The sequence below is a fragment of the Pseudomonas sp. RA_105y_Pfl2_P56 genome, assembly GCF_963970845.1.
GTDB classification, from domain to species: Bacteria; Pseudomonadota; Gammaproteobacteria; order Pseudomonadales; family Pseudomonadaceae; genus Aquipseudomonas; species Aquipseudomonas baetica_A.
This window is the reverse complement of sequence record NZ_CAXAPL010000015.1, coordinates 1-56283: the sequence shown is the minus strand read 5'-3', so window position 1 is coordinate 56283 and position 56283 is coordinate 1. Positions and strand designations below refer to the sequence as shown.

Sequence of the window (56283 nt, the reverse complement as noted above, 5' to 3'; positions counted from 1 at the left end):
TCGACGTCCAGGGAGATCCCGTAGCCGAAAATCACCATCATGAAAATCGCCCCCGCCAGCGCAAACACCATGCGTACCTTGTCGCGCAGCAATTCCTTGCCTTCGCGACGGGCCACCGCCAACAAGCGACCGAGGCTCAAACCTTGCTGCTTGACCGGCTCAGTCGCGGCCGCTGGCGCCATTGGCGGTTCGGCTGCGGGGTGCGATTCGGCCTTGCCCTGGGCCTGTTCCAGGCAGGTCACGAAGGCCGCTTCCAGCGTGTCGCCGGCGAACTGACGTTGCAGCGCGGCCGGCGTGTCGCAAGCCAATACTTTGCCCGCGTGCATCAGTGAGATGCGGTCGCAGCGCTGGGCTTCGTTCATGAAGTGGGTCGACAGGAAAATCGTCACGCCTTGATCGCGGGACAACTCGATCAGCAACCGCCAGAAGTCGTCGCGTGCCGCGGGGTCGACGCCTGAGGTCGGCTCATCGAGGATCAGCACTTCCGGGCGATGCAACACCGCCACCGCCAGCGAAAGGCGTTGCCGCAGCCCCAGAGGCAACGCGCCGGACGGCTGGTCAGCGACGTCGAGCAGATTGAAGCGCTGGATCAGCCCGTCAATGCGCTGCGCACTCTCGGTTTTGGGCAAGTCGAACAACCGGGCGTGCAGGTCGAGGTTCTGCCGCACACTGAGTTCGCCGTACAGCGAAAAGCTCTGGGACATGAACCCGACCCGCTTGCGCGTGCCCAGATCCTTGGCGTTCACCGGGTTGCCCAGCAACGTCGCGCTGCCTTCGCTGGCCGGCATCAGCCCGGTCAGGACTTTCATGGTGGTGGTCTTGCCGCAGCCGTTGGAGCCGAGAAAGCCGAAAATCTCGCCGCGACCGATGGCGAAGCTGACGTGATCCACTGCCGTGAAGTCGCCGAAACGCAGGGTCAGGTCATGGGCTTCGATGGCGATGTCGGTGTTGCCCTCGGCGCGGGGCGCAATCACCAGCGGCTGAGCATCGTGATCGCTGTCACCCTGAAAATGCGTAAAGGCGTCATCGAGTTTGCCACTCGGGGTCACGGCTGCCAGTTCATGGCTCAGCCCGGTGGCGATCAACTTGCCGCCATCGAGCATCAGGCACTGTTCGAACTGTTCGGCTTCTTCCATGTAGGCCGTGGCCACCAGCAGGGTCAATTGCGGGCGCTGGCGTCGCACATCGTCGATCAGCTCCCAAAAGCGCCGGCGCGAGAGTGGATCGACGCCGGTGGTCGGTTCATCGAGGATCAGCAGATCCGGTTCATGAATCAGCGCGCAGCACAGCCCCAGCTTCTGCTTCATGCCGCCGGACAACTTGCCGGCCGGGCGATCGGCGAACTTCAGCAGATCCGTGGCGAGCAGCAGGTTGTGCATGCGTTGCTCGCTTTCGGCATTCGACAGGCCAAAGAGTGTGGCAAAGAACTGAATGTTCTCGGTGATCGACAGTTCGGGATACAAGTTGCCGCCCAGCCCCTGAGGCATGAAGGCGATGCGGGCATAGAGCGTGTTGCGATGGTGGCGATCCTGAATCGGGCCGCCCAGGACGTCCAGTTGGCCTTGTTGCAGGGCTTTCACGCCGGCGATCAGTCCCAGCAGACTGGATTTGCCCGCGCCATCAGGGCCGATCAGCCCGCAACGGGTGCCGACCGGCAGGCTGAAGGCAATGTCGCTCAACGCCTGCTGTTTACCGTAGCGGTGGACGATACCGGTCGCCTGAACCGCGCAGTTGCTCATTGCAAATTGGCCGGCCAGGCAATTGGCGCGGTGCGCACATAGCCGGCACCGGGCATGCCGGGTTTGGCCTGCGGCACGGCGCTGGGTTGCACCAGTTGCAGCTTGACGCGGAACACCAGTTTTTGCCGCTCGTCGCGGGTCTCGACCTCTTTTGGGGTGAACTGCGATTTGGCGGCAACGAAGCTGATTGTCGCGGGCAACGGCTTGTCTGGCAGGGCATCGAGCAGGACTCGCGCTTCATCGCCCACCGCCAGGCGCCCAGCCACGGAGGCTGACAGGTAAAGATTCATGTATTGGTCGTTAGGGTCGATCAACAACAACACCCGACCGCCAGCCCCCAGCACCTCGCCGGGCTCGGCCATGCGCAACTGGATCACTCCGTCGATGGGCGCGCGCAAGCTGCTGTCATCGATCTCACTGGTCAGTTGCGCCACTTGCGCCTGCGCCGCCCCGATCGCCGCCCCCACCGCAGACACTTGGGCCCGGGCTGCGTTGACGGCGGCGTTTCCGGTGCCGATGCGTGATTGCAACTGATCGATGACCTGGGCGCTGACGTAACCGTGCTTGAACAGCGATTGGGATCGGCCAATCTCTTGCTGGGCCAGCAGCAACTCACTCTGGCGCAATTGCACATTGGCCTGCGCGGCGTTGAGGTTTTCCCGGGCGCGCAAGACTTCGGCTTCGGCCTGGTTGCGCTCGGCCTCGAGGGTGCGGGTGTCCATGCGGGCGAGCAGTTGCCCTTTGCTGACCTTGTCGCCTTCATCGACCAGCACCTCGGCCAGGCGGCCGGGCGTCTTGCTGGCGATCTGCACCTCGGTGGCTTCCAGTCGTCCATTGCCCAGCGAAAGGCCTTCGGGCATGCGGTTGCTTACCGAAAGCCAGTAACCGAAGCCACCCGCTCCCGCCAGCAGAACCAGGAGAGCCCCGGCGTATATGAGTGAAGATCGGCTGTGCGTTGGCATGAGGGCATCCTGCGGCTATTGCGTCCAGTCTGACGGTTCAAGCGACGGCGTCGCTTGATGTCAATCAAATGAGCGCCAAGCCTAGCCCTTTTTGCAGGTAAAAAACGGTGACCGAAGAGTTATCAGCGTAATCCGAGTACCGCTGCCCATTGCTGGGCTGTGACGGGCATGACTGAAAGGCGACTGCCTTTTTGCACGAGTGGCATTTCGGCCAGCGCGGTCTGCTGCTTGAGGTAGTCCAGCTTCAAGACCCGGGCAAATGTTTCGACATGGGCGACATCAATCGCGCTCCAGGCGTTTTTCTCTGGTGTGGCCTTCGCGTCGAAGTAATGACTCTGCGGCTCCAGAGCCGTCGGATCGGGGTAGGCCGCTTGAATGATTTTGCCAATCCCGGCAATGCCCGGCTCAGGGCAACTGGAATGGTAGAAAAAGAACTCATCGCCCACCGCCATCGCCCGCAGGAAGTTGCGCGCCTGATAGTTGCGCACCCCGTCCCAGCGCGCTTTGCCGAGTGTCTCCAGGCCTTTGATTGAGAGTTCGTCGGGCTCGGATTTCATCAGCCAATAGGCCATGTGTTTTTCTCCTGGCGGAATGGGTGGGCAAGTTGTCGGGCAATTTTATGACAAACCGACGGTCGGTTGACGTCAGCGTTTGCGCACAGGTTCACGTTGCCGCAAAATGCCGGCCTTTAAAGCTTGACGCTGCTGCACGGCCTACGAACGGAAACCGCTGCTGTCATCGTGATGAGGTGCCTTGAGGGGGGCAATCGATGAAACGCAAACCGGATTTGCTATGGACTTTGGTTATTTTGTTTGGCTTGGGCGTCGTGACCACCGGTTACGCGCAGAGCCTGTGGACCAACAAGACCGACGCACCAATCGAAGTCGCGCAACAGGTTCAACAGTCGACCGCGTTCAAACGCTGAACTGTCTTTTCGACGCCGCTGATCTGCGCGGCGTCTATCGCGCGAAATACCACGCCTTATCGGTGACCGTGCCTTGCAACGGTACATCCCAGCTCGCCTGCGCCAATCGTTCGACTTTCTGACATTCATGGGCAAGCCCCAGCAGCGTCGGCTTGCGCCAGTTCTTGCGCCGCGCCAGATACGCGAGGCTGCGATCATAGAAGCCGCCGCCCATTCCCAGTCGACCACCGACGTCGTCGAATCCCACCAGCGGCAATAACACCAGATCCAGTGTCCAGATCTTGCGCTGGCGAGCCAGATTGGCGCGCGGCTCGAGAATGCGGAAGCGATTGGGTTTGAGTTTTTCGCCGGGACGGATGCGCTGGAAAACCATTTTGGTGCGTGGCCAGGCGCTGAGCACCGGCAGGTAGGTAGCCTTGCCCCGGCGCTGCGCTTCACGTAGCAGCATGCGTGGGTCGATTTCACCGTCGGTGGGCAGGTACAGGGAAATGTGTTTTGCCCGGCGAAAATGCGGGTCTTGCGCCAGTTGCCGGAACAGCCCCTTGGCGGCCTGGCGTTGTTCGCCCGGTGTCAGTGAACGGCGTGCCTTGCGCAGCAGGCGGCGGAGTTGCGGGCGGGGCAGTAGCGCGGGTTCGGTCATGGTTCGGCTTCGGCAGGTTGGACGAAAACGTACGCATAAAAAATCCGATGTCGGCATTCACCGACATCGGATTCGAATCAGGCTCCCCGGATGAACCGCTGTCAACTTAGCCCTTGAACCCGAAAGTTCAAGGTGGAAGATGCAGTAGACTTTAAGGCTTTCCGTCTGGCGGACATGCACACCAGCCCAACGTGCAACTTCCAGGGTAGTGCGAATCGGCTCAGGGACATCGTCAACTGGCAAGCACCCCAGGGAGTGCGGCGAGTATACCTCAAGCGGCCTGGCGAATCAGCCTTTGCTGACGTCCGGATCTTCGGCCAGCACCAGATCGACACGATCGAGCAAGTCGCGTACCTGTTCACGGGTCGAGCCGCTGGCCTGAATATCCGGGCGCTCTTCTTTGTGCAAGAGATCGTGGGTGATGTTCAGCGCAGCCATCACGGCAATGCGGTCGGCACCGATGACTTTGCCGCTGCTGCGGATCTCGCGCATTTTGCCGTCCAGGTAGCGTGCGGCACTGACCAGATTGCTGCGTTCTTCCTGCGGGCAGATGATCGAATACTCTTTGTCGAGGATCTGCACGGTAACGCTATTGCTTGAACTCATGAGTCTTGCTCCAGGGCCTTGAGGCGCGAAATCATCGATTCGACCTTACGCCGGGCGATTTCGTTTTTTTCAATGAGGTGAGCGCGTTCCTCGCGCCAGGTCTTTTCCTGAGCAAGTAAGAGTGTATTTTGACTCTTTAGTTGCTCGACTCGGGTAATCAGTCTTTCGAGTCTGGCCATCAGCGCTTGCAGGTCGGTGTCTTCCATTGGGGTTCACTGAGTTCGTGTCTGACGGGAGGTGACAGCCGGACAGCCTTTAATAGTCTTGGCGAGTCTGTCGATGTAGGATACAAGGCCTTCATTCTAGACATAGCGCCGTCTGGCGCCTAGCTGCCCATGACCATTGCCAATTCCCCGTACCAAGCTTTTGCCACCCTGCTGACTGCCAGCGGCCACAACGTCTCGCCTGCCGAACTGCATGGCCTGCTGCTCGGACGCAGTTGCGCCGGTGCCGGCTTCAATGCCGAAGAGTGGCTGATCGATGCCGCCGAACTGCTGGAAAGCGAGCCCCAGGACAACGTCCGCAACGCCCTGATCGGCCTGCAAGAGATGGTCAAGGGTGAGTTGACCGGCGACGACGTGACGGTCGTTCTGCTGCTGCCAACCGACGATGCCCCACTCGCTGACCGCGCTGCTGCACTGGGCCAATGGTGCCAGGGTTTCCTCAGCGGTTTCGGCCTCAACTGCCGCGACAGCAGCATGCTCAGCACTGAAGCCACCGAAGTGCTGCAGGATCTGGCAGCGATTTCCCAGGTGCAAGATGCCCTGGAAGAATCCGAAGACGGCGAGACCGACTACATGGAAGTCATGGAGTATCTGCGCGTCGCGCCGCTGCTGCTGTTCTCGGAAACCAAGAAAGCCGATGTGCCGCCAGCCGCCAAGCCGTCGCTGCATTAATCGCGATCCAGGGAAAACCATCTGCCCATGACCCATATCCCGAAAGCTGAATACAGCCGTCGCCGCAAGGCCCTGATGGCGCAGATGGAACCCAACAGCATCGCGATCCTGCCCGCCGCCGCAGTTGCCATCCGCAACCGCGACGTCGAGCACGTCTACCGTCAGGACAGCGATTTCCAATACCTCAGCGGGTTTCCCGAACCTCAGGCCGTGATCGTCCTGATGCCCGGCCGCGAGCATGGCGAATACCTGCTGTTCTGCCGTGAGCGCAACGCCGAACGCGAATTGTGGGACGGCTTGCGCGCCGGTCAGGAAGGCGCGATCCGCGACTTCGGTGCCGACGACGCTTTCCCGATCACCGACATCGACGACATCCTGCCGGGCCTGATCGAAGGCCGCGACCGGGTGTATTCGGCGATGGGCAGCAACCCTGAATTCGATCGGCACCTGATGGACTGGATCAACGTGATCCGCTCCAAGGCGCACCTCGGCGCCCAGCCGCCGAACGAATTCGTTGCTTTGGATCATCTGCTGCACGACATGCGCCTGTATAAATCGGCGGCAGAAGTGAAGGTGATGCGCGAAGCGGCACGAATCTCGGCCCAGGCGCACATTCGCGCGATGCAGGCCAGCCGCGCCGGGCTCTACGAGTACAGCCTCGAAGCCGAACTGGATTACGAATTTCGCAAGGGCGGGGCGAAGATGCCGGCCTACGGTTCGATCGTCGCCGCCGGACGCAACAGCTGCATCCTGCATTACCAGCAGAATGACGCGTTGCTCAAGGATGGCGATCTGGTGCTGATCGACGCCGGTTGCGAGATCGACTGCTATGCCAGCGACATCACCCGCACCTGGCCGGTCAACGGCAAGTTTTCGCCCGAGCAGAAAGCGATTTACGAACTGGTGCTGGCCTCCCAGGAAGCCGCCTTCGCCGAAATCGCCCCGAACAAGCACTGGAATCAGGCACACGAAGCCACGGTTCGGGTGATCACTACAGGTCTGGTGAAACTGGGCTTGCTGCAGGGCGAGGTTGACGAGTTGATCGCCAGCCAAGCCTATAAAGCCTTTTACATGCACCGCGCCGGCCACTGGCTGGGCATGGATGTGCACGACGTTGGCGAGTACAAGGTCGGCGGTGAATGGCGCGTGCTGGAAGTCGGCATGGCGCTGACCGTGGAGCCGGGCATCTACATCGCCCCGGACAATCAGAACGTAGCGAAGAAATGGCGTGGCATTGGCGTACGCATCGAGGACGACGTGGTAGTGAGCAAGAGTGGCTGTGAAATCCTGACCCGCGGCGTACCGAAAACCGTCGCCGACATCGAAGCGCTGATGGCGCAAGCACGGACACACGCAGCATGAGTCGAGTCAATCTGGCAATCATCGGTGGCGGCCTGGTCGGTGCCAGTCTGGCATTGGCCCTGCAGGCCGGAGCCAAGGCCCGCGGCTGGAAAATTGTCCTGATCGAGCCGTTCGCCCCCGGCGACAGTTGGCAGCCAAGCTATGACGCGCGCTCGTCGGCGCTGTCCTTCGGCTCAAGACAGATTTATCAACGGCTGGGCGTTTGGCAGGAAATCTCCCGCCGCGCCGAGCCGATCAAACAGATTCATGTGTCTGACCGTGGGCGTTTCTCCACCGCGCGTTTGTCGGCGATGGAAGAGGGCGTGCCAGCGCTCGGGTACGTGGTGGAAAACGCCTGGCTCGGCCAGTGCCTGTGGCAGCACATAGATAAAGAAGTGATCAGTTGGCGCTGCTCGGCTGAAGTCACGCGGATGGAGCCGCTGCCCGACGGCTATCGCCTGACCCTCAACGATGAAACCACCCTTGAATGCGACCTCGCGGTGTTGGCCGATGGCGGTCGCTCGGGCCTGCGCGAGCAATTGGGTATCAACGTGCGCAAGCGTCCGTACAACCAGAGCGCGCTGATCGCCAACATCACTCCGAGCGAAGCGCACAACGGCATGGCCTTCGAGCGCTTCACCGACGAAGGCCCTATGGCACTGCTGCCGCTGCCGGAAAACCGCTGCGCACTGGTCTGGACTCGTCTGGGCATGGATGCGCAACGGCTGGCCGACCTGAGCGAGCGCGACTTCCTCAGTGAGTTGCAGGGCGTGTTCGGCTATCGCCTCGGCACCTTGAAGCAGGTCGGTGCACGACATTTGTATCCGCTGTCGCTGGTGGAGGCCGAAGAGCAGGTGCGCTCGCATCTGGCCGTGCTTGGCAACGCTGCGCACAGCCTGCATCCCATTGCCGGGCAAGGCTTCAACCTGTCATTGCGTGATGCCGATGCCCTGGCTTGCGCCTTGCTCGGCAGTGACAAACCGCTGGGCGACTTCGCCACGTTACAGGCGTACCGCGAGCGCCAGCGTCTGGATCAAGACCTGACGGTGGGTTTCTCCGATCAGGTCACGCGTTTGTTCGGCAGTTCCCAGCCTTTGGTGTCGTTAGGCCGCAACATCGGTTTGCTCGGCCTTGATCTGCTGCCCCCGGCCAAGCGCTGGTTTGCCCGTCAGGCCATGGGTTTGGGAACGCGTCCGGATGCTTGAGCGGCTGGCCGGCACTTTCACTTTCAGGATCGCGCCGCCAACTGGCGTGGTCGGTAAAACCCTTTACGTGCGGCTCAAGCCGCAAGCGAGACAGGCTTAAAGCATGGAAATGCGCGCAGATCTGCTGATTGTCGGAGCCGGAATGGTCGGCAGCGCTTTGGCGCTGGCGTTGCAGGACAGCGGGCTGGAAGTCCTGCTGCTCGACGGCAGCCCGCTGAGCGTCAAACCCTTCGATGCCGACGCGGCATTTGAACCGCGGGTGAGTGCGCTATCGGCCGCCAGCCAGCGAATTCTCGAACGCCTTGGCGTGTGGGACGGCATCGCCAAACGACGCAGCAGCCCTTACACCGACATGCATGTCTGGGACGGCAGCGGCACCGGGCAGATCCATTTTTCGGCGAGCAGCGTGCATGCCGATGTGCTTGGCCATATCGTCGAAAACCGCGTAGTGCAGGATGCCTTGCTCGACCGCTTGCATGACTGCGACCTGGGCATGTTGGCCAACGCCCGACTGGAGCAGATGCGCCGCTCGGGTGACGATTGGTTGCTGACCCTGGCCGATGGCCGTCAATTGCGCGCGCCGTTGGTGATCGCGGCCGATGGTGCCAACTCGGCGGTGCGCCGCCTGACAGGCGTGGCCACTCGCGAGTGGGATTACCTGCATCACGCCATCGTCACCAGCGTGCGCAGCAGCCAACCGCATCAGATGACCGCATGGCAGCGCTTTACCGATCACGGGCCGCTGGCGTTTCTGCCGCTGGAGCGTGACGGGCAGCAGGATTGGTGCTCGATCGTGTGGTCGACCACGCCAAGTGAGGCCGAGCGTCTGATGGCGTTGGATCAGACAGATTTCTGCCGCGAGCTGGAACGCGCCTTTGAAGGTCGACTTGGCGACGTGATCAGTGCTGATCCACGCTTGTGCGTGCCGCTGCGTCAGCGTCACGCCAAGCGTTATGTGGCCGAAGGCCTGGCGCTGATCGGCGATGCCGCACACACCATTCACCCGTTGGCCGGGCAAGGCGTGAACCTGGGCTTTCTTGATGCGGCGGTGCTGGCTGAAGTCCTGTTGCAAGCGGCGGAGCGCGGCGAGCGTCTGGCCGATGTGAAAGTGCTGAGCCGTTACGAGCGTCGGCGCATGCCACACAATCTGGCGCTGATGGCGGCGATGGAAGGCTTTGAACGGTTGTTCCAGGCCGATCCGTTGCCGGTGCGCTGGTTGCGCAATGCCGGGTTGAAGCTGGTTGAACAGATGCCGGAGGCCAAGGCGCTGTTTGTACGTGAGGCCCTCGGCCTGACCGGTGATCTTCCGGCCCTCGCCAAGCCCTGAGATTTTCATTGAGGCTACTGCCCCCTTCGCGAGCTTGCTCGCGAAGGGGGCAGAACCGACAGCACAAGTTACAGGCTGCGCAACATCTGGTAACTCCTTGGGAAAGTGTTCGATTGAGAACCTAAATGTGAGTCCTTATCATTTGGCCCACCTTTTCCGACCGAGAGATCACTCCCATGTTGGCACCCAAGCGTCTTCTGACCGCACTGGCCTTGACCCTGATCGGCACCGCCACCGCCCAGGCCGCCGACGAGGTAGTGGTTTACTCCTCGCGTATCGATGAACTGATCAAACCGGTATTCGATGCCTACACCGCCAAGACCGGGGTGAAGATCAAGTTCATCACCGACAAGGAAGCGCCGCTGATGCAGCGCATCAAGGCCGAAGGCGAAAACGCCACCGCCGACCTGTTGCTGACCGTCGATGCCGGCAACCTCTGGCAGGCCGAGCAAATGGGCATTCTCCAGCCGTTCACTTCCAAAGCCATCGATGCCAACATTCCCGCCCAATACCGCTCGTCCACCCATGCCTGGACCGGCCTGAGCCTGCGTGCGCGGACCATCGCCTATTCCACCAAACGGGTGAAACCGGGCGAACTGACCACCTACGAAGCGCTGGCCGACAAAAACTGGGAAGGCCGCCTGTGCCTGCGCACCGCGAAGAAGGTCTATAACCAGTCGCTGACCGCCACCATGATCGAAGTCCATGGCGCAGCGAAGACCGAAGAAATCCTCAAGGGCTGGGTCAACAACCTGTCCACCGACGTCTTCTCCGACGACGTCGCGGTGCTCGAAGCGATCAACGCCGGGCAATGCGATGCTGGCATCGTCAACACTTACTACTACGGCCGTCTGCACAAGCAGAAGCCGGATCTGGCGGTAAAACTGTTCTGGCCGAATCAGGCCGATCGCGGCGTACACGTCAACCTGTCGGGCATCGGTCTGACCCAGCATGCGCCGCACCCTGAGGCGGCCAAGGCGCTGGTCGAGTGGATGACCACCCCTGAGGCTCAGAAGATCTTTGCCGACGTGAACCAGGAGTTCCCGGCCAACCCGGCGGTGGCGCCGTCCGAAGAAGTGGCAGCCTGGGGCAAGTTCGTGGCTGACACCTTGCCGGTGGAAGTGGCAGGCAAGCGCCAGGCTGAAGCGATTCGGTTGATGGATCGTGCCGGCTGGAACTGAGTCTGCTGCTTGCTCACCGTTGATCGTTCCCACGCTCCGGGTGGAACGCAGCCCCCGACGCTGCGCGTCGATTTGCTGAAACCCTGACGCGGAACCTCATAAGATGTGTGCCCACGCAGAGCGTGGGCACAATCATTTAGCCCCTCAGAGAGCCAAAAGTGGCCCACCCCGTCCAACGCCGCTGGTATCCCATCGTCTTCGCCATTGCTGCGCTGGTGCTGTTGCCCCTGAGCGTGTTGCTGCTCTCATGGCAGAGCATCGACCAGCAGATCTGGTCGCACCTGTGGCAAACCCAGATGCCGCGCCTGCTGGGCAACACCCTGACGCTGGTGCTGGGCGTCGGTGTCGGGGTGACGCTGCTCGGCGTCAGCCTCGCCTGGCTCACCAGCCTGTGCGAATTCCCAGGGCGACGCTGGCTGGACTGGGCGCTGATGTTGCCGTTCGCCATCCCGGCCTACGTGCTGGCGTTTGTCTTTGTCGGCCTGCTTGATTTCGCCGGCCCCGTGCAAACCCTGCTGCGCGAGTGGTTCGGTTCGGGCCTGCGACTGCCGCGGGTGCGTTCCACCGGCGGGGTGATTGTGGTGCTGGTGCTGGTTTTCTATCCCTACGTTTACCTGTTGGCGCGCACTGCGTTCCTCGCGCAGGGCAAAGGGCTGATGGAAGCGGCGCGGGTGCTTGGCCAATCACCGTGGCAAGCGTTCTGGCGCGTGGCGTTGCCGATGGCGCGTCCGGCCATCGGTGCCGGCGTGGCACTGGCGCTGATGGAAACCCTCGCCGATTTTGGCGCGGTGTCGGTGTTCAACTTCGACACCTTCACCACCGCCATTTACAAAACCTGGTACGGCTTCTTCAGCCTGTCGAGCGCTGCGCAACTGGCCAGCCTGTTGTTGTTGGTGGTGATGCTGGTGCTGTATGGCGAGCGCCGCGCGCGAGGGGCCAACCGGGCGGGCAACGAGCGGCCGCGGGTCAAGGCGTTGTATCACTTGCGTGGGTTGAAGGCGTTCGCGGCAATGAGTTGGTGTGGACTGGTTTTCGCCTGCGCGTTCGTCATTCCGCTGTTGCAACTGATCGTCTGGTTCTGGCAGCGCGGACGCTTCGATCTGGATGAGCGCTACGTCGGACTGATCATTCACACCCTGTACCTGGGGGGGATGGCGGCGTTGATGACCGTCAGCGTTGCGTTGCTGCTGGCCTTCGCCCGGCGTCTGGCACCCACTCGGGCGATTCGTTCCGGGGTGAGTCTGGCCAACCTCGGTTACGCCTTGCCGGGGTCGGTGCTGGCGGTATCGATCATGTTGGCGTTCAGTTATCTGGACCGGGAAATGGTGATTCCGCTCTCCGGCTGGCTCGGTGGCGCAGGCAAACCGTTGTTGCTCGGCAGTCTGGCAGCGTTGCTGATGGCGTATCTGGTGCGGTTTATCGCTGTGGCCTATGGCCCGTTGGAAAACAGCCTGGCGCGTATACGGCCCTCTTTGCCCGAAGCGGCACGTAGCCTGGGTGTCAGTGGGCCACGACTGTTTTTCAAAGTGTATCTGCCGTTGTTGTTGCCCGGGACGCTGAGCGCGGCGTTGCTGGTGTTCGTCGATGTGCTCAAGGAAATGCCCGCTACCCTGCTGATGCGCCCGTTTGGCTGGGATACGCTGGCTGTGCGGATCTTCGAGATGACCAGTGAAGGGGAGTGGGCGAGGGCGTCATTACCGGCGTTGACCCTGGTTCTGGTCGGGTTGTTGCCGGTCATTGGCCTGATCAGACGTTCTGCACACAGAAACACTTAGTCGTCAGTCCTGAATCATGCGGCTACAATGCGCGGCATTCGGTGCGGATCGTCTGACAGACCCGTTCGCTGAACTCGGCTGAAAGCCTTCTATTTCAAGGCTTGAGCGCCGTGCAGCGGCTGTCCGCACCTTCGCCACGCCCGGAAGGAGAAACCCATGGGACAGCGTACGCCTCTGTATGACCTGCATCTCGCCCTCGGCGCGAAGATGGTCGATTTTGGCGGTTGGGACATGCCACTGCATTACGGCTCGCAGGTCGAGGAGCATCACGAAGTGCGCCGCGATTGCGGGGTGTTCGATGTGTCCCACATGACCGTTATCGACGTTGATGGTCCTCAGGCCAAGGCCTGGCTCCAGCATTTGCTGGCCAACGATGTCGAACGCCTGCACCGCCCCGGCCGTGCGTTGTACAGCACCATGCTCAACGAGCGTGGCGGCATCGTCGACGACATGATCGTCTATCGCCTCGACGACGGTTATCGCCTGGTGGTCAACGCCTCCACCCGCGATCAGGATCTGGCCTGGATGCAGGCGCAACTGGTCGGGTTCGACGTGCAATTGCACGAACGTTCAGAGCTGGCGATGCTCGCCATTCAAGGCCCGCAGGCCCGACACAAGATTGCCGAACTGGTGACCCAGTCCCGCGCCACGCTGATCCAGCACCTCAAACCTTTCGAAGCTTACGCTGACGGCGACTGGTTCATTGCCCGCACCGGTTACACCGGTGAGGACGGTCTGGAAATCGCCCTGCCAGCGGATCAGGCGCCAGCGTTTTTCAACGATCTGGTCGGCGCCGGCATTTCCCCGATCGGCCTGGGCGCCCGCGACACTTTGCGTGTTGAAGCCGGGATGAACCTCTACGGTCAGGACATTCACCAAGACGTTTCGCCACTGGCCTCGAACATGGCCTGGAGCATTGCCTGGGAACCGGCATCGCGTCAGTTCATTGGCCGCGCGGCGCTTGAGGCGGAAAAAGCCGCTGGCATTGCGCAAAAACTGGTCGGACTGGTGCTGGAAGAACGCGGTGTTTTGCGCGCTCATCAAGTGGTTCGTATCGCCGATGTTGGCGAAGGGGAGATCACCAGTGGTAGTTTCTCTCCTACGCTAAGCAAATCGATTGCCCTGGCGCGTGTTCCGATGGCCACCGCCGATCGCGCCGAAGTGGAAATCCGTGGCAAGTGGTATCCGGTTCGCGTGGTCAAACCGACCTTCGTGCGCCATGGCAAAACTTTGATCTAACCTTTTCCGGCGGGCACGACCGCTGACAATTTCCTGAGGACACCGAGCATGAGCAATATCCCCGCTGAACTGCGTTTTGCCGAAAGTCATGAGTGGGCGCGTCTGGAAGCTGACGGCACCGTTACCGTGGGCATCAGCGATCACGCGCAGGAAGCGCTGGGCGACGTGGTGTTCGTTGAGCTGACCGACGTGGGCAAAGTGTTTGCGGCTGAAGATCAGGCCGGTGTGGTCGAATCGGTGAAAGCGGCTTCCGACATCTACGCCCCGATCAGCGGTGAAGTGATTGCCGTCAACGAAGAGCTGAGCGGCTCGCCGGAACTGCTCAACTCCGATCCGTATGGCGCGTGGATCTTCAAGCTCAAGCCAAGCGACACCGCTGATCTGGAAAAACTGCTCGATGCAGCGGCCTACAAGGCTGTCATCGGCGAGTAAACCAAACGCAATACCCAAAGCCCCGATCCGTCGGGGCTTTTTGGTGGGCGATCGTCAGGCGCCGCCCAACACGGCTTTCACTGCCGCCACCGAGCGCTCGACATCTTCCATGGTCATGGTGGTGAACATCGGCAGCGACACAATCAGTCGCCCGACCCGCTCGGCCACAGGTAGCGTTCCTTCCTTGAAGCCGCGCTCGCGGTACAGGCTCAGCAAGTGGATCGGCGGGTAGTGATAGCCGATGCCAATGCCACGCGCCTGCATCTGCTCCATGAACGTGGCCCGCGCCGGCAAGCCATCCTGGCGCTCCGGCAATACCAACTGAAACAGGTGCCAGTTGCTGTTCTCGAAATCCGCGGGCGGTAATTGCGCGCCATAGGTGGTTTCGAAATCCTCGCCGAAGCATTTGAAATAGTGTCGGGCCAGTTCACGTCGATGGGCGGTCAACGCCTCGATATGGGCGAATTGACCAAGGCCGATGGCGGCGGCGATGTCGGTCATGTTGAATTTGCCACCGAGCACGTCGACGTCCAGACCGTCGAAACCATGGCGGGTCACGCCCTGCAAGCGGTACTTCTGCGCCAGCCGTGCTTCCTCGGGCGTGTTCAGCACCAGGCAACCGCCCTCGGAGCAGGTCACGTTCTTGTTCGCCTGAAAGCTGAACGACACGAAGTCGCCGGTTGCGCCAATGCGCTGGCCATTCCAGCTCGAACCCAGGGCCTGAGCCGCGTCTTCGACAATGCGCAGATTGTGTTTGGCGGCGATGGCGTACAGGCGATCCATGTCCACTGGCAAACCGGCCAGATACACCGCAATCACCGCTTTGGTACGCGGTGTAATGGCGGCTTCGAGTTGATCCAGGTCGATGTTGCGGGTTATCGGGTCGATGTCGGCAAACACAGGCGTGGCGCCGACTTCAAGGATTACATTGGCCGTGGCCACCCAGGAAATCGGTGTGGTGATCACCTCGTCGCCCGGGCCGATGCCGGCAATGCGCAAGGCGATTTCCATGGTACAGGTGCCGGAGTTGAACGTGCGCACCGGGCGCCCGCCAAAGTATTGCGAGAGCTGCGCTTCAAAGGCCTGAACTTTCGGCCCGCTGGTAATCCAGCCGGAGCGCAGCACGTCGCCTACAGCGGCAATCGTTGCTTCATCGATAACGGGTTTGGAAAACGGCAGGAATGGCAGTTGGCTCATGGGGCGTCGATCATCCGCTGGTTGGATGCCTGAGGCAGGCGCGCCACAGCATGGCCCGAAACCGCCGTCGGCGCCAAGCCGTGCGCGTCGATATCGACTGCTATGCTGGTTTGACCGTGTTGCATTGACGCCGAGCGCCAGCCAAGAGAGAGCCCGTCATGTCCCAATTGCCGTCCCTGAGCCAGTTACGTGATCCAGATGCCTTCCTGCGCCGTCACTTGGGCCCCGATGCCGCCGAGCAGCAGGCGATGCTCGACAGCCTGGGGCTCGGCAGTCGGATCGAACTGATCGAGCAAACCGTGCCGCCGAGTATCCGCCTCAATCGTGCGCTGGATTTGCCGCCAGCCCTCGATGAGCAAGCGGCGCTGGCCAAGTTGCACGGTTATGCCGAGCAAAATCAGGTCTGGACCAGCCTGATCGGCATGGGCTACCACGGCACCCTCACGCCGACCGTCATCCTGCGCAACGTGCTGGAAAATCCCGGCTGGTACACCGCGTACACGCCCTATCAACCGGAGATCGCCCAAGGCCGGCTCGAAGCGCTGCTGAATTTCCAGCAACTGACCATCGACCTCACCGGCCTCGAACTGGCCAATGCCTCGCTGCTCGACGAAGCCACGGCGGCAGCGGAAGCCATGGCGTTGGCCAAGCGCGTGGCGAAGTCCAAGAGCAATCTGTTTTTCGTCGACGAAAACTGTCATCCACAAACCCTTTCCGTTGTGCAGACCCGCGCCGAGGGCTTCGGTTTTGAAGTGATCGTCGACGCTGTGGATAACTTGAAGCAGCACCAGGTGTTCGGTGCGCTGCTGCAGTATCCCGACACGCACGGCGAGATCCGTGATCTGCGGCCGTTGATCGATCACCTGCATGCGCAACAGGCACTGGCCTGCGTCGCCACCGATTTGCTCAGTCTGTTGTTGCTGACGCCGCCGGGTGAACTGGGTGCGGATGTGGTGTTCGGCTCGTCCCAGCGCTTTGGTGTGCCCATGGGCTACGGCGGCCCGCACGCCGCGTTTTTTGCCAGTCGCGAGGCATACAAACGGGCCATTCCCGGGCGGATCATCGGGGTGTCGAAAGACGCCCGGGGCAACGTGGCGTTGCGCATGGCCCTGCAAACCCGCGAACAACATATCCGCCGCGAGAAGGCCAACTCGAATATCTGCACCGCGCAGGTTCTCCTGGCCAACATCGCCAGTTTCTATGCGGTCTATCACGGGCCGGAAGGTTTGAAACGGATCGCCCAGCGCGTGCATCGATTGACCTGCATTCTTGCTGCCGGTCTTGAGCGCCACGGCATCAGCCGGGTCAACGAGCATTTTTTCGACACGCTGACGCTGGAGGTGGGCGGTGCGCAAACCGCGATCATCGAAAGTGCTCAGGCTGCGCAGATCAACCTGAGAATTCTTGGCCGTGGCCGAGTCGGTCTGAGCCTCGATGAAACCTGTGACGAACGCACCGTCGCCAAACTTTTTGATGTGCTGCTGGGTGCCGATCATGGGCTGATCGTTGACGATCTTGACGCTGAAGTGCTGCTTTCCGGCATACCCGTTCCGCTCCAGCGCAACACGCCTTACCTGCGTCATCCGGTGTTCAACGCCCATCACAGCGAAACCGAGATGCTGCGTTACCTCAAGCAATTGGAGAACAAGGATCTGGCGCTCAACCAGTCGATGATCCCGCTGGGCTCCTGCACCATGAAGCTCAACGCCACCAGCGAGATGATCCCGATCACCTGGTCACAGTTCGCCCACCTGCATCCGTTTGCGCCGCGAGAACAGGCGGTCGGTTACACCTTGATGATCGAGGAGCTGGAGCGCTGGTTGTGCGCGATCACCGGGTTCGATGCAATCTGCATGCAGCCCAACTCCGGGGCTCAGGGCGAGTACGCCGGGCTGCTGGCGATCCGCAAGTATCACGAGAGTCGTCAACAGGGCGCGCGGGATATCTGCCTGATTCCGTCCTCGGCCCACGGCACTAACCCGGCCTCGGCGCAGATGGCCGGGATGCGCGTGGTGATCGTCGAGTGTGATGACGCGGGTAACGTTGATCTGGGGGACTTGAAGGCCAAAGCCGCCGAGGCGGGGAATAAGCTGTCGTGCCTGATGGCGACCTATCCGTCGACCCACGGCGTGTACGAGGAGGGCATCAGCGAGATTTGCGAGGTTATCCACCAGCACGGCGGTCAGGTGTACATGGATGGCGCCAACCTGAATGCGCAGGTTGGACTGACGCGGCCAGCAGACATCGGCGCCGATGTCTCGCACATGAACTTGCACAAGACTTTTTGCATTCCCCATGGCGGTGGCGGGCCGGGTATGGGGCCGATCGGCATTCGCGCGCACTTGGCGCCGTTCGTCGCCAATCATCCGGTGGTGCCGATTGACGGGCCAATGGCGCAGAACGGCGCCGTGAGCGCGGCGCCGTGGGGCAGTGCGAGCATTCTGCCCATCAGTTGGATGTACATCGCGATGATGGGGCCGCAACTGGCGGACGCCAGCGAGGTGGCGATTCTGGCGGCGAATTATCTGGCCCAGCATTTATCCGGTGCTTTTCCGGTGCTGTACACCGGACGCAACGGTCGGGTAGCCCATGAATGCATTCTCGATCTGCGGCCACTCAAAGCGCAGACCGGTATCAGCGAGGAAGACGTCGCCAAGCGTTTGATGGACTACGGCTTCCATGCGCCGACCATGTCGTTCCCGGTGCCGGGTACGTTGATGGTTGAACCGACCGAGAGTGAATCCAAGGCTGAACTGGACCGCTTCATCGGCGCGATGCTGAGCATCCGCGCCGAAATCAACGAAGTGCAAAATGGCAACTGGCCGGCCGAAGACAATCCGCTCAAGCATGCGCCGCACACGTTGGCGGATGTCACCGGGGTGTGGGAACGGCCCTATAGCATCGAGCAGGGCATCACCCCGGATGCCCATACCAAAGCGCACAAGTATTGGCCGGCGGTGAATCGGGTGGACAACGTTTACGGGGATCGCAACCTGTTTTGTGCCTGCGTACCGGTGGACGACTACCGCTGAACTGACGGTTGAACCGGATCCACTGTGGGCTGGCTCGCGAAAGCGCTGTGTCAGTCAGTAGAGATATTGGCTGGGTTGACGCCTTCGCGAGCCAGCCTGCTCCCACAGGGTTCTATGGTGAATGTGAAATAGCGAGCAAAAAAATGCCGCCCAATCGAGCGGCATTTTTGTGGGCGAAAGGCTTATTCGGAAGCCACGGCGTTCTTCGCCAGAATCGCATTCGCCAATTCCATGTCCGTCGCTTGCAGGCCCGGGTTGTCGGCGCGGACTTTCTGCATCGCTGCTTCCAGATACGGACCGCGAATGCCGCCGTCACTGGCAACGAAACTGCCGGCATCGTCCTGTGCCGCGACGATCAATTTGTGATCCTTGAAGGTCAGGTAAGTCGAACCGGTGGTAGCACCGGACGAAATGACGTTACGCCAAAAGCTGTCCGCCATGGCCGAACCAACGGGAAGGGACAGCAAGGCCAGCGTGGCGACAGCAAGTTTGAGACGCATGATGAGGTGACTCCTGGGGGTTAACTACGGCGTTGGATCGTCATTTTCCCGATCCGGTTCCGTACGCAATCATTCGGCACGCTCAACCAACAAAATCGCGCCTTGTTGCCCGGTCACGCGAACACGCTCGCCAACCGGTGTATCAGGCCCTCTGGCGATCCACACGCCATCAGCAACCTTGATCTTGCCGTGACCGTCGGCAATCGCTTCGCTGACCACGAACACGTTGCCGATCAATTCCTGCCCCCGCAGGTTCAGGAGTGGTTGATCACTGCGACGCACCGCGGTGCGTTGGCGTCGCCACCAATACAGCGCGGTCAGGATCGAAAACAGCGCAAACAGCACCAGCTGGATTTCCCACGGCAGCGTCGGCAAGACAAACGTTGTGACCCCGACAGCGGCAGCCGCCATGCCGATCCACAACAGATAGCCGCCAGCCCCGAACACTTCGAGGATCAGGAACACCGTGCCCAGCCCCAGCCAACTCCAGAAGGTGAACAGTTCGGTCGGCATGACTCAGACCTTCTTGCCGTCAAAAGTCGCTTTGACAATTTCGGTAATCCCACCCACCGCGCCGATCATCGAACTGGCTTCCAGTGGCATGAGGATGACTTTGCTGTTGTTGGCCGAGGCCAGTTTGCCCAGTGCGTCGATGTATTTTTGCGCGACGAAATAGTTGACCGCTTGTACGTTGCCGCCGGCGATGGCTTCGGACACCACTTTGGTCGCCTGGGCTTCGGCTTCGGCCTGGCGCTCGCGGGCTTCGGATTCAAGAAACGCGGCCTGACGGCTACCTTCGGCTTCCAGAATCTGTGCCTGCTTCTTGCCCTCTGCGGTGAGGATCGCCGAGGCTCGCAGGCCCTCGGCTTCGAGGATCTGCGCACGTTTGATACGTTCGGCTTTCATTTGTCCGGACATGGCAGCCATCAGGTCAGCGGGCGGGCTGATGTCCTTTATTTCGATCCGGGTGATTTTGATGCCCCAGGGGGCGGTGGCTTCGTCGACGGTGCGCAGCAGCCGTTCGTTGATGTTGTCACGCTGGCTGAGCATGGCGTCCAGCTCCATGGAACCGAGCACAGTGCGGATGTTGGTCTGCAGCAAATTGCGAATGGCGTGTTCGAGGTTGTTCACCTCGTAGGCGGCCTGGGCCGTGTTGACCACCTGGAAGAAACACACGGCGTCGATCTGCACCGTGGCGTTGTCGGAGGTGATGACTTCCTGAGGAGGGATGTCCAGCACGCTTTCCATCACGTTGATCTTGCGACCGATACGATCCATCACCGGAATGATGATGTTCAGGCCAGGTTTGAGGGTGTTGGTGTAGCGCCCGAAGCGCTCGACCGTCCACTCGAAACCCTGGGGCACGACTTTGAAACCCATGAACAGAATGGCGATTGCCAGGGCCACAAACAGTAAAAGCACACTTCCGGTCTGCATAACGATTCCTTGTTGGATGGATCAATGGGGTTGCGATGGCGCCAGTGTAACGGCGTGGCCCGGGCTTAAGAACAGCTTGATGGCAATCTGATTATTTGTGCTCGCTCTGCGGCGTCACCCGCAGCACCTCCTCAATCGTCGTCAGCCCTGCCGCCACTTTCTGTGCGCCGGACAGGCGCAAGCTGCGCATGCCTTCCTTGAACGCCTGGCGGCGGATCGCCGTGAGGTCGGTGTCCGGGGTGATGAAGGCTTTGAGGCTGTCGCTCAGTTGCATGATTTCGTAGACCCCCGCGCGGCCGCGATAACCGGTGTCGCGGCACTCCAGGCAACCGATGGCGCGATGGGCACTGCCCGGCAGCGGCGCCTGCCAGGGGCGGGTCAGGGTTTGCCAGTCCTCATCTTCGAGTGTCAGCGGCGCCTTGCAATGAGGGCACAAGGTGCGCACCAGTCGTTGCGCCATGACCCCGAGTACGGTGGCTTTGATCAGGTAATGCGGTACGCCCAGTTCGAGTAAACGGCTGATCGCACTCGGTGCGTCGTTGGTGTGCAAGGTCGACAGCACCAAGTGCCCGGTCAGCGCAGCCTGAATCGCCATTTCGGCGGTTTCGAGGTCGCGGATCTCGCCGATCATGATGATGTCCGGGTCTTGCCGCATCAGTGCGCGCACCCCGGCGGCAAAAGTCAGGTCGATGTTGTGTTGCACCTGCATCTGGTTGAATGCCGGCTCGACCATTTCGATGGGGTCTTCGATGGTGCAGAGGTTGACCTCCGGCGTCGCCAGTTTCTTCAGCGTGGTGTACAGCGTGGTGGTCTTGCCCGAACCGGTCGGCCCGGTGACCAGAATGATGCCGTTGGGCTGTCGGGTCATGTCCTGCCAGCGGCGCAGGTCGTCGGCGGAAAAACCCAACTGATCGAAGTTCTTGAGCAGCACTTGCGGGTCGAAGATGCGCATGACCATTTTTTCGCCAAACGCGGTGGGCAGCGTTGATAACCGCAACTCGACTTCACCGCCGTCCGGGGTCTTGGTCTTGACCCGGCCGTCCTGGGGTTTGCGCTTTTCGGCGACGTTCATCCGGCCGAGGCTTTTCAGGCGGCTGACAATCGCCATCGTCACCTGTGGCGGGAATTGATAGACGTTGTGCAGCACCCCATCAATGCGAAAACGCACCGTGCCTTGCTCGCGGCGCGGTTCGATGTGGATATCACTGGCGCGCTGTTGAAAGGCGTACTGGAACAGCCAGTCGACGATGTTGACGATGTGCGCGTCGTTGGCGTCCGGCTCCTGATCGCTGGCACCGAGGTTGAGCAGTTGCTCGAAGTTGCCCAGGTTACCGTTCTGCTGATCGCCGCTGCTCGCGCCGCTGACCGATTTGGCCAGGCGAAAGAACTCGACGCTGAAGCGCTGGATATCTACCGGGTTGGCGACCACCCGTCTGATCGGCAGCTTCAGTACGTGAGTCAGGTCGGCTTCCCAGCCGTTCACATAGGGCTGGGCGCTGGCCACGGTCACCGAGTCGCGGTCGACTCCAACCGCGAGGATCTTGTGCCGTTGGGCAAAGGCGTAGGACATCAGCGGGGTGATGGCGGCGACGTTGATCTTCAGCGGATCGATGCGCAGGTACGGCTGCCCGGCCTGCTGCGCCAGCCACAGGGTCAGGCTTTCAAGATCGAGGTGCTTGCCCGGACGGCTGAGGTCGTCCAGTTGTTGGCTGGCGATGAACTCCAGCGGGTGTATCTGACCGTGGGCGGCATGACGGCGGCGCGCAATCAGCGCCTGCTCCGCCGAGTCCTGGCTGATGAAGCCTTGGGCGACCAGTTCGCGCAGCACATCGTTGAGTTCCAGCCAGCGGTCCTGAATAGCGAGTTGAACGGACATGCGGGCTTCCTTTTAAGCGACGTTGCGCCAAAGGATAGTCGCGGCCCGGCAGACCGTTGGGCCACTACCCGACGAAGCCGTTGCCGGATTTGTCAGCCGGCAGCCTGCGCTGGCGCCTCCCACGCGCTGTCGGCGTTTTGCAGATTCACCGAGCAGACGCTGATCAGGTTACGAAGCTTTTGCGCGATGACCTGAGCGCGATGCCAGCTCAGGCCGCCCATGATCAGATCGATCGACAGCAGATCGTCCAGCCGCTGCACGTTGACCTGCTCGGGCGTGAGCAATTGCAGTGCGAACAGGTTCAGCACTCGCACCAGCAAATCCGGCTCGGCCTCGGCGAGGATCTGATAGTGCGCCAGGCAATGGGCGTTGCTGACGTTCCAGACGTCGGCGCGGGTGGGTGGGGGGGTTACGGCTTCGAGGTGCGGCATGACGAGTCTCCAAAATCGCTGGAGGAATTTTTACATTCGGTGCCGGGTATTTCTTATCTATGATTGGCGTTAATGGCGGCTGATCGGGAAGATCAATTCGCAAAGTTGTCTATTTGAGGTTTTTTTATGCATAGCGAACTGGACGGCTACGACCGCAAGATTCTCGCCCTGCTGCAAGAGGACGCTTCGCTGTCCAGTGCGCAGATCGCCGAACAGGTGGGGCTGTCGCAATCACCGTGCTGGCGGCGGATTCAACGGATGAAGGAGGAAGGGATCATTCGCGGGCAGGTGACGTTGCTGGATCGCAAGAAAATCGGCCTGAACACGCAGATCTTTGCCGAGATCAAACTCAATGCGCACGGGCGTTCGAACTTCACCGAATTCACCGAAGCGATTCGTGGTTTTCCGCAAGTGCTGGAGTGTTATGTGCTGATGGGCGCGGTCGACTTTCTGCTGCGCATTGTTGCGGCGGACATCGAGGCCTATGAGCGGTTCTTCTTCGAGAAGCTGTCGCTGGTGCCGGGGATTCAGGAAGTGAACTCGATTGTGGCGTTGTCAGAGATCAAGTCCACAACGAGCCTGCCGGTTTGAGTTTTCAGGCGTCTGTAATGGCCTCTTCGCGAGCGGGCTCGCACACATTTGGAATGAGTTTCCCTGTGTGCGACCCTGCTCGCGAAAGCGGTGTTACATGCGCAGCAGCATTTTCCACGCGCGATTCTGATAAACCGCAATCGCCTGCTGCTTGCGCGCATCGAGCAATTCGTCAGTGATGGTCGGCTCGTTGGCCAGTTGCGCCAGTTTGTTCAGCTCGCCGTACAGGCGATCCATTTCCGGGATCTCCAGCACGTTGCGCGCGTGGTGCAGCCAGACCTGAATGCGCTCGATACGCGGCAGTTGCTCGGCCAGATCTTCCGGCTGTTGCTGATAGCGCTGCAATTGCAGGGACGTGGCTTCTTCGCCCAACAGGCGCGGCAACCAACTGTGCAACTGCGCGCCACCCTGACGATTGCCACGCGTGTTGCGCTCGGTGGTCCAGGTGCGGGCCAGCAACCAGCGCGAGGTGTTCAGCGAGAACAGGCCCCAGCGTGGGTCTTGGAGTTCTTCGAGGAACTGCTCCGGCGCGGCTTTGCGCACGTCTTCGTCTTCGATACCGGCCTGAACCAGCGGACGCCAGTCTTCCAGCAATGCATCCAGCGCGACGCGCAGGTCGTGGGTCGATGGACGCGGCGCAGCCTGACCGAGGCTGCTGAGCAGGGCGCGCATTTCCGCCAGGTTTTCGACCCAGTCCAGCAACAGGCGCCAGTGACCGTTGAAACGGTACTGTTCAGCCAGACGCTGGCTGCTGCCGAGCAAGTGCCAGCACAGCGCGGCGAAGGCGTCGTCCAGTGGCGTTTCGGTTGTCAGTTGCGGCGCCGGCAGGCTCAGCGAGTAGCTGTTGGCGTCATATAGACGGTAGCCACGCTCGGCCTTGCTGATGTCGCACGGCATCAGAGCCAGGGTTTCGGCCAGTTCGGCGGCCAGTTCCAGCAGCGCGGCAGGCTCGCCTTCGCGCAGTTCCAGTTCCAGCTCGCAGATTTCTTCTTTCTGTTTGCCGACCACGACGTGGCCCAGATCCAGCGCGGCTTCGATGACCACTTTGCTCTTGCCACGGCCCCAGGCGATTTCGGCGCGCTCGCGAACGAAATCGGTGGTGAAGATCGGCTTCAGGGTTTTCTTGTCCAGTTCGGCCAGTTCCTCGGGCCAGCATTCGCCGTCGAGTTTCTTCACGTCGAGCTTGGCTTTGGGCAGGTTCCAGTCGTATTCGTTACGCTCGGACAGACCGGCAACGCTCTGGCCACGGGTCTTGAGGGTCTGAATCACCTCATCGCCATCCTTGCGCAGGCGCAGGGCAACTTTGGCCTGGGCCAGATCGCGCTCGGGGGTGTCGAAGTACTGGTTCATCAACTCACGGCGTTCCCAGCCACTTTTGTTGCGTTTTTTCAGTAGCGGGTGCTCGCGCAGGGCAGCGAGGGTTTCGCGGCTGACGCGGAGTTTGATTTCGGTTTCTTTCTGCATGGCCGGAAAATCCAGGATCGGGAGCGCAGCCGGGGGAATGTGTGGCTGCCAAGGCCGTGCAGTGTACAGGACTGATTCGTCCTACGCCCTGCGGCGGTTTATTCCTGGCGCCGGATGGTTCTATGATGGACTTCAACTCGGGAGTTGGAGTCAGCGATGCCTTTGCCGTCCATGAAAGACCAGTTCACTGCGCTGATTGCCGCGCCGTCGGTCAGCTGCACCCAACCGAACCTGGATCAGTCCAACCGGGCGGTCATCGATCTGCTTGCCGGCTGGCTGGGTGATCTGGGTTTCAGCTGTGATATCCAGCAGGTCACTCCCGGCAAATTCAACCTGCTCGCCAGTTTCGGCAGCGGCCCCGGCGGGCTGGTGCTGGCCGGGCACAGCGACACGGTGCCGTACGACGATGCGTTGTGGCAGACCGATCCGCTGACTCTCACCGAAGTCGATGGCCGCTGGGTCGGTCTGGGCAGTTGTGACATGAAGGGCTTCTTCGCCCTGATCATCGAAGCCGTGCGCCCGCTGCTCGACCAACCGTTCAAGCAACCGCTGCTGATCCTCGCCACTTGCGATGAAGAGAGCTCGATGTCCGGCGCCCGTGCGCTGGCCGAGGCTGGGCGGCCGCTGGGCCGTGCTGCCGTGATCGGCGAGCCGACCGGGCTCAAGCCGATCCGCATGCACAAAGGCATCATGATGGAGCGCATCGACATTCTCGGGCAGAGCGGCCATTCGTCGGATCCGCGCCTGGGCCGCAGCGCCCTCGAAGCGATGCACGATGCCATCGGCGAACTGCGTGGCCTGCGCCTGCTGTGGCAGCGTGAATTCAACAACCCACAGTTCAGCGTGCCGCAACCGACGATGAACTTCGGTTGCATCCATGGCGGCGACAACCCCAACCGTATCTGCGGCCAGTGTTCCCTGGAATTCGACCTGCGCCCGTTGCCGGGCATGGACCCGAACGTGCTGCGCGCCGAGATTCTGCGCAAGCTCAACCCGGTCGCCGAACGGCATCAGGTGAAGATCGACTACAAACCGTTGTTCCCGGAGGTGCCGCCGTTCGAGCAGGCTGAAGATGTCGAATTGGTGCGTATTGCCGAAAAGCTCACCGGTCACCGTGCCGAAGCAGTAGCGTTTGGCACCGAAGCGCCTTATCTTCAGCGCCTGGGCTGCGAAACCATCGTGCTCGGCCCTGGCGACATCGCTTGTGCGCATCAGCCCGGCGAGTACCTTGAAATGTCACGTTTGCAGCCTACCGTGCATCTATTGCGACAGTTGATTGAACATTACTGCCTGAGCCCGGACAAACCCTGATGTCTCCTTGCGGGAGCGGGCTGTGTTTTGTCCGATCAAACGCCGTAAATTGCCAACATCCCAACCCGTATTCATGAGGAGAGCGCGCGTGTCGCCAAGCCTGTTCCGACGATAACCACCAGCCCGCTGTGCGTTTTCCGTTTCGCCCTTTTTTCCGGCTGCTATTTATTACAGGCCCAGGTTCATGCCCGAATACGTTAATTGGCTTCGTCACGCGTCCCCTTATATCAATGCCCACCGCGATTGCACCTTCGTCGTCATGCTGCCCGGCGACGGCGTTGAGCATCCGAATTTCGGCAACATCGTCCACGACATCGTGCTGCTGCACAGCCTCGGCGTGCGTTTGGTGCTGGTGCACGGTTCGCGTCCGCAGATTGAAACCCGCCTCGCCGCTCGCGGCCTGACTCCGCATTACCACCACGGCATGCGCATCACCGATGCGGCGACGCTGGAATGTGTGATCGACGCCGTTGGCCAACTGCGGATCGCCATCGAAGCGCGCCTGTCGATGGACATGGCTTCCTCGCCCATGCAGGGCTCGCGTCTGCGCGTGGCCAGCGGCAATCTTGTTACCGCGCGGCCGATCGGTGTGCTGGAAGGGGTCGACTATCACCACACCGGCGAAGTGCGCCGGGTCGACCGCAAGGGCATCAACCGTTTGCTGGACGAGCGTTCGATTGTGTTGCTGTCGCCGCTGGGGTATTCGCCGACCGGCGAGATTTTCAACCTGGCTTGCGAAGACGTCGCTACTCGCGCCGCCATTGACCTGGGCGCCGACAAGTTACTGCTGTTCGGCGCTGACCTTGGCCTGATCGACGAGAACGGCAAACTGGTGCGTGAGCTGCGCCCGCAGCAAGTACCGGCGCATTTGCAGCGTCTGGGCAGCAGCAATTATCAGGCGGAGTTGCTCGATGCCGCCGCTGAAGCCTGCCGTGGCGGCGTGGCGCGCAGCCATATCGTCAGTTACGTCGAGAACGGCGCGCTGCTGACCGAACTGTTCACCCGTGACGGTGGCGGTACGTTGGTGGCCCAGGAGCAATTCGAGCTGGTACGCGAGGCGGCGATTGAAGACGTCGGCGGCTTGCTCGACCTGATCAGCCCGCTGGAAGAGCAAGGCATTCTGGTGCGTCGTTCGCGCGAAGTGCTGGAGCGCGAGATCGAGCAGTTCAGCGTGGTTGAGCGTGAAGGCATGATCATCGCCTGTGCGGCGCTGTATCAGATTGCCGAATCGGATGCCGGCGAACTGGCCTGCCTGGCAGTAAACCCGGAGTACCGCCACGGCGGTCGCGGTGATGAACTGCTGGAGCGCATCGAGACTCGTGCCCGGGCCCAAGGCTTGAAGACATTGTTCGTCCTCACCACGCGTACTGCGCACTGGTTCCGTGAGCGTGGGTTTGAACCAAGCAGCGTTGAGCGTCTGCCGGCAGCGCGGGCCTCGTTGTACAACTTTCAGCGCAATTCGAAGATCTTCGAAAAGACGCTTTGATTCATCAGGGGGTGGGGAGCCGGTACAGGCTGCAAGCTCCCCATCCCATCGTGTTTCTTCTGACACTCTCCTCCTGATTTCCCACCACTGAAAACGACGTCTGAATCGAGCCGGGTCATGCCGGCAAGGACGGCGGCTGCGCTGTGAGCGGAAAAAATCTTCCGATACACAAACTGTAACAATTGACCCGGATAGTGCGCTGGGTTGGCTGTTGGGGTGACGGAATTGTGTCTGGATTGCTTCAGTGCAAAACGGACTAAACAGGATGCTCTTAATACCCTTCAGGAATTGACTGGCGCGTTGTCGTGGGGAGCACCATAGCGCGCAAATGCGGGGTTCAAATTCCTAAAGGGTATTAGAAAAGAAGGTATCCATTCTTTTCAGGTTCATGACGAATTCATGAACCTGCATGGACCAAAAAACCGGAGATTAGACCATGGTCGTAGACACACAAAGTTACGATTGACTTGTGGGTCACGCTCTGGCGCTAATCGCGAACCTTCGGACTCGGGCATCGATCCGGGCCAGGAAAACAAGAATTAGAAACGAGAGGAGCTTAACAATGAATAAGTCCACTTTGGCCGTGGCTGTGGCCGTAGGGGTTTTGGCGCAGCAGGCAGGCGCCGCGGGTTTCATCGAAGACAGCAAGGCGTCCATCAGTTCTCGCACCATGTACTTCAATGCCGACAATCGTGACGGCGGATCGGATCAGAAAGAAGCCGCGCAGGGCTTCAAGTTCGATTACCTGTCCGGTTTCACTCAAGGCACGGTCGGTTTTGGTCTTGATGTCCAGGCGCTCAGCGGTATTCACCTGGACGGTGGCCGTGGTCATCACCCAAACAATAATTCGTTCAATCCAAGTGATTCCGACGGCTCGGCCACGCAGTCGTGGAGCCGCATCGCAGGTAACGTCAAGGCACGTCTGTCCAAGACCGAAGCTCACTTGGGTGGCGCGCTGCAACCTAGCTTGCCGATTCTGGTCGCGAACGATAGCCGTCTGCTGCCTCAAACCTTCGAGGGTGGCACGATCACCTCCAAGGAAATCGACAACGTCACCTTCAACGCCGGTCAGCTCGAGCACGCGGTGGGTCGCGCCTCGTCAAACAGTACCGGCCTGGCCGTGGCCGGTGGTACGCAGGACAGCAATCAGTTCCGTTATGCCGGTGCTGACTGGAAGGTCACCAAAGACCTGACCCTGCAGTACTACCACTCGAACCTGAAAGACTATTACAAGCAGAATTTCTTCGGTCTGGTGCACGTTCTTCCGATCAGCACCAACCAGTCGTTCAAGACCGATATCCGTTATTTCGACAGCAGCTCCGACGGCAAGAACGGCGAAGCCGGCTATCAGTTCAACAACAACAACGGCTATGCCAAGAACGCCGGTGAAGTTGACAACAAAACCTGGAGTGCGATGTTCACCTACACCTTGGGTGGCAGTGCCTTCCTGGTGGGTCATCAGCGCGTCAACGATGACGGTGGTTTCGTCTTCCTGAACCAAGGCAACGTGGTCGATGGCAATGGTCGTAACGAAGGTGCGGGGGGCGCGAGCTTCTACCTGTTCACTGATGCGATGGTCAACAGCTTCATTCGTGCTGGTGAAAACACCACGTTCGGTCAATACAGCTATGACTTCGCTGCGCTGGGCGTGCCTGGCCTGAAAGCCTCGGTTGCCTACTTGTACGGTGATGACATCAAAGCCAAGAACGGTGGCGCCGATCAGTCCGAGTGGGAACGTGACCTGCGTGTGGACTACACCATTCAGCAAGGTGCTCTGAAAGGGTTTGGCACGACGGTGCGTCATGGTACTTACCGTGGCAGCGGTACCGGCATCGCCAGCCAGGATCAAACGCGTCTGATCTTCAACTACACCTATAGCTTCATGTAAAAAGTTCTCGAAAAAGAACCTCGCCCTTTGGCGAGGTTTTTTTTGCGTTTTTTTTGATATTCCTTAATTAGAGCTTCTAATTGTTTTTTATTCTTTTTTGCTTTTTATGCGGGGGGCTAAAGTGAGCCCGTCCGGAGCCGGTGATCTGCCCGGTGTTTTGGCCATTTTGTCCCTCGACAATCCTGGCATTCAGGAATCGGCGCTTCAGCCGATACCTCGGATCGGTGGTGCGTTTGTATATACCCTAACGCTATGAAAAAGAGCTGGATAATTCTTTTTGGGATTATGCCGGGGTATTCTTCCGCGGCTTTGGCTGGGGGGTAAACGGCCAGCCGCGAATGACACGTTGAGGATTGCGGGCAATCGATCCGCAACCGCCAACAAAAGAACTGGAAACGATAGGAGCGATACATGAACAAGTCCACCTTGGCCCTGGCTGTGGCCGTAGGGGTTTTGGCGCAGCAGGCAGGCGCCGCCGGTTTCATCGAAGACAGCAAAGCTACCTTGGGGCTGCGTAACTTCTACATCAATAACGATAACCGTGACTCGGGTGCTCACTCCACCCAGAGCAAAGCTGAAGAATGGGGCCAAGGCTTCGATCTGCGCTTCATCTCCGGTTACACCCAAGGCACCGTCGGTTTCGGTATCGATGCCATCGGCCTGTTGGGCGTGCGTCTGGATTCGGGTGGCGGCACCAATGGGGCAACCAGCAGCACGTCGTACGGCGGCACGGTTTTCCCAAGTGAGTCCAATGGCAAAGCGGTTAACAACTTCTCCAGCCTGGGCCTGACTGCCAAAGCCAAGATCTCCCAGACTGAACTCAAGCTCGGCACCCTGCAGCCAAAGCTGCCAGTCATCGTGACCAACGATGGCCGTCTGCTGCCGCAAACCTTTCAAGGTGGCCAGATCACGTCCAACGAGATCAAAGACCTGACGCTGATTGGCGGTCAGATCGAAGCTGTGAAGGGGCGTAACTCCAGCAATAACGAGAACCTGGCCATTGGCGGTGCAAGTGCTCGTACGGCTAACAGCAACAAGTTCATCTACGCCGGTGGTGATTACAAAATCACCAAAGACCTGACTGCCCAGTACTACTACGGCAATCTGGAAGACTTCTACAAACAGCACTTCCTGGGCCTGGTTCACAACTGGGCAATCGGCCCTGGCGTGTTGAAATCGGACTTGCGTTATTTCAACAGCTCCGATGACGGCTTGAACGGCCACGACTCGGCTTATTTCAGTAACGGTAACTACACCGGTTTCAATGCGGGTAAGGGCAAAGTCGACAACAACCTTTACAGCGGCTTGTTCCTGTATAGCGTTGAAGGTCATACCTTCGGTGGCGGCTACCAGGTCAGCAACGGCAGCAGTGACTTCCCTTGGCTGAACCAGGGTGATGGGTCCTCGGCTTACATCACCACCGACATGCAGATCGCCAAGTTTGCCCGTGCTGGCGAACGTACGTGGCAGGCTCGCTACTCCTATGACTTCGCCAAGGTTGGCGTGCCTGGCCTGACCGCGGGTGTGGTTTACCTGCGTGGCGATAATATCGACACCGTGGGTAAAAATGGCCGTGAAAACGGCCATGGCAACTCCGAGTGGGAACGCGACCTGACCATCGGTTACGTCGTACCAGAAGGCCCGCTGAAGAACGTTGGCGTAATGTGGAAAAACGCTATGTGGCGCAACGACATCCCAGGTCAGCGTGACCAGGATGAAAACCGCCTGATCGTCAGCTACTCGATCCCGCTGCTGTAATCGCGCGTCTCGATTCGCTGAAGTAAAAAAAGCCCCGTCCGGCATCGCGCCGGACGGGGCTTTTGCGTTTTCGAGTCAGACTCACCCCCGTAAGCCCTCCCCGAAGTTCCACTCTTTTGCAGCTACTCAAGGCCTTCTCGAACCTTGCGAGCGATGTTCGGCGCGATGCCCTCGAGCGTCCAGTGAACGATGTTTAATATTCTTTTTTGGTATTGATGTCTTCTTATTTATTCTTTTATTAAAGGACGAAAGCCGAGCTACAGTTTAGGTCTCCAAACATTGATCAGGAGCAGCACCATGAGCCTCAGACTCGGCGACATCGCCCCCGATTTCGAACAAGACTCCAGCGCCGGCAAGATTCGTTTCCACGAATGGCTCGGCGATAGCTGGGGCGTGCTGTTCTCTCACCCGGCGGACTTCACCCCGGTGTGCACCACGGAGCTGGGCTTTACCGCCAAGCTCAAGGACGAGTTCAGCAAACGTGGCGTCAAAGCCATCGCACTGTCGGTCGACCCGGTGGATTCGCATCAAAAGTGGATCGAAGACATCAACGAAACCCAGAACACTCTCGTCAACTTCCCGATCCTGGCCGATGCCGATCGCAAGGTGTCGGATTTGTACGACCTGATCCACCCGAACGCCAGCGACACCTTGACCGTGCGTTCGCTGTTCGTGATCGATCCGAACAAGAAGATTCGTCTGACCATCACCTACCCGGCGAGCACCGGGCGCAACTTCCACGAGATTTTGCGGGTGATCGATTCGCTGCAACTCACCGACAACTACAAAGTGGCCACACCGGCCAACTGGCAGGACGGTGATGAGGTGGTGATCGTGCCGTCGCTCAAGGATGAAGACGAGATCAAGCGGCGCTTTCCGAAGGGCTACCGCACGGTGAAACCCTACCTGCGCCTGACGCCGCAGCCGAACAAGTGAATCAATGAAGTTTGCGGTGCAGCCGCTACCGCTTTCGCGAGCAAGCCTGCTCCCACATTTTGAAATGCGTTCTCCCCCCCCTGTGGGAGCGGGCTTGCTCGCGAAGGCGTCAGTTCAATCAGCACAGGATTCAGCATTTTCAGCACCCAACAGCAGGGGATTTCAGGCCGTTTGACGGCCTGTTTTTTTTGCCTGGGGGAACGTCAATCGCATAGCTCTAAAGTGCATAACCAAATGAATAAATATGATTTATGGATATATAAATCAACTGGTAAGGTCACTCACATCGACGCGAGATCGCATCCTGCGAATCGCCTGTAACGCTTAAGGAATGGTCTCAATGCTGGTCGTCTCTCTCGGTGGCAGTCCCAGCCTGCGCTCCCGCTCCGGGGTGCTGCTGGAGCGCTCGCAACGCTGGTTGCAGGCGCAAGGGGTGGAAGTGGTGAGTTATCAGGTGCGGGACTTTCCCGCCGAAGATTTGCTTCACGCCCGTTTCGACAGCCCGAAGGTACTCGACCTGCTGGCGCAGATTGAAAACGCCGATGGCCTGCTGATCGCCACGCCCGTTTACAAGGCTTCGTTTTCCGGTGCCTTGAAGACCTTACTGGACCTGCTGCCCGAGCGCGCCTTGCACCACAAGGTTGTTTTGCCGATGGCCACGGGCGGTAGCATCGCCCACATGCTGGTGGTCGATTACGCGCTCAAGCCTGTGCTGTCGGCATTGAAAGCCCAGGAAATGCTGCAAGGGATTTTTGCCGAGGACAGCCAGATCGCTTACGGCCAAGGCAGTGCCGTGGCGCAACTGGCGCCGGCGCTGGAGCAGCGTCTGCATGAGGCGCTGGAGCAGTTTGTCAGCGCCATCGCCCGCCGACCGAAGCCGCTGGAGCCGGGCCTGTTGAATGAACGTTTGTTGAGTGCTCGCTGGAGCATTTGAGCCGATTGTCCAGATGCATCGAAACATGAAGTACTCGCCTTACTCGCCCGCCAACGGGCAAGCAGGTGCAGCCAAAACCCAACAGCAAAAAGGAGAGCGCTATGCGCACTGTATTTTTGCGTCGTGGTCTGGTCGCTCTGTTTGCTGCGGCTGTCACCTTCGGCGCTATCACTCAAGCTCAAGCCGAGACGTTGCGGATCGGTTATCAGAAGTACGGCACGCTGGTGCTGCTCAAAGCCAAAGGAACCCTGGAAAAACGCCTCGCCGCTCAAGGCGTGGACGTGCAATGGACTGAATTCCCCGGTGGCCCACAACTGCTGGAAGGCCTGAACGTCGGCTCGATCGACTTTGGCGTCACGGGCGAAACCCCACCGGTCTTCGCTCAAGCCGCCGGCGCCGATCTGCTCTATGTCGCCTATGAACCGCCGGCGCCGAACAGCGAGGCGATCCTGGTGCCGAAAGACTCTCCGATCACCTCGGTGGCCGATCTCAAGGGCAAGAAAGTCGTCCTGAACAAAGGCTCCAACGTTCACTACCTGCTGGTGCGCGCTCTGGAAGACGCCGGCCTCAAATACACCGACATCCAGACCGTATTCCTGCCGCCAGCCGATGCGCGTGCGGCGTTCGAGCGTGGCAGTGTCGACGCTTGGGTCATCTGGGATCCGTACCAGGCCGCCGCCGAAAAACAACTGCAGGCGCACACCCTGCGTGACGGCCAAGGCATTGTCGACAACCACCAGTTCTATCTCGCGACCAAGCCTTACGCGCACAAACATCCCGAGGCGATCAAAGCCCTCATCGAGGAAGTGCGTGCCGTGGGTCAATGGTCCAAGGCCAACCCTGAAGCGGTGACCCAACAGGTTGCGCCGCTGCTCGGGCTGCCGGCGGATATCACCCTGACGTCGATGAAGCGCCAGGGTTTTGGGGCGCTGTTCCTGACCCCGGACGTGGTCGCCGCACAACAGAAAATCGCCGACACGTTCTTCCAGCTCAAGCTGATTCCCAAGCCGTTAAGCGTCAAGGACGTGATCTGGACCCCTGCGCCCGCCGTGGCCCAACGCTCAGTCAGCCAAGCCCAGTAATTCCAATTCCCAAGGAGACCACTCCATGACCCTCAATATCTTCTGGTTCTTGCCTACCCACGGCGACGGCCATTACCTGGGCACCGCCGAAGGCGCCCGCGCCGTCGACCACGGTTATCTGCAACAGGTCGCGCAAGCGGCGGATCGCCTGGGTTTTGGCGGTGTGCTGATTCCCACCGGGCGTTCCTGCGAAGACTCCTGGCTGGTGGCGGCGTCGCTGATCCCGGTGACCCAGCGTCTGAAGTTCCTCGTCGCCCTGCGCCCCGGGATCATTTCCCCGACGGTGGCGGCGCGCCAGGCCGCGACGCTGGATCGCCTCTCTGGCGGCCGCGCGTTGTTTAACCTGGTGACCGGCGGTGACCCGGAAGAATTGGCCGGTGATGGTTTGTTCCTCAGTCACGAAGAGCGCTATCAAGCCTCGGTGGAATTCACCCGCATCTGGCGCCGTGTGCTGGAAGGCGAAACCGTGGACTACGACGGACAGCACATCAGTGTGAAGGGCGCCAAGTTGCTCTATCCGCCGATCCAGCAACCGCGTCCGCCGCTGTACTTCGGCGGCTCGTCGGAAGCAGCGCAGGACCTGGCTGCCGAGCAGGTTGAAATGGTGCTGACCTGGGGCGAGCCGCCAGCGGCAGTGGCCGAGAAGATTGAACAGGTGCGCGCCAAAGCGGCCAAGCTCGGACGCACTGTGCGCTTCGGCATTCGTCTGCATGTGATCGTCCGTGAAAGCAACGCCGAAGCGTGGCAAGCGGCGGATCGCTTGATCTCGCATCTGGACGACGACACCATCGCCCGTGCTCAAGCTTCGCTGGCGCGTTTCGATTCGGTCGGTCAGCAACGCATGGCGGCATTGCATGGCGGCAGTCGCGACAACCTCGAAGTCAGCCCGAACCTGTGGGCCGGTGTCGGTCTGGTGCGCGGCGGTGCCGGGACGGCGCTGGTCGGCGATGGCCCGACCGTGGCGACACGGGTGAAGGAATACGCGGATCTGGGTATCGACACCTTTATCTTCTCCGGTTATCCACACCTCGAAGAGTCGTATCGCGTGGCGGAACTGCTGTTCCCGCATCTGGACATCGAGCGCCCGGAACGGCCGAAAAGCACCGGGTATGTCAGCCCGTTCGGCGAGATGGTTGCCAACGACATTCTTCCCAAAGCCGCGTCGCAAAGCGTGGGCGCGCCATGAAGAAAATTATCCACAGCCTCTCGCCCTGGGCGTTGCCGGTGTTGTTGCTGGCGGTGTGGCAGTTGTCGGTGTCGGCCGGTGGGTTGTCGACACGGATTCTGCCGGCACCGGTGGCGGTGATCGAGGCCGGCGTGCGCCTGGTGCGCAGCGGTGAAATCTGGACGCACCTGGCGATCAGTGGTTGGCGCGCGGCACTCGGTTTCACCCTCGGGGGCAGCATCGGTCTGGTGCTGGGGTTCATTACCGGGCTGTCGACATGGGGCGAGCGTCTGCTCGACAGCTCGGTGCAGATGATCCGCAACGTGCCGCATCTGGCGCTGATTCCGCTGGTGATCCTGTGGTTCGGCATCGATGAGTCGGCGAAGATTTTTCTGGTGGCGCTGGGCACGCTGTTTCCGATCTACCTCAACACCTACCACGGCATTCGCAATGTCGACCCGGCGCTGGTGGAGATGGCGCGCAGTTATGGCTTGTCCGGTTTCAGCCTGTTCCGGCAGGTGATTCTGCCGGGCGCGTTGCCTTCGATTCTGGTCGGGGTGCGCTTCGCGCTGGGCTTCATGTGGCTGACGCTGATCGTCGCTGAAACCATTTCGGCCAGTTCCGGCATCGGCTATCTGGCGATGAACGCCCGGGAGTTCTTGCAAACCGACGTGGTGGTGCTGGCAATCCTGCTTTACGCGGTGCTCGGCAAACTCGCCGACCTCGCCGCCCGTGGACTTGAACGTGTGTGGCTGCGTTGGCATCCGGCCTATCAGGTTGCCAGGGGAGGTGCGGCATGACGGCTCAACAACCTCCACGCCTGCTGCGCGGTATACCGCTGGCGGTGCGCAACCTGCAAAAGACCTTCGGTTCACGCCAGGTTTTGCGTGACATCGATCTGCACATTCCGGCGGGGCAGTTTGTCGCGGTGGTCGGGCGCAGTGGTTGCGGCAAAAGTACCTTGCTGCGCCTGCTCGCCGGGCTCGATCAACCGACTGGCGGCGACCTGCTTGCGGGCTGCGCGCCGCTCGGCGATGTGCGGGAAGACACCCGGCTGATGTTCCAGGAAGCACGGTTGCTGCCGTGGAAAAAGATCATCGACAACGTTGGCCTCGGTCTCGCGGGCAACTGGCGTCCCAAGGCGCTCGAAGCACTCGAGGCGGTCGGGCTGGCGGATCGTGCCAACGAATGGCCGGCAGCTTTGTCCGGAGGGCAAAAGCAGCGTGTTGCTCTGGCCCGGGCGCTGATCCACCAACCGCGACTGTTATTGCTCGACGAGCCACTCGGCGCGCTGGATGCGCTGACCCGGATCGAGATGCAGCAACTGATCGAACGCCTCTGGCAGCAACACGGCTTCACCGTGTTGCTGGTGACCCACGATGCCAGCGAAGCGGTGGCGATTGCCGACCGTGTGATTCTGATCGAGGACGGCGAAGTCGGTCTCGATCTGCCTGTGGAACTGCCACGCCCTCGCGTGCGCGGTTCGCACAGGCTGGCCGCACTGGAAACCGAAGTGCTCAACCGCGTTCTTTCCCTGCCTGGCGAACCGCCGGCGCCGGAACCTGTTTCACCACTGCCTGCGCAACTGCGTTGGGCGCAATAACTCAAGCAAACGACAGGAATCATTGCCATGACTATCAAAGCCATCAACGTGCGTAACCAGTTCAAAGGCTCAATCAAGGAAATTGTCCTTGGCGACGTGCTGTCGGAAATCGACGTGCAGACCGCCTCGGGTATCGTCACTTCGGTGATCACCACCCGCTCGGTCAAGGAGCTGGAACTGGTGGTCGGCAGCGAGGTGATTGCCTTTGTGAAATCCACTGAGGTGTCGATCGCCAAGTTGTAAGCCGCTGTTTGTACCTGGCTTGAAGTCTGCGGCGTGCTCGCGAAGAGGGCGCTAGCGAATTCTCTTGGGCAGATAGGGCGGTAAATACAAACCGATATAGGCATCGAACACCCGCATCCCTTCTTCAGCCATGCGCGGTGTGATTTGTCCGTGTTGCTGCACCGAGCGTGCATAGACGCGGTCACCCAGTTCCATCGCCAGGGCAAACACGTCGACATCCTCCGGCAGTCTCGGCAGTTCGAAATGATGCTCGAACAGCTTGTGCATCAGGTCGCCCAGTTCGAGGTCGTGTTGCCGGTCGGCCTGGGTGACTTCGGTAAGACCGTGCTGGGCGAGGATCAGTTGGCGCGCCGCGGCGTCCTCGTCGTAGATCTCCAGCATCCGTTGTTCGACCAGTCGTGACAGGTCGCGCCAGTCGCGCAGGGTTTCATGGTCGATTGGCGCTTGCAGGCAGGCGCGAAAGGCAGCGTGAACATCGGCTGTCAGTGCTTCGAGCAGCGCCGGGACGCTGGTGAAAAAGTGGTAAACGGAGGAGGGCGGAATCTGTGCGCGCTCGGCCACGCTGTAGATCGACAGACTGGCCACACCCTCGGCGGCCAGCAGCGTGCGTGCGGCGTCGAGTATCGAATCGATCCGTGCCTGACTGCGGGCGCGGGGTTTGCGAATGGTGGCGGGTCGCGTCATGGAAGTCTCCTGCGGGGCAGCGGGCATTGTACGAGCCAGTGTGTGTGTTGTCTGCCAGGACGCCTTCGGGAGCGAGCCCCCTCCCACAGTTGATCTCTGTGTACTCACCATTCATCCCGAGGGTGCGGGCCATAAAAAAACGCCGTTGGCTGCAATAGCCAACGGCGTTCCTTTTGGCGCCACAACCGCTTAAACGGTATGCAGGTACCAGTTGTACTCGAGGTCGGAGATGGAGTGTTCGAACTCCTCCAGCTCGCTCTCTTTACAGGCGACGAAGATATCGATGTATTTCGGATCGATGTACTTGGCCATCACCTCGCTGTCGTCCAGCTCACGCAGTGCATCGCGCAAGTTGTTCGGCAGGCTTTGCTCGTTCTGCTCGTAGCTGTTGCCTTCGACGGGCGCGCCTGGCTCGATCTTGTTGGTCAGGCCGTGATGCACGCCTGCCAGTACCGAAGCCATCAGCAGGTACGGGTTGGCGTCGGCGCCGGCCACGCGGTGTTCGATACGCACGGCATCTGCAGAGCCGGTCGGTACGCGAATCGCCACGGTGCGGTTGTCCAGGCCCCAGCACGGCGAGTTCGGCACGTAGAACTGTGCGCCGAAACGACGGTAGGAGTTGACGTTCGGGCAGAGGAAAGCCATCTGCGCCGGCAGGGTCTCGAGCACACCGCCGATCGCATGACGCAGTGCGGCGTTCTGCTCGGGATCCTCGCTGGCAAAAATGTTTTTGCCATCTTTATCAAGAATCGAAATGTGGACGTGCAAACCGTTGCCCGCCTGGCCCGGGTAAGGCTTGGCCATGAAGGTGGTGTCCATTTCATGGTCGTAGGCGATGTTCTTGATCAGACGCTTGAGCAATACAGCGTAATCGCATGCCTTGATCGGGTCGGCGACGTGGTGCAGGTTCACTTCGAACTGCGCCGGGGCACTTTCCTTGACGATGGCGTCGGCCGGGATGCCTTGCTCTTTGGCACCTTCCAGAATGTCCTGGAGGCAGTCGACGTATTCGTCGAGGTCGTCGATCAGGTAAACCTGCGTCGAGTGCGGGCGCTTACCGGAGATCGGCGAGCGTGGCGGCTGCGGACGGCCGTTCACGTTTTCCTGGTCGATCAGGTAGAACTCGAGTTCGAATGCGGCGCAGATGGTCAAGCCCATCTCGTCAAACTTTGCAACAACTTGACGGAGCACTTCGCGCGGATCGGCGAAGAACGGATCACCTTCCAGTTCGTGCATGGTCATCAACAGTTGCGCGGTCGGGCGCTTCTGCCAAGGCTCGTTGCACAGGGTGTCGGGGATTGGATAGCAGATACGATCGGCGTCGCCGATGTCCAGGCCCAGACCGGTGCTTTCCACCGTCGAACCATTGATATCCAGAGCAAATAGAGAGGCCGGCAGGTTGATGCCTTTCTCGTAAACCTTGTGGAGGCTGGTGCGTTCTATGCGCTTGCCGCGCACCACACCATTCATATCCGCAATCAGAAGGTCAACGTACAGAACCTCAGGATGTTCCTTAAGGAACGCGTTCGCTTCATTAAGCTGAACGGCACGCGGGGGTACCGACATGATGCAACACCTTTGTTGTTAAAAATATCAATCATTGATCTTTTCTGGTTTCAGTCAACCCGAACGGCCTGCCGAAGTCAAGCGAGGCCTTTTTTGCCCTAAAAAAGCGCTGCAAGGGCATTTATGGGGCACTTTGGGGCGGTTTTTTGCCTTTGGCACGCTTGGCACCCGCGGGCTTGAGCAGGCCGTGTTGTATTTTTTACGGGGGTGTTGTGTAAAAAAATGAACAAGGCTAAGCTCCGATCAAACCCATAACAGCAATAATACCGGGGTGCTTCATGTCTCGCCTGCCGTTAATCGGCATCACCGACTGCTCGCAACAGTCCGGTCTGCATGCTCATCACATCAGTGGCGACAAATCCGTCCGTAGCGTAGCCAGCATGGCGCGTGGCCTGTTGACGATGTTTTCGCAAGCAGCCGGCCATACGGCACCGTCCGATATTCTGGACGTACGGGCAAGCATCCTCTTTATGGCGTCTCCTTCCAATATAGTTCTCTTTCTCTCCCAAAGCCTGCGCCGCTCCCCACGTCGTGCTCATGATTCTGCACGCGCGGCTGTACGTTTCCAGAGTGCACAAGAAATGCAACGCCAGCGTAAAGGGCAGGTAAGCTCTTCTTTCATTGTCTATGCGCGGTGCCAGGCGTAAGCCGGCACTGCGCGCAAGCAAGCCCCCTTTAACGCGACGCACAAGCGTCAAACTTTGCCTGACCTAGCGTCAGGAGACTCAGCCCAGAGGCATTTATGAGTAACAACCTCGACCAGCTCACCGATTGGTTGAAAGACCACAAGATCACAGAAGTCGAATGCATGGTCGGCGACTTGACCGGCATCACCCGGGGCAAGATCTCGCCGACCAACAAGTTCATCGCCGAGAAAGGCATGCGCCTGCCAGAGAGCGTGCTGTTGCAGACCGTGACCGGCGACTATGTCGAAGACGACATCTATTACGAACTGCTCGACCCGGCCGACATCGACATGATCTGCCGCCCCGACCAGAACGCCGTGTACCTGGTGCCGTGGGCCATCGAGCCCACCGCGCAGGTGATCCACGACACCTACGACAAGCAAGGCAATCCGATCGAGCTGTCGCCGCGCAACGTCCTCAAGAAAGTCCTGAAACTCTATGCCGACAAGGGCTGGCAGCCGATCGTGGCGCCGGAAATGGAGTTCTACCTGACCAAGCGCAGCGACGACCCTGACTATCCGTTGCAGCCGCCGGTCGGCCGTTCGGGTCGTCCGGAAATCGGTCGCCAGTCGTTCTCCATTGAAGCGGCGAACGAATTCGATCCGCTGTTCGAAGACGTCTATGACTGGTGCGAACTGCAGGAGCTGGACCTCGACACGCTGATCCACGAAGACGGCACGGCGCAGATGGAAATCAACTTCCGTCACGGCGACGCGCTGTCGCTGGCCGATCAGATTCTGGTGTTCAAACGCACCATGCGCGAAGCCGCGCTCAAGCACAACGTGGCCGCCACCTTTATGGCCAAGCCGATGACCGGCGAGCCGGGCAGTGCGATGCACTTGCACCAGAGCATCATCGACATCGAGACCGGCAAGAACGTTTTTTCCAATGAAGACGGGACCATGAGCCAGTTGTTCCTGCACCACATCGGTGGTTTGCAGAAACTGATCCCTGAGCTGTTGCCGCTGTTCGCGCCGAACGTCAACTCGTTCCGTCGCTTCCTGCCGGACACCTCGGCACCGGTGAACGTGGAATGGGGCGAAGAAAACCGCACCGTGGGCCTGCGCGTACCGGATGCCGGCCCGCATAACCGCCGGGTGGAAAACCGTTTGCCGGGCGCTGATGCCAACCCCTATCTGGCGATCGCGGCGAGCCTGCTCTGCGGTTACATCGGCATGGTCGAGGGTCTGAACCCGAGCGCACCAGTCGTTGGTCGTGGCTATGAACGCCGCAACCTGCGTCTGCCGCTGACCATTGAGGATGCGCTGGAACGCATGGAAAACAGCGCGACCATCGAGAAATACCTCGGCAAAACTTTCATCACCGGCTATGTCGCGGTCAAGCGCGCCGAGCATGAAAACTTCAAGCGCGTGATCAGTTCGTGGGAGCGTGAGTACCTGCTCTTCGCCGTCTGATACGCCAGGCGCGGCGCTCAGGCGGCGCGCCTTCACCTCTGACAAGGAGAATTGGCATGACCAGCAACAACCCGCAAACCCGTGAGTGGCAAGCGCTGAGCAGCGATCATCACCTGGCCCCGTTCAGCGATTTCAAGCAGTTGAAAGAGAAGGGCCCACGGATCATCACCAACGCCAAAGGCGTTTACCTGTGGGACAGCGAAGGCAACAAGATCCTCGACGGCATGGCCGGGCTGTGGTGCGTGGCCATCGGTTACGGTCGCGATGAACTGGCCGACGCCGCCAGCAAGCAGATGCGCGAACTGCCTTACTACAACCTGTTCTTCCAGACCGCGCATCCTCCAGCGCTGGAACTGGCCAAGGCCATCGCTGACGTCGCGCCAGCAGGCATGAACCACGTGTTCTTCACCGGTTCCGGCTCCGAAGGCAACGACACCATGCTGCGTATGGTTCGTCACTACTGGGCAATCAAGGGCCAGCCAAACAAGAAAGTCATCATCAGCCGCAAGAACGGCTATCACGGTTCGACCGTGGCCGGCGCGAGCCTGGGCGGCATGACGTATATGCACGAGCAGGGCGACTTGCCGATCCCGGGCATCGTCCACATCGAGCAGCCGTACTGGTTCGCCGAGGGCGGCGACATGTCGCCGGAAGAGTTCGGTGTCTGGGCGGCGAATCAACTGGAAGAGAAGATTCTCGAAGTCGGCGTCGACAACGTCGGTGCCTTTATTGCCGAGCCGATCCAGGGTGCCGGTGGCGTGATCATTGCGCCCGACACCTACTGGCCGCGCATCAAGGAAATCCTCGCCAAGTACGACATCCTCTTCGTTGCCGACGAAGTGATCTGCGGTTTCGGTCGTACCGGTGAGTGGTTCGGTAGCGATTTCTACGACCTTGCGCCCGACATGATGACCATCGCCAAGGGCCTGACGTCCGGCTATATCCCGATGGGTGGTCTGATCGTGCGTGACGAAGTGGTCGCGGTGCTCAACGAAGGTGGCGATTTCAACCACGGCTTCACTTACTCCGGCCACCCGGTGGCGGCGGCGGTGGGTCTGGAAAACATCCGGATTCTGCGCGAAGAAAAAATTATCGAGACCGTGCGCAACGAAACGGCACCGTATTTGCAGAAACGTCTGCGGGAACTGAACGATCACCCATTGGTAGGTGAAGTTCGCGGTGTTGGTCTGCTGGGGGCGATCGAGCTGGTGCAGGACAAGGCCACTCGCAAGCGTTACGAAGGCAAGGGTGTCGGCATGATCTGCCGTCAGTTCTGCTTCGACAACGGGCTGATCATGCGCGCTGTGGGCGACACCATGATCATCGCGCCGCCGCTGGTGATCAGCAAAGCGGAGATCGATGAGCTGGTGACCAAGGCGCGCAAGTGTCTGGACCTGACCCTCAGTGCGGTACAAGGCTAAGTGCTAGGCTCTGAGCGGGGGAGCCGCGGCGCTCTTGCTCAAAGCTGTCACAAAGGCGGGTCTTTTCTTGAAAGACCGCCTCTGAACTTGCCAGACTAGTCGCGGTTCCAGTTGTCCGGGTTCGGCCGCTGAACAAAGTGGTTCAAAAAAGAAAAAATTTGGAGCATCAACGCATGAAGGCATTAGGCAAAAAGCTCGCTGGCAAGACTCTGCTCGCCATGTCCCTGATGGGAATCATGGCCGCTGCGGCTCAGGCGGACGACAAGGTGTTGCACGTCTACAACTGGTCCGACTACATCGCCCCGGACACCATCAAGAAGTTTGAAGACGAGTCGGGCATCAAAGTCGTCTACGACGTTTTCGACAGCAACGAAACCCTCGAAGCCAAATTGCTGGCGGGCAAATCGGGTTACGACATCGTCGTGCCGTCGAACAACTTCCTGGCCAAGCAGATCAAGGCTGGCGTCTACCAGAAACTGGACAAGTCCAAGCTGCCTAACTGGAAAAACCTGAACACCGACCTGCTCAAGGCTGTGTCGGTCAGCGACCCGGGCAACGAGCACGCCTTCCCGTACATGTGGGGCTCGATCGGCATCGGCTTCAATGCCGAGAAGGTCAAGGCTGCACTGGGTGCCGATGCGCCGGTCAACTCCTGGGACCTGATCTTCAAGCCTGAAAACGCTGCCAAGCTGAAATCCTGCGGCATCAGTCTGCTCGACTCGCCAACCGAGATGATTCCGGTGGCGCTGCACTACCTGGGCCTGCCAACCGACACCCAGAAGAAAGAAGACATCGCCAAGGCTGAAGCGCTGATCATGAAGGTGCGTCCTTCGATCGCCTACTTCCATTCCTCCAAGTACATCTCTGACCTGGCCAACGGCAACATCTGCGTCGCTATCGGTTACTCGGGCGACATTTACCAGGCCAAGTCCCGCGCGGCTGAAGCCGGTGGCAAGGTGAAAGTCAGCTACAACATTCCGAAAGAAGGTGCCGGCAGCTTCTACGACATGGTCGCCATCCCTAAAGATTCCGAAAACGTCGAAGGCGCCTACAAGTTCATGACCTTCCTGCAGAAGCCGGAAATCATGGCTGAAATCACCAACGCCGTGCGTTTCCCGAACGGTAACGCCGCTGCAACGCCACTGGTTGATAAAGACATCACCAGCGACCCGGGCATTTACCCACCGGCCGACGTGCTGGCCAAACTGTACGCGATTGCCGACTTGCCGGCCGCGACCCAGCGTTTGATGACCCGCAGCTGGACCAAGATCAAATCGGGCAAATAAGCCGGTTTGAGGCAGCAACCGCTGGCCGTCGTCTTTGCGAGGCCGGTCAGCGGGACAAATAAATGACAGAAAGTTTTGCTGGAACGGTTTTTCGAGGGTAAGTTGCGCGCCGGTTTTGTTGTCGGGCAGCCATGGCTGTCATGCCGCGCGGGGCAACTTGGGCCCACCTAATCTAGAGGACCTCCACGTGCCTGTTTTTTCTTCTTTGCGCAATGCACTGCTGGTTGCTACCGGCCTGACGATCGCTGTTGGTGCCCAGGCCGCCGGTACCGTGCACATTTATAACTGGTCGGATTACATCGGCGAGAACACGCTGGCCGACTTCGAGAAAGAGACTGGCATCAAACCGGTCTATGACGTGTTCGACTCCAACGAAACCCTGGAAGGCAAGCTGCTGGCCGGGCGTACCGGTTACGACGTGGTCGTGCCGTCGAACCACTTCCTGGGCAAGCAGATCAAGGCGGGCGCGTTCCAGAAGCTCGACAAGTCGCAACTGCCCAACTATTCCAATCTCGACCCTGCGCTGCTCAAACGTCTTGAGCAGAACGATCCGGGTAACCTTTACGCCGTGCCTTACCTGTGGGGCACCAACGGCATCGGTTACAACGTCGACAAAGTCAAAGCGGTATTGGGCATCGACAAGATCGACTCCTGGGCCGTGCTGTTTGAGCCAGAGAACATCAAGAAGCTGCAAAGCTGCGGCGTAGCGTTCCTCGATTCGGCCGATGAAATGATGCCGACCGTGCTCAATTACCTGGGGCTGAATGCGAACAGCACCAATCCTGAAGATTACAAAAAGGCTGAGGCCAAGTTACTGGCGGTACGGCCTTATGTGACTTACTTCCACTCCTCCAAATACATTTCGGATCTGGCCAACGGCAACATTTGTGTGGCGGTCGGCTTTTCCGGTGACGTCTTCCAGGCCAAGTCCCGGGCGGCTGAAGCCAAGAAGGGCGTGAACATTGCGTACTCGATTCCGAAAGAGGGCGGTGCGCTGTGGTTTGACATGTTGGCGATCCCCAAGGATTCGGACAACGTCAAAGAGGCCCACGCCTTCATCAACTATTTGCTCAAGCCTGAGGTGATCGCCCAGGTCAGTGATTATGTCGGTTACGCCAACCCCAATCCGGGTTCGGACAAGCTGATGGAACAGTCCATTCGCACCGACGAAGCGGTTTATCCACCGCAAGCAGTCCTCGACAAGACCTACGTGTCGACCGAATTGCCACCCAATATTCAGCGTTTGATGACCCGCAGCTGGACCAAGGTCAAGTCGGGCAAATAAGGCACAAACATCCTGGGTTCGTCCGCATTGGACGAACTGCACTCTTTTTTCTGGGAGTTTCGTAAATGGCAGTTGCCTCCGGCGCCTACAAGAAAGCCCTCGAGGGCGACCAGACACCTAAACAGGTGTTGGTCAAAATCGACCGGGTCACGAAGAAGTTCGACGAGACGATTGCCGTGGACGATGTGTCCCTGGAAATCAAAAAGGGCGAAATTTTTGCCCTGCTCGGCGGTTCGGGATCGGGCAAATCCACTCTGTTGCGGATGCTGGCAGGGTTCGAACGGCCCACGGAGGGGCGCATTTTCCTCGACGGCGTCGACATCACCGACATGCCGCCTTACGAACGACCGATCAACATGATGTTCCAGTCGTACGCCTTGTTCCCACACATGACGGTGGCGCAGAACATTGCCTTCGGCTTGCAGCAGGACAAGATTCCCAAGGCTGAGGTCGAGGCCCGCGTGGCCGAGATGCTCAAGCTGGTGCAGATGAGCCAGTACGCCAAGCGCAAGCCGCATCAACTGTCCGGCGGTCAGCGTCAGCGTGTGGCGCTGGCACGTTCGCTGGCCAAGCGGCCGAAGCTGCTGCTGCTCGATGAGCCGATGGGCGCACTGGATAAAAAACTGCGTTCGCAGATGCAGTTGGAACTGGTCGAGATCATCGAGCGCGTCGGCGTGACCTGCGTGATGGTGACGCACGACCAGGAAGAGGCCATGACCATGGCCGAGCGCATCGCGATCATGCACCTGGGCTGGATCGCCCAGATCGGCAGCCCGATCGACATCTACGAAACCCCGACCAGCCGCCTGGTCTGCGAATTCATCGGCAACGTCAACATCTTCGAAGGCGAAGTGATCGACGACGCCGAGGGCCACGCGACCATCACCTGCAATGACCTCGACCGGCAGATCTACGTGGGTCACGGGATCAGCACCTCGGTGCAGGACAAGTCGGTCACTTACGCGATCCGTCCTGAGAAGCTGCTGGTCACCGCCGATCAACCGACCTGCGAATACAACTGGTCGAGCGGCAAGGTGCATGACATTGCTTATCTGGGCGGTCACTCGGTGTTCTACGTCGAATTGCCGAGCGGCAAACTGGTGCAGTCCTTCGTTGCCAACGCCGAGCGTCGTGGCGCACGTCCGACCTGGGGCGATCAGGTTTACGTGTGGTGGGAAGATGACAGCGGCGTGGTACTTCGCTCATGAACATGCGCAAGTTCAAACGACGGCTCAACCGAATAATTCCCAATGGCCGTCAACTGGTCATCGGGGTTCCGTTCATCTGGCTGTTCCTGTTCTTCATGTTGCCGTTCTTCATCGTCCTGAAGATCAGCTTCGCCGAAGCCGATGTGGCCATTCCGCCGTACACCGAGATCTACACGTTCGCCGAGCAGAAGCTGGAACTGCTGCTGAACCTGGGCAACTACGCGTTGCTCGGTGACGACGAACTCTACATTGCCGCGTATCTCGGCTCGCTGAAGATGGCGTTTTTCAGCACGCTGTTGTGCCTGCTGATCGGCTACCCGATGGCCTACGCCATCGCCAGCGCCCGTAAAGAGCTGCAAACGGTGCTGGTGCTGCTGATCATGATGCCGACCTGGACCGCAATCCTGATCCGCGTTTACGCGTGGATGGGCATCCTCAGCAACAACGGTCTGCTCAACGGTTTCCTGATGAGCATGGGGTTGATCGATCAGCCGCTGCAAATCCTCAACACCAACCTGGCGGTCTACATCGGCGTGGTCTATTCGTACCTGCCGTTCATGATCCTGCCGCTGTACGCCAATCTGGTGAAGCACGATCAGAGCTTGCTGGAAGCGGCTTCCGACCTCGGTTCGAGTACCTTCAACAGCTTCTGGAAAATCACGATTCCGCTGTCCAAGAACGGGATCATTGCCGGCTGCATGCTGGTGTTCATCCCGGTGGTGGGCGAGTTCGTGATCCCGGAACTGCTCGGCGGTCCGGAAACCCTGATGATCGGTAAAGTCCTCTGGCAAGAGTTCTTCAACAACCGTGACTGGCCGGTGGCGTCCGCGCTGGCGGTGGTGATGCTGGCGATCCTGATTGTGCCGATCATCCTGTTCAACCGCAGTCAGGCCAAGGAAATGGAGGGTAAAGAATGAAGCGCTTCCGTTTCTCCAGCCTGATGCTGGTTCTGGGTTTGTTGTTCATCTACCTGCCGATGCTGATCCTGGTGATCTACTCGTTCAACGCCTCGAAATTGGTGACGGTGTGGGGCGGCTGGTCGATCAAGTGGTACGTCGGCCTGCTCGACAACAGCCAACTGATGGGCTCGGTGCTGCGCTCGCTGGAAATCGCCTGCTACACCGCGGTTGCCGCGGTGGCGCTGGGCACACTGGCGGCGTTCGTGCTGACCCGTATCACCCACTTCAAGGGGCGTACGCTGTTCGGTGGTCTGGTGACCGCGCCGTTGGTTATGCCAGAGGTCATCACCGGTCTGTCGCTGTTGCTGCTGTTCGTGGCCATGGCGCAGATGATCGGCTGGCCGCAGGAGCGTGGCGTTGTCACCATCTGGATCGCTCACACGACGTTCTGTGCCGCGTATGTGGCGGTGGTGGTGTCGGCGCGTCTGCGTGAGTTGGACTTGTCGATCGAAGAAGCAGCGATGGATCTGGGGGCACGGCCATGGAAGGTGTTTTTCCTGATCACCATCCCGATGATCGCGCCGTCGCTGGCGGCGGGTGGCATGATGTCGTTCGCTTTGTCGCTGGACGATCTGGTACTGGCGAGCTTCGTTTCCGGCCCGGGTTCGACGACCCTGCCAATGGAAGTGTTCTCAGCGGTGCGTCTGGGCGTGAAGCCTGAGATCAACGCTGTGGCCAGCCTGATTCTGCTGGCGGTGTCGATCGTGACGTTTTTGGTCTGGTTCTTCAGCCGCCGCGCCGAAGAAGCCCGCAAGAAAGCCATCCAGCAAGCCATCGAAGAAAGCGCTGCCGATTCGTGGAAGCAGCCGGACGTGCGCCGCGCACAGGCGCCGGAAGCGGTGTAAGCCATGCCGGGTTGGCCTCATTGCGCAGGCCAACCCAATCATAACGGTGGGAGCGGGCAGGCTCGCGACGAGGCCCCTCCAGCCAGCCTGGAACTACTGGGCAGCCCGCGCCGGTAGCAGCTTCAAGGTACTGCGGGTATTGGCCATGACTTCCTCATCGCTGAAATGCGCCTGCATATACATCCCTTCCACATACGCTTCAGCCTGATCGTCATAGTGACTGTCGAACGGCACGCCGCTCTGGCCGACCGGGTTGATGGTCAAGCCGTGAGCCGGGTCGGCGAAGTCCACCAGGCGCCGCGTCGAGGGCCCGTAAGTCACTGGCCACGGCGCCGGGCCGATCTTCGCCGAGAGGTTGTTCGGTACTTCATGGCTGCCCGGCGCCGCGAAAGGGCCGACGTTGAAGATGCGATCCAGGGGCTTTTGCTGCCCCAGCGGATGCCCGTGGGTCAGGGTGTGCGCCATGCCCCATTTCCACCCGCCAACGTCGTCGCCGAGGGTCAGCTTCAGATGTTTCATGCTCGCCTGCCACGCTGCTCGCACGGTATCGGCGCGGGTCTCTTTGTTCGGCGTGTTGCGGTTGTCCCACCACGGCGAGTCGGTGTTGGCCGCCAGGCGTGGCAGCGCGGCATCGATCACCCGCGTCGACAGCAGCGTCTGGAAAAAATCATTGCCCAACTCGTCACGCATCGCCGCATCAGCCAGGTCATAGAGAAACTGGTTGAACACCGTCGCACTGACCGAATCCAGCGGATAGTCGCCTTGCCACTGCGCCAGTTGCTCGATCAGTTTGCGCTCGGCCGGGTCCGTCACCACTTCGCGCAACACTGGCAATAGCGGCGCCAATAGACGCGGGCCGTAGCCGGTGGTGGTGCCCAGTTGCAGCTTCTGGTTGGCTTCGTTGGTCCACTTGATGTTCTTGTCACTGAGTTGACGATTGAGTTGCTGGCCACGATCGGCCAGGTTGTAGTAACCGGGAATCTCCATGCCGGTCGGCGACACAGGCTGGAAATTGGCCGAGACGATGTAGCCGCGCGCCGGGTTTTCCTCCTGCGGGTTGGCGCTGAACGGGTAGTAACCGTCCTTGTCTGCCTGATTGGTGCTGCCGTCGAGAATGAAACCCGGTTTGACCCCGGCCGGGCGCTTGGGCAACAGCGCAGAAGCCCACCAGGCGATATCCCCTTTGGCATTGGCGTAGACGAGGTTCAGCCCCGGTGCCTGCACCTTGGCCGCGGCGGCACGGGCCTTGGCCAGCGTGTCGGCGCGGTTGAGCTGATAGAAACCTTCGAGGATCGGGTTCGGCGTTTCGAGGAAGGCCCACCACATGGCAATCGGCGTTTTCCCGGCGGCGCTGCCGAGTGCGTCGTTGACGATCGGGCCGTGGGGCGATTGGCGCAGGGTGATCGTCACCGGTGCCTGGCCCTTCACCGCAATCTGCTGCTCGGTGCTGACCATGTCGGTCCACTGCCCGCGATACCAGACCTGGTTCGGATTGTCCGGGTTGACCTTCTCGGCGATCAGATCCAGATCGTCGTTCTGGAACATCGTCAGGCTCCAACCGAAATCCATGTTGTGCCCCAGAAACGCGAACGGCACCAGCGCCTGATGGTGGCCGTAGAGTTCAAAACCCGGCGCCGACAACTGCGCCTCGTACCACACCGACGGCACCGAGAAGCGAATATGCGGGTCACCGGCCAGCAGCGGTTTGCCACTCTGGCTGCGGTTGCCGGCAATCACCCAGGCGTTACTGCCTTCGAACTGCGGCAGACCATTGTCGATCAGCGCCTGTTCGCTGAGGCGGGCGAGGGCGCTGAGGTCTTTCCAGTCGCCAGCCGCGAGGGCTGGCGTCGGGTTGCTGCGGCCCTTGGCCAAGACACCCTTGGGCTGCCAGTCGAGGTCGAAGACGTTGAGGTAATCGGCACCGAGTTGATCGCGCACATAGCTCAGCAACGGCTCGGTGCGAAACGCGGCGGCAAAGCTGTAAGCCATGTAACCGGCGACGCTGATGCTGTCTTCAGCCGTGAACGGCCGTTTGGGGATGCCCAGTACGTCGAACTCAATGGGCGCTGCGTGCGTGTCCTGATATTGGTTGATGCCATCCAGATAGGCTTGCAGGCCCTTCCACGCCGGTGACTGCTGATCGAGGCTGGCCACGTAACTGGCGGCGCGCTCACGAATGCGCAGGCTGCGGAACAGTTTGTCGGTGTCGAGCAGTTTCGGCCCGAGCACTTCGGCCAGTTCGCCACGGGCGAGGCGGCGCATGGCTTCCATCTGGAACAGACGATCCTGGGCGTGGACATAGCCGAGGGCGCGGTAGAGATCGGTTTCGTTCTCGGCACGAATATGCGGCACGCCGCGCTCGTCGTAACGCACGGTCACCGAACCTTGCAGGTGGCGCAGTTCAACCTGGCCCTTTCGCGTTGGCTGCTTGCTGTAGACGTACCAGCCGCCCGCACAGAGCAGGACAACGATGAGCAAGGCAAGAACGGTGAACACGCGCTTCATGGTGACTCCTTGTGAATGCGGGATTGCCGCCCGTGCGGGCTGCAAACAATTAGCACAGAGCTTCCGTGCCGTGCATCGCTGTCCTTGAAAAGTCCGGAACGCCTTAATGCGTCTCGACCGGCCACGGACAATAACAACCGACCGCCAAGGTGTGTGTGGCATTGACCGGGCGATCATCCGTCAGTGCGTTCAGGATCGGTTCGATAAAGCTGTTACTGGCGTTGCAGGTCAGGCCCTCGCTGTAGGGGCCGAAGTACGCCAGTTTGCCGCTGCGGTCCCAAATCGCCACAGCGGGGCTGGCGGGAACCTGTTCGGAGCCGGGCAATATCGCAATGGTTTTCAGGCGGCTCAACGTGGCGGGCAACTGGCCGTGGCTGCCGGGCTTTTGCACGGCAAAGAACTCCACGCCTTTGCCGCTGAACTGCTCGACCATCTCGCTCAGGTGCTGTTGGTTGCCAACGTTGCACGGGCAGGCGGGGTCCCAGAAGTGCACCAGTCGAATCGGCCCGGGGCCGGCAAGATCATCCGGCAGGCGCAACGGGTCGCCGGAAAACACCGCGGTGTGTTCGCTGAACGCCCGCAGATAGCGGCCCTGAAACCAGTCGTACGCCATCCACAGCACCCCGGCGCAGACAAGCGCGATCAGGCTGGCAAACAGTGCGGTGCGGTAGGGCGAACGCATGGATTTTGCTCCTCGGAGGGCGGCTAGCTTGCCATGCTTGCTTCTACAGATGAATATCGCAGGCCGATAAAGTCTGTTTACCGCTCTGGAATTGCCTCATGCCTGCTACCTTCGATCCCGATCATTTACGTGCCAGCCTCAAGCCTTTGGCCCGGTGGCAGCCGTTGTCGGAGGAGGCAAAGGCCTATCAGCGGTTCTATAAAACCGATTTCCCCGGGCGGGATGTCTGGCGCGGCATCGGTCGATTCGAGGTGGACGGTTATGAACTGGTCAGCCATTGCTGGTGGCCGGAAAAGGTCAAGGGCACGCTGTTTCTGCTGCACGGTTTTTACGATCACACCGGGCTTTATCGACATGTCATCGAGTGGGCGCTGGATCAGGATTTTGCCGTGATCGCCTGCGACTTGCCGGGGCATGGTCTGTCGAGCGGTGTGCGGGCGAGCATTCGTGACTTTTCCGAGTATCAGGACACCCTGCAAGCCCTGTTTGCCGAGGCGCATTCGATTGCCCTGCCGCAGCCGTGGCACTTGTGCGGGCAAAGTACGGGCGGGGCGATTGTGGTCGATCATGTGCTCAACCATGGCGAGAACAGTCCGGCGCAAGGCCAGTTGATTCTGTTGTCGCCCCTGGTGCGGCCGCGGGCGTGGGGCTGGTCGCAGTTGAGTTATTACCTGCTGCGACCGTTTGTTCGAGGCATTGCCCGGCGCTTCAGCGAGAACTCCAACGATCCGGATTTCCTGCCGTTTCTGCTGGCCGATCCGTTGCAGCCCAAGCGCTTGCCGACCGCATGGGTCGGCGCATTGTCACGCTGGATCAATCGGGTCGAGTACGCGAAAAAAAGTCCGCGCCGGCCGCTGATCATTCAAGGGCAGGCGGACATGACCGTGGACTGGCAGCACAACCTGCAGGTGTTGAAGTGGAAGTTTGATCGGCCGCAGATTTTGCTGCTGCCGCAGGCGCGGCATCATCTGGCGAATGAGACGGCTGATATGCGCGAGGAGTATTTCGAGTTTCTGAACAAGCGGATCAGGGGGCGTAATCCTCAGTGATTCCAAGGGCCTCTTCGCGAGCAGGCCCGTTCCCACAGGAGACCGCGATCACAGTGGGAGCGGGCTTGCTCGCGAAGGCGGCTTGTCAGGCGACGCAGTTTACTGGCCGAGGTTCGAAGTGTTTTGCCCCACCGCCAACCCCGCCCGAATTGCCGCCAGCGCCGCTTGATAATAAGCCTTGCCCTCCGTCGACTCGGCAAACGTCGCAAACTCTTCGAGTTCTTCATCCGACAAGTCGCGATAAACGTAGAGCAGTGTGTTGTTCATGTCGGCGCCGATCTGATCCATCAGCCGCTGGCGCTGACCATTCAACATCCCTTGCGCCTGGCCACCGCCGAGCAGTCCCGGAATCATCGAACTCAAACTGTCGGCCGCCACACCCGCAATGGCGAGGCTGACCTCGGCGCCAGCTTCACGAGCCGGCAGCGCCTGGGCGAGGTGGCCGATGATCAGCAGACGGCTGTCGCTGACCTGCATCTTGGGCAGACCTTTGGCATTTTTCGCCAGTTGGTCGCGCCGGGTCGCCAGCAATTCAGCGGCGACGATTTTTTTACCCAGCGGCGATTGGAAGAAGGACAGCGCCGGTTTCGGATCGGCAAGGTTCTGGCGCAACTGGGCTTCGGCGCGTTGATCCATGGCTTGTGGCGCAAAACGCTGGTTGCTGTTGCTCACCAATGCTTGAAAAACCGCAGGCGGCAGGCTGTTTTGATAACGCTGCTGGGCAGCACTCAGGGCGTCATTGAAGTGCGCACGTTGATCTGGCCAGCCGGCGACCTTGTAAAGCTGATCATGGCCGTCCGCCCAGGCGGGCAAAACGCAGAACATCAACAGTGAAAAAAACAAACGGCGCATAGGGACTCCTGTCAGCAGCGCACTATTCTCCGTGCGGTGTCGGTACTTGTCGAGAATTCGTAGCAAGCCGCTGCGTGGCTCTGTCGGATTTCTTGTCGCAGGCATACTATGCGCGCCATGCAAATATCCTCTGAACACCCGATGCTGTTACGTATCGTCGACGACCTGGCCGAGCATGGCTGGTCGCAGCAGAACATTTTCCTGCCCGCGGGTTTGACCCGCGAGCTGGCGGCCGAGTGCCGTAAACGTGAGGCCGAGGGGGAACTGGCGCCGGCGGCGGTCGGTCGCGGGCCCTTTTCAGAGATTCGCGAGGGTATTCGCGGCGATCATATTCAATGGATCGACCCGGGGCAGGCCGAGGCCAGCGACCGTTATCTGCACCTGATGGACAGCCTGCGCGAGGCGCTCAACCGGGGGCTGTTCCTCGGACTTGAAGACTTCGAGTGCCACTTTGCGCTGTATCCGCCGGGCGCGTTCTATCGCAGGCACGTCGATCGTTTTCGCGACGATGACCGGCGCATGGTTTCGGCGGTGATCTATCTCAACGAGGCCTGGCTGCCTGAGGATGGCGGTCAGTTGCGCATGTACCTGGGTGATGAGCGCGTTCACGACGTACAACCCATCGGCGGTTGTCTGGTGGTGTTTCTCTCTGGCGAAGTCCCACACGAAGTGCTGCCGGCGAACCGCGAGCGCTTGTCGCTGACCGGCTGGTTCCGCCGCCGTGGCAACGAGCCTTTCTGAGATGCACAAGATTCTGGTCAGTCGCTGCCTGTTGGGCCATCGCGTGCGCTACGACGGCGGGGCCAGTGGGCCGTTTGATTTGCTCGGACAGTGGCTCGACGAAGGGCGGGTGGTGCCGTTGTGTCCGGAAGTCGCGGGTGGTTTACCGACGCCACGGGCGGCAGCGGAGATTCCGGGCGGGCAGGGTGGCGAGGTGCTGGATGGCGTTGCTTCGGTCATCACCACCGACGGTGAGGATGTCAGTGCGCAGTTTCTCGATGGCGCGCGGCAGGCACTAGAGTTGGTGCGCAAGCACGGTATTCGGGTGGCGGTGCTCAAAGCCAATAGCCCGTCGTGCGGCAATCTGCTGACGTATGACGGCACGTTCAGCGGAGTGAAAGTCAGCGGTGAAGGCGTGACAGCTGCACTGCTCAAACGCCATGGCGTGCAAGTGTTCAGTGAACTTGAATTGCCGCAGGCTGCAACAGCCCTGACACAACTCGATTAAAAGCCCACCCCAGATTCCCGTGTGGGAGCGGGCTTGCTCGCGAAAGCGGTGGGTCATTCAACATCTGCATTGACTGACACGACGCCTTCGGGAGCAAGCCCCCTCCCACAGGTTTTGTGTTCACTCGGGTTTGGTGAACCACTTCTCGGACAACGCCGCCAACCGCCCATCCGCCTTGATCCGCTGCAACGCACTCTCAAGGCTGGAGTGAAACGCCGGATTACCCTTTTGAAACGGAATCGCCAGGTCTACCGGCGTGGCCGCTTTCGGCTTGTCCTCGGTCAGTGACTGCACCAGCATCATCGATTGTGGTTGCTCATCTTTCTTCGCCAGCCACTGCGAATCGATCTGGCTGTATGGCTGGCTGAAGTCGAAACGATCCTTGAGTTCGGGTGTCAGTGCTATGTGATTGAGCGCGACGTCGTACTTGCCGCTTTCAACGCCCTGGAGCAGATCGTTCTCGTCGGTGATGATGAAATCGACGCGAACATCCAGTTCGCTGGCCAGCATTTGCCCAAGCTCAACCTCGAACCCTGTGAGTTTGTCGTCGTGCTTGTAATTGAAGGGCGGCGTATTAGCTTCAAGGGCGATGCGCAACTCGCCACGGTCGTTGACGTCATCAATCAGTTCGGCGTGAGCCAGCGGGCTCAGAAGGGGTAGCAGGCAGATCAGGCCAGGCAGAAAACGCATGGTCACTCCTTTGAAATCATTATCGCGATGCTCTGAGTCAGGCTCGCTTTGCTATGGTTGTCGAGTGCCTTCGACAACGAATGGTCATGAAGTTGTCATGACCACGCGGATTTTACGGAAAAACTGGAGAAGAGAATGAAAACGTTTATGTCACGAGCCGCGTTGGCTGGTCTTCTGTTGAGCGCGTCGATGATGGCCAGCGCTGCCACGCCAGCGCCGGCGGGAGCTTCCGTAAGCATCGTCGAGCCGAGCAGCGGCGCCGTTGTCGACAAGACCTTCAAGGTCAAATTTGCAGTAAAGGGCATTGCGTTGGCGCCCGCTGGTAATCTCACGACTAACACTGGCCACCATCACCTGCTGGTAGACGCCAAGAGCACTGTTCCTGCGGGCGCTGTGATTCCGGCAGACGCCAACCATATCCATTTCGGCAAAGCCCAGACTGAAACCGAACTGACGCTGACGCCAGGCAAGCACACGTTGCAGTTGGAACTGGGCGACAAGAGCCACATGGCTTTCGATCCGCCCATCGTTTCGGAAAAGATCACCGTCACGGTGAAATGACTTTTCCGCAGGCATGAAAAAGGGAGCCCGAACAGACTGTGTGAAAACCTAGCAATCTGTGCGGCACTCAAAGAAAATGCTCCGTATCGAAAGATACGGAGCATTTTTCGTTATGGCCTACATCCAAGGAGAGTCCCGCAGCCAGACCAGCGTGTTCCC

Annotated in this window: 53 protein-coding genes and 1 other RNA gene (1 of these 54 only partly in view); 34 read left to right on the top strand and 20 right to left on the bottom strand. The window is 60.0% G+C overall.

Annotated features, from left to right (window positions below; all coding sequences use genetic code 11):
• The 3 genes from rbbA to AACY11_RS12610 all read right to left on the bottom strand — a co-directional run.
• Window positions 1-1739: the 5' portion of a ribosome-associated ATPase/putative transporter RbbA gene (rbbA, locus tag AACY11_RS12620; protein WP_339494912.1), read on the bottom strand. It extends 985 nt beyond the left edge of the window; only the first 1739 of its 2724 coding nucleotides appear in the window; its start codon is at window positions 1737-1739; the stop codon falls past the left edge of the window.
• On the bottom strand, window positions 1736-2701 hold the full coding sequence (locus tag AACY11_RS12615; protein WP_339494911.1) for an HlyD family secretion protein: 966 nt from the start codon (window positions 2699-2701) through the stop codon (window positions 1736-1738). The genes rbbA and AACY11_RS12615 overlap by 4 nt, the downstream gene beginning before the upstream one ends.
• 122 nt (window positions 2702-2823) lie before the next feature.
• Entirely contained in the window at window positions 2824-3273 is a 450-nt protein-coding gene (locus AACY11_RS12610; protein WP_339430438.1) for an EVE domain-containing protein, read from the bottom strand.
• 197 nt (window positions 3274-3470) lie between these two features.
• Here AACY11_RS12610 and AACY11_RS12605 point away from each other — a divergent pair, with 197 nt between their 5' ends.
• Window positions 3471-3626 (top strand): hypothetical protein, encoded by a 156-nt coding sequence (locus AACY11_RS12605; protein ID WP_339430437.1) that lies wholly within the window; start codon window positions 3471-3473, stop codon window positions 3624-3626.
• A 34-nt stretch (window positions 3627-3660) separates the two neighbouring features.
• Here AACY11_RS12605 and AACY11_RS12600 read toward each other — a convergent pair whose 3' ends face one another.
• From AACY11_RS12600 to AACY11_RS12585, 4 genes are all read right to left on the bottom strand, one after another.
• Window positions 3661-4266 (bottom strand): 5-formyltetrahydrofolate cyclo-ligase, encoded by a 606-nt coding sequence (locus AACY11_RS12600; RefSeq protein WP_339430436.1) that lies wholly within the window; start codon window positions 4264-4266, stop codon window positions 3661-3663.
• A gap of 79 nt (window positions 4267-4345) precedes the next feature.
• Window positions 4346-4524: non-coding RNA, 6S RNA (gene ssrS / locus AACY11_RS12595), on the bottom strand.
• Between the two features lie 30 nt (window positions 4525-4554).
• Window positions 4555-4872 carry a cell division protein ZapA gene (locus tag AACY11_RS12590; RefSeq protein ID WP_339430435.1) on the bottom strand — a complete coding sequence of 106 codons (318 nt, stop codon included), beginning with the start codon at window positions 4870-4872 and terminating at the stop codon, window positions 4555-4557.
• Window positions 4869-5078 carry a TIGR02449 family protein gene (locus AACY11_RS12585; RefSeq protein WP_221730788.1) on the bottom strand — a complete coding sequence of 70 codons (210 nt, stop codon included), beginning with the start codon at window positions 5076-5078 and terminating at the stop codon, window positions 4869-4871. The genes AACY11_RS12590 and AACY11_RS12585 overlap by 4 nt, the downstream gene beginning before the upstream one ends.
• Before the next feature lie 129 nt (window positions 5079-5207).
• Between AACY11_RS12585 and AACY11_RS12580 the strand changes: the two genes are divergently transcribed.
• From AACY11_RS12580 to gcvH, 8 genes are all read left to right on the top strand, one after another.
• Window positions 5208-5768: a YecA/YgfB family protein gene (locus AACY11_RS12580; protein ID WP_221730787.1), complete on the top strand. Its 561-nt coding sequence runs from the start codon at window positions 5208-5210 to the stop codon at window positions 5766-5768.
• Window positions 5769-5795: 27 nt separating this feature from the next.
• Window positions 5796-7130 (top strand): Xaa-Pro aminopeptidase, encoded by a 1335-nt coding sequence (pepP, locus tag AACY11_RS12575; protein WP_339494909.1) that lies wholly within the window; start codon window positions 5796-5798, stop codon window positions 7128-7130.
• The gene (gene ubiH, locus AACY11_RS12570) at window positions 7127-8314 is read left to right on the top strand and encodes a 2-octaprenyl-6-methoxyphenyl hydroxylase (protein ID WP_339494908.1); all 1188 of its coding nucleotides are present in this window, start codon (window positions 7127-7129) and stop codon (window positions 8312-8314) included. Before pepP ends, ubiH begins: the two co-directional genes overlap by 4 nt.
• 109 nt (window positions 8315-8423) lie before the next feature.
• The gene (locus AACY11_RS12565; protein ID WP_339430501.1) at window positions 8424-9641 is read left to right on the top strand and encodes a 2-octaprenyl-3-methyl-6-methoxy-1,4-benzoquinol hydroxylase; all 1218 of its coding nucleotides are present in this window, start codon (window positions 8424-8426) and stop codon (window positions 9639-9641) included.
• A gap of 176 nt (window positions 9642-9817) precedes the next feature.
• Window positions 9818-10822, top strand: coding sequence for an extracellular solute-binding protein (locus AACY11_RS12560; protein ID WP_339464658.1), 1005 nt, complete (start codon window positions 9818-9820; stop codon window positions 10820-10822).
• A 158-nt stretch (window positions 10823-10980) separates the two neighbouring features.
• Window positions 10981-12597 carry an ABC transporter permease gene (locus AACY11_RS12555; protein ID WP_339430431.1) on the top strand — a complete coding sequence of 539 codons (1617 nt, stop codon included), beginning with the start codon at window positions 10981-10983 and terminating at the stop codon, window positions 12595-12597.
• 156 nt (window positions 12598-12753) lie between these two features.
• Window positions 12754-13836, top strand: coding sequence for a glycine cleavage system aminomethyltransferase GcvT (gene gcvT, locus AACY11_RS12550; protein ID WP_339494906.1), 1083 nt, complete (start codon window positions 12754-12756; stop codon window positions 13834-13836).
• A gap of 48 nt (window positions 13837-13884) precedes the next feature.
• The gene (gene gcvH, locus AACY11_RS12545; protein WP_339430429.1) at window positions 13885-14268 is read left to right on the top strand and encodes a glycine cleavage system protein GcvH; all 384 of its coding nucleotides are present in this window, start codon (window positions 13885-13887) and stop codon (window positions 14266-14268) included.
• A 54-nt stretch (window positions 14269-14322) separates the two neighbouring features.
• Here the strand turns inward: gcvH and AACY11_RS12540 are convergent, their stop codons facing one another.
• Window positions 14323-15465 (bottom strand): DegT/DnrJ/EryC1/StrS family aminotransferase, encoded by a 1143-nt coding sequence (locus tag AACY11_RS12540; protein ID WP_339430428.1) that lies wholly within the window; start codon window positions 15463-15465, stop codon window positions 14323-14325.
• A 158-nt stretch (window positions 15466-15623) separates the two neighbouring features.
• On the opposite strand from AACY11_RS12540, the gene gcvP reads away from it, so the two are divergent.
• On the top strand, window positions 15624-18497 hold the full coding sequence (gene gcvP / locus AACY11_RS12535; protein WP_339494905.1) for an aminomethyl-transferring glycine dehydrogenase: 2874 nt from the start codon (window positions 15624-15626) through the stop codon (window positions 18495-18497).
• A 182-nt stretch (window positions 18498-18679) separates the two neighbouring features.
• On the opposite strand, the gene AACY11_RS12530 is transcribed toward gcvP, so the two are convergent.
• The 5 genes from AACY11_RS12530 to AACY11_RS12510 all read right to left on the bottom strand — a co-directional run bounded on the left by AACY11_RS12530 (window position 18680) and on the right by AACY11_RS12510 (window position 22741).
• On the bottom strand, window positions 18680-19000 hold the full coding sequence (locus AACY11_RS12530; protein WP_169843014.1) for a DUF2388 domain-containing protein: 321 nt from the start codon (window positions 18998-19000) through the stop codon (window positions 18680-18682).
• A 66-nt stretch (window positions 19001-19066) separates the two neighbouring features.
• Window positions 19067-19510 carry an NfeD family protein gene (locus AACY11_RS12525; protein ID WP_339464662.1) on the bottom strand — a complete coding sequence of 148 codons (444 nt, stop codon included), beginning with the start codon at window positions 19508-19510 and terminating at the stop codon, window positions 19067-19069.
• Window positions 19511-19513: 3 nt separating this feature from the next.
• A complete protein-coding gene (locus AACY11_RS12520) occupies window positions 19514-20434 on the bottom strand; it encodes an SPFH domain-containing protein (RefSeq protein WP_339430425.1) in 921 nt (306 codons plus the stop codon).
• Between the two features lie 91 nt (window positions 20435-20525).
• On the bottom strand, window positions 20526-22310 hold the full coding sequence (locus AACY11_RS12515; RefSeq protein WP_339494903.1) for a GspE/PulE family protein: 1785 nt from the start codon (window positions 22308-22310) through the stop codon (window positions 20526-20528).
• Between the two features lie 92 nt (window positions 22311-22402).
• The gene (locus AACY11_RS12510; protein WP_339430423.1) at window positions 22403-22741 is read right to left on the bottom strand and encodes a hypothetical protein; all 339 of its coding nucleotides are present in this window, start codon (window positions 22739-22741) and stop codon (window positions 22403-22405) included.
• Window positions 22742-22867: 126 nt separating this feature from the next.
• On the opposite strand from AACY11_RS12510, the gene AACY11_RS12505 reads away from it, so the two are divergent.
• A complete protein-coding gene (locus AACY11_RS12505; protein WP_221734057.1) occupies window positions 22868-23332 on the top strand; it encodes an Lrp/AsnC family transcriptional regulator in 465 nt (154 codons plus the stop codon).
• Between the two features lie 93 nt (window positions 23333-23425).
• Here the strand turns inward: AACY11_RS12505 and AACY11_RS12500 are convergent, their stop codons facing one another.
• Entirely contained in the window at window positions 23426-24796 is a 1371-nt protein-coding gene (locus AACY11_RS12500) for a CYTH domain-containing protein (RefSeq protein WP_339494902.1), read from the bottom strand.
• A gap of 156 nt (window positions 24797-24952) precedes the next feature.
• Here AACY11_RS12500 and argE point away from each other — a divergent pair, with 156 nt between their 5' ends.
• The 11 genes from argE (at window position 24953) to AACY11_RS12445 (ending at window position 37202) form a co-directional block, all read left to right on the top strand.
• A complete protein-coding gene (gene argE, locus AACY11_RS12495; RefSeq protein ID WP_339494900.1) occupies window positions 24953-26107 on the top strand; it encodes an acetylornithine deacetylase in 1155 nt (384 codons plus the stop codon).
• 184 nt (window positions 26108-26291) lie between these two features.
• Window positions 26292-27593 carry an amino-acid N-acetyltransferase gene (gene argA, locus AACY11_RS12490; RefSeq protein ID WP_339430421.1) on the top strand — a complete coding sequence of 434 codons (1302 nt, stop codon included), beginning with the start codon at window positions 26292-26294 and terminating at the stop codon, window positions 27591-27593.
• A gap of 562 nt (window positions 27594-28155) precedes the next feature.
• Window positions 28156-29481 (top strand): OprD family porin, encoded by a 1326-nt coding sequence (locus tag AACY11_RS12485; RefSeq protein WP_339430420.1) that lies wholly within the window; start codon window positions 28156-28158, stop codon window positions 29479-29481.
• A gap of 411 nt (window positions 29482-29892) precedes the next feature.
• Window positions 29893-31239 (top strand): OprD family porin, encoded by a 1347-nt coding sequence (locus AACY11_RS12480; RefSeq protein ID WP_339464664.1) that lies wholly within the window; start codon window positions 29893-29895, stop codon window positions 31237-31239.
• Between the two features lie 297 nt (window positions 31240-31536).
• Window positions 31537-32175, top strand: coding sequence for a peroxiredoxin (locus tag AACY11_RS12475; protein WP_339430418.1), 639 nt, complete (start codon window positions 31537-31539; stop codon window positions 32173-32175).
• Window positions 32176-32515: 340 nt separating this feature from the next.
• Window positions 32516-33109 carry an NADPH-dependent FMN reductase gene (ssuE, locus tag AACY11_RS12470; protein ID WP_339494899.1) on the top strand — a complete coding sequence of 198 codons (594 nt, stop codon included), beginning with the start codon at window positions 32516-32518 and terminating at the stop codon, window positions 33107-33109.
• 101 nt (window positions 33110-33210) lie between these two features.
• Window positions 33211-34191 (top strand): sulfonate ABC transporter substrate-binding protein, encoded by a 981-nt coding sequence (locus AACY11_RS12465; protein ID WP_339494898.1) that lies wholly within the window; start codon window positions 33211-33213, stop codon window positions 34189-34191.
• A gap of 25 nt (window positions 34192-34216) precedes the next feature.
• A complete protein-coding gene (ssuD, locus tag AACY11_RS12460) occupies window positions 34217-35377 on the top strand; it encodes an FMNH2-dependent alkanesulfonate monooxygenase (RefSeq protein ID WP_339494896.1) in 1161 nt (386 codons plus the stop codon).
• On the top strand, window positions 35374-36156 hold the full coding sequence (gene ssuC / locus AACY11_RS12455) for an aliphatic sulfonate ABC transporter permease SsuC (RefSeq protein ID WP_339494895.1): 783 nt from the start codon (window positions 35374-35376) through the stop codon (window positions 36154-36156). The genes ssuD and ssuC overlap by 4 nt, the downstream gene beginning before the upstream one ends.
• The gene (gene ssuB, locus AACY11_RS12450) at window positions 36153-36959 is read left to right on the top strand and encodes an aliphatic sulfonates ABC transporter ATP-binding protein (protein WP_339494893.1); all 807 of its coding nucleotides are present in this window, start codon (window positions 36153-36155) and stop codon (window positions 36957-36959) included. Before ssuC ends, ssuB begins: the two co-directional genes overlap by 4 nt.
• Window positions 36960-36986: 27 nt before the next feature.
• Window positions 36987-37202 carry a TOBE domain-containing protein gene (locus AACY11_RS12445; protein WP_003229256.1) on the top strand — a complete coding sequence of 72 codons (216 nt, stop codon included), beginning with the start codon at window positions 36987-36989 and terminating at the stop codon, window positions 37200-37202.
• Between the two features lie 51 nt (window positions 37203-37253).
• Here AACY11_RS12445 and AACY11_RS12440 read toward each other — a convergent pair whose 3' ends face one another.
• Both AACY11_RS12440 and AACY11_RS12435 read right to left on the bottom strand, forming a co-directional pair.
• Window positions 37254-37886 (bottom strand): TetR/AcrR family transcriptional regulator, encoded by a 633-nt coding sequence (locus AACY11_RS12440; protein ID WP_339494891.1) that lies wholly within the window; start codon window positions 37884-37886, stop codon window positions 37254-37256.
• A gap of 189 nt (window positions 37887-38075) precedes the next feature.
• On the bottom strand, window positions 38076-39452 hold the full coding sequence (locus AACY11_RS12435; RefSeq protein ID WP_339430411.1) for a glutamine synthetase family protein: 1377 nt from the start codon (window positions 39450-39452) through the stop codon (window positions 38076-38078).
• Between the two features lie 278 nt (window positions 39453-39730).
• Here AACY11_RS12435 and AACY11_RS12430 point away from each other — a divergent pair, with 278 nt between their 5' ends.
• The 8 genes from AACY11_RS12430 to AACY11_RS12395 all read left to right on the top strand — a co-directional run bounded on the left by AACY11_RS12430 (window position 39731) and on the right by AACY11_RS12395 (window position 48557).
• Window positions 39731-40099, top strand: coding sequence for a glutamine amidotransferase (locus AACY11_RS12430; RefSeq protein ID WP_339494889.1), 369 nt, complete (start codon window positions 39731-39733; stop codon window positions 40097-40099).
• A 95-nt stretch (window positions 40100-40194) separates the two neighbouring features.
• A complete protein-coding gene (locus tag AACY11_RS12425) occupies window positions 40195-41553 on the top strand; it encodes a glutamine synthetase family protein (RefSeq protein ID WP_339430409.1) in 1359 nt (452 codons plus the stop codon).
• 56 nt (window positions 41554-41609) lie between these two features.
• Entirely contained in the window at window positions 41610-42974 is a 1365-nt protein-coding gene (locus AACY11_RS12420) for an aspartate aminotransferase family protein (RefSeq protein ID WP_339494888.1), read from the top strand.
• A gap of 173 nt (window positions 42975-43147) precedes the next feature.
• Window positions 43148-44260, top strand: a complete 1113-nt coding sequence (locus AACY11_RS12415) for a polyamine ABC transporter substrate-binding protein (protein WP_339494886.1) — start codon at window positions 43148-43150, stop codon at window positions 44258-44260.
• A 187-nt stretch (window positions 44261-44447) separates the two neighbouring features.
• A complete protein-coding gene (locus tag AACY11_RS12410) occupies window positions 44448-45545 on the top strand; it encodes a polyamine ABC transporter substrate-binding protein (protein WP_339430406.1) in 1098 nt (365 codons plus the stop codon).
• 65 nt (window positions 45546-45610) lie between these two features.
• Entirely contained in the window at window positions 45611-46753 is a 1143-nt protein-coding gene (locus AACY11_RS12405) for an ABC transporter ATP-binding protein (RefSeq protein ID WP_339430405.1), read from the top strand.
• A 35-nt stretch (window positions 46754-46788) separates the two neighbouring features.
• Window positions 46789-47670, top strand: coding sequence for an ABC transporter permease subunit (locus AACY11_RS12400; protein ID WP_221734061.1), 882 nt, complete (start codon window positions 46789-46791; stop codon window positions 47668-47670).
• Window positions 47667-48557 (top strand): ABC transporter permease subunit, encoded by an 891-nt coding sequence (locus tag AACY11_RS12395; protein WP_221734038.1) that lies wholly within the window; start codon window positions 47667-47669, stop codon window positions 48555-48557. Before AACY11_RS12400 ends, AACY11_RS12395 begins: the two co-directional genes overlap by 4 nt.
• Before the next feature lie 93 nt (window positions 48558-48650).
• Here the strand turns inward: AACY11_RS12395 and AACY11_RS12390 are convergent, their stop codons facing one another.
• Both AACY11_RS12390 and AACY11_RS12385 read right to left on the bottom strand, forming a co-directional pair.
• Window positions 48651-51062 carry a penicillin acylase family protein gene (locus AACY11_RS12390; protein ID WP_339494884.1) on the bottom strand — a complete coding sequence of 804 codons (2412 nt, stop codon included), beginning with the start codon at window positions 51060-51062 and terminating at the stop codon, window positions 48651-48653.
• A 103-nt stretch (window positions 51063-51165) separates the two neighbouring features.
• The gene (locus AACY11_RS12385) at window positions 51166-51744 is read right to left on the bottom strand and encodes a DUF6436 domain-containing protein (protein WP_339430403.1); all 579 of its coding nucleotides are present in this window, start codon (window positions 51742-51744) and stop codon (window positions 51166-51168) included.
• A 98-nt stretch (window positions 51745-51842) separates the two neighbouring features.
• Here AACY11_RS12385 and AACY11_RS12380 point away from each other — a divergent pair, with 98 nt between their 5' ends.
• Window positions 51843-52793 (top strand): alpha/beta hydrolase, encoded by a 951-nt coding sequence (locus AACY11_RS12380; RefSeq protein ID WP_339464668.1) that lies wholly within the window; start codon window positions 51843-51845, stop codon window positions 52791-52793.
• Window positions 52794-52892: 99 nt separating this feature from the next.
• Here AACY11_RS12380 and AACY11_RS12375 read toward each other — a convergent pair whose 3' ends face one another.
• Window positions 52893-53645, bottom strand: a complete 753-nt coding sequence (locus tag AACY11_RS12375; RefSeq protein WP_339430401.1) for a DUF2059 domain-containing protein — start codon at window positions 53643-53645, stop codon at window positions 52893-52895.
• Between the two features lie 108 nt (window positions 53646-53753).
• On the opposite strand from AACY11_RS12375, the gene AACY11_RS12370 reads away from it, so the two are divergent.
• Both AACY11_RS12370 and AACY11_RS12365 read left to right on the top strand, forming a co-directional pair.
• Window positions 53754-54386: a 2OG-Fe(II) oxygenase gene (locus tag AACY11_RS12370; protein WP_339430400.1), complete on the top strand. Its 633-nt coding sequence runs from the start codon at window positions 53754-53756 to the stop codon at window positions 54384-54386.
• Window position 54387: 1 nt separating this feature from the next.
• A complete protein-coding gene (locus tag AACY11_RS12365) occupies window positions 54388-54873 on the top strand; it encodes a DUF523 domain-containing protein (RefSeq protein WP_339430399.1) in 486 nt (161 codons plus the stop codon).
• A gap of 120 nt (window positions 54874-54993) precedes the next feature.
• Here AACY11_RS12365 and AACY11_RS12360 read toward each other — a convergent pair whose 3' ends face one another.
• Window positions 54994-55563: a transporter substrate-binding domain-containing protein gene (locus tag AACY11_RS12360; protein ID WP_339494882.1), complete on the bottom strand. Its 570-nt coding sequence runs from the start codon at window positions 55561-55563 to the stop codon at window positions 54994-54996.
• A 135-nt stretch (window positions 55564-55698) separates the two neighbouring features.
• On the opposite strand from AACY11_RS12360, the gene AACY11_RS12355 reads away from it, so the two are divergent.
• Window positions 55699-56124 carry a DUF4399 domain-containing protein gene (locus tag AACY11_RS12355; RefSeq protein ID WP_339430397.1) on the top strand — a complete coding sequence of 142 codons (426 nt, stop codon included), beginning with the start codon at window positions 55699-55701 and terminating at the stop codon, window positions 56122-56124.
• Window positions 56125-56283: the final 159 nt, after the last annotated feature.

What these genes read in the sequence shown, in the direction of transcription:
- AACY11_RS12615 (WP_339494911.1), bottom strand. Translation starts at nt 2,701, where the DNA reads ATGCCAACGCACAGCCGATCTTCACTCATATACGCCGGGGCTCTCCTG.
- AACY11_RS12610 (WP_339430438.1), bottom strand. Translation starts at nt 3,273, where the DNA reads ATGGCCTATTGGCTGATGAAATCCGAGCCCGACGAACTCTCAATCAAA.
- AACY11_RS12605 (WP_339430437.1), top strand. Translation starts at nt 3,471, where the DNA reads ATGAAACGCAAACCGGATTTGCTATGGACTTTGGTTATTTTGTTTGGC.
- AACY11_RS12600 (WP_339430436.1), bottom strand. Translation starts at nt 4,266, where the DNA reads ATGACCGAACCCGCGCTACTGCCCCGCCCGCAACTCCGCCGCCTGCTG.
- AACY11_RS12590 (WP_339430435.1), bottom strand. Translation starts at nt 4,872, where the DNA reads ATGAGTTCAAGCAATAGCGTTACCGTGCAGATCCTCGACAAAGAGTAT.
- AACY11_RS12585 (WP_221730788.1), bottom strand. Translation starts at nt 5,078, where the DNA reads ATGGAAGACACCGACCTGCAAGCGCTGATGGCCAGACTCGAAAGACTG.
- AACY11_RS12580 (WP_221730787.1), top strand. Translation starts at nt 5,208, where the DNA reads ATGACCATTGCCAATTCCCCGTACCAAGCTTTTGCCACCCTGCTGACT.
- pepP (WP_339494909.1), top strand. Translation starts at nt 5,796, where the DNA reads ATGACCCATATCCCGAAAGCTGAATACAGCCGTCGCCGCAAGGCCCTG.
- ubiH (WP_339494908.1), top strand. Translation starts at nt 7,127, where the DNA reads ATGAGTCGAGTCAATCTGGCAATCATCGGTGGCGGCCTGGTCGGTGCC.
- AACY11_RS12565 (WP_339430501.1), top strand. Translation starts at nt 8,424, where the DNA reads ATGCGCGCAGATCTGCTGATTGTCGGAGCCGGAATGGTCGGCAGCGCT.
- AACY11_RS12560 (WP_339464658.1), top strand. Translation starts at nt 9,818, where the DNA reads ATGTTGGCACCCAAGCGTCTTCTGACCGCACTGGCCTTGACCCTGATC.
- gcvT (WP_339494906.1), top strand. Translation starts at nt 12,754, where the DNA reads ATGGGACAGCGTACGCCTCTGTATGACCTGCATCTCGCCCTCGGCGCG.
- gcvH (WP_339430429.1), top strand. Translation starts at nt 13,885, where the DNA reads ATGAGCAATATCCCCGCTGAACTGCGTTTTGCCGAAAGTCATGAGTGG.
- AACY11_RS12540 (WP_339430428.1), bottom strand. Translation starts at nt 15,465, where the DNA reads ATGAGCCAACTGCCATTCCTGCCGTTTTCCAAACCCGTTATCGATGAA.
- gcvP (WP_339494905.1), top strand. Translation starts at nt 15,624, where the DNA reads ATGTCCCAATTGCCGTCCCTGAGCCAGTTACGTGATCCAGATGCCTTC.
- AACY11_RS12525 (WP_339464662.1), bottom strand. Translation starts at nt 19,510, where the DNA reads ATGCCGACCGAACTGTTCACCTTCTGGAGTTGGCTGGGGCTGGGCACG.
- AACY11_RS12520 (WP_339430425.1), bottom strand. Translation starts at nt 20,434, where the DNA reads ATGCAGACCGGAAGTGTGCTTTTACTGTTTGTGGCCCTGGCAATCGCC.
- AACY11_RS12515 (WP_339494903.1), bottom strand. Translation starts at nt 22,310, where the DNA reads ATGTCCGTTCAACTCGCTATTCAGGACCGCTGGCTGGAACTCAACGAT.
- AACY11_RS12510 (WP_339430423.1), bottom strand. Translation starts at nt 22,741, where the DNA reads ATGCCGCACCTCGAAGCCGTAACCCCCCCACCCACCCGCGCCGACGTC.
- AACY11_RS12505 (WP_221734057.1), top strand. Translation starts at nt 22,868, where the DNA reads ATGCATAGCGAACTGGACGGCTACGACCGCAAGATTCTCGCCCTGCTG.
- AACY11_RS12500 (WP_339494902.1), bottom strand. Translation starts at nt 24,796, where the DNA reads ATGCAGAAAGAAACCGAAATCAAACTCCGCGTCAGCCGCGAAACCCTC.
- argE (WP_339494900.1), top strand. Translation starts at nt 24,953, where the DNA reads ATGCCTTTGCCGTCCATGAAAGACCAGTTCACTGCGCTGATTGCCGCG.
- argA (WP_339430421.1), top strand. Translation starts at nt 26,292, where the DNA reads ATGCCCGAATACGTTAATTGGCTTCGTCACGCGTCCCCTTATATCAAT.
- AACY11_RS12485 (WP_339430420.1), top strand. Translation starts at nt 28,156, where the DNA reads ATGAATAAGTCCACTTTGGCCGTGGCTGTGGCCGTAGGGGTTTTGGCG.
- AACY11_RS12480 (WP_339464664.1), top strand. Translation starts at nt 29,893, where the DNA reads ATGAACAAGTCCACCTTGGCCCTGGCTGTGGCCGTAGGGGTTTTGGCG.
- AACY11_RS12475 (WP_339430418.1), top strand. Translation starts at nt 31,537, where the DNA reads ATGAGCCTCAGACTCGGCGACATCGCCCCCGATTTCGAACAAGACTCC.
- ssuE (WP_339494899.1), top strand. Translation starts at nt 32,516, where the DNA reads ATGCTGGTCGTCTCTCTCGGTGGCAGTCCCAGCCTGCGCTCCCGCTCC.
- AACY11_RS12465 (WP_339494898.1), top strand. Translation starts at nt 33,211, where the DNA reads ATGCGCACTGTATTTTTGCGTCGTGGTCTGGTCGCTCTGTTTGCTGCG.
- ssuD (WP_339494896.1), top strand. Translation starts at nt 34,217, where the DNA reads ATGACCCTCAATATCTTCTGGTTCTTGCCTACCCACGGCGACGGCCAT.
- ssuC (WP_339494895.1), top strand. Translation starts at nt 35,374, where the DNA reads ATGAAGAAAATTATCCACAGCCTCTCGCCCTGGGCGTTGCCGGTGTTG.
- ssuB (WP_339494893.1), top strand. Translation starts at nt 36,153, where the DNA reads ATGACGGCTCAACAACCTCCACGCCTGCTGCGCGGTATACCGCTGGCG.
- AACY11_RS12445 (WP_003229256.1), top strand. Translation starts at nt 36,987, where the DNA reads ATGACTATCAAAGCCATCAACGTGCGTAACCAGTTCAAAGGCTCAATC.
- AACY11_RS12440 (WP_339494891.1), bottom strand. Translation starts at nt 37,886, where the DNA reads ATGACGCGACCCGCCACCATTCGCAAACCCCGCGCCCGCAGTCAGGCA.
- AACY11_RS12435 (WP_339430411.1), bottom strand. Translation starts at nt 39,452, where the DNA reads ATGTCGGTACCCCCGCGTGCCGTTCAGCTTAATGAAGCGAACGCGTTC.
- AACY11_RS12430 (WP_339494889.1), top strand. Translation starts at nt 39,731, where the DNA reads ATGTCTCGCCTGCCGTTAATCGGCATCACCGACTGCTCGCAACAGTCC.
- AACY11_RS12425 (WP_339430409.1), top strand. Translation starts at nt 40,195, where the DNA reads ATGAGTAACAACCTCGACCAGCTCACCGATTGGTTGAAAGACCACAAG.
- AACY11_RS12420 (WP_339494888.1), top strand. Translation starts at nt 41,610, where the DNA reads ATGACCAGCAACAACCCGCAAACCCGTGAGTGGCAAGCGCTGAGCAGC.
- AACY11_RS12415 (WP_339494886.1), top strand. Translation starts at nt 43,148, where the DNA reads ATGAAGGCATTAGGCAAAAAGCTCGCTGGCAAGACTCTGCTCGCCATG.
- AACY11_RS12405 (WP_339430405.1), top strand. Translation starts at nt 45,611, where the DNA reads ATGGCAGTTGCCTCCGGCGCCTACAAGAAAGCCCTCGAGGGCGACCAG.
- AACY11_RS12395 (WP_221734038.1), top strand. Translation starts at nt 47,667, where the DNA reads ATGAAGCGCTTCCGTTTCTCCAGCCTGATGCTGGTTCTGGGTTTGTTG.
- AACY11_RS12390 (WP_339494884.1), bottom strand. Translation starts at nt 51,062, where the DNA reads ATGAAGCGCGTGTTCACCGTTCTTGCCTTGCTCATCGTTGTCCTGCTC.
- AACY11_RS12385 (WP_339430403.1), bottom strand. Translation starts at nt 51,744, where the DNA reads ATGCGTTCGCCCTACCGCACCGCACTGTTTGCCAGCCTGATCGCGCTT.
- AACY11_RS12380 (WP_339464668.1), top strand. Translation starts at nt 51,843, where the DNA reads ATGCCTGCTACCTTCGATCCCGATCATTTACGTGCCAGCCTCAAGCCT.
- AACY11_RS12375 (WP_339430401.1), bottom strand. Translation starts at nt 53,645, where the DNA reads ATGCGCCGTTTGTTTTTTTCACTGTTGATGTTCTGCGTTTTGCCCGCC.
- AACY11_RS12370 (WP_339430400.1), top strand. Translation starts at nt 53,754, where the DNA reads ATGCGCGCCATGCAAATATCCTCTGAACACCCGATGCTGTTACGTATC.
- AACY11_RS12365 (WP_339430399.1), top strand. Translation starts at nt 54,388, where the DNA reads ATGCACAAGATTCTGGTCAGTCGCTGCCTGTTGGGCCATCGCGTGCGC.
- AACY11_RS12360 (WP_339494882.1), bottom strand. Translation starts at nt 55,563, where the DNA reads ATGCGTTTTCTGCCTGGCCTGATCTGCCTGCTACCCCTTCTGAGCCCG.
- AACY11_RS12355 (WP_339430397.1), top strand. Translation starts at nt 55,699, where the DNA reads ATGAAAACGTTTATGTCACGAGCCGCGTTGGCTGGTCTTCTGTTGAGC.